The organism is Ruegeria sp. YKSF070, assembly GCF_059612725.1.
Window position 1 is genome coordinate 1 of the sequence record NZ_JBXWRD010000030.1, and the last position, 56,221, is coordinate 56,221.

Annotated in this window: 52 protein-coding genes (1 of these 52 cut by a window edge); 16 read left to right on the forward strand and 36 right to left on the reverse strand. The window is 64.4% G+C overall.

The window, feature by feature from the left end; translation table 11 throughout:
- The 7 genes from AC2FL1_RS14940 to AC2FL1_RS14970 form a co-directional block, all read right to left on the reverse strand.
- The coding region (locus tag AC2FL1_RS14940; RefSeq protein WP_496877469.1) for an AMP-binding protein at positions 1-1,182 on the reverse strand (1,182 nt) is incomplete at its 3' end.
- A 3-nt stretch (positions 1,183-1,185) separates the two neighbouring features.
- On the reverse strand, positions 1,186-1,638 hold the full coding sequence (locus AC2FL1_RS14945; protein ID WP_011242179.1) for a cupin domain-containing protein: 453 nt from the start codon (positions 1,636-1,638) through the stop codon (positions 1,186-1,188).
- A gap of 28 nt (positions 1,639-1,666) precedes the next feature.
- Positions 1,667-2,809 (reverse strand): acyl-CoA dehydrogenase family protein, encoded by a 1,143-nt coding sequence (locus tag AC2FL1_RS14950; RefSeq protein ID WP_496826891.1) that lies wholly within the window; start codon positions 2,807-2,809, stop codon positions 1,667-1,669.
- Positions 2,810-2,878: 69 nt separating this feature from the next.
- On the reverse strand, positions 2,879-3,682 hold the full coding sequence (locus AC2FL1_RS14955) for an enoyl-CoA hydratase family protein (RefSeq protein ID WP_496877470.1): 804 nt from the start codon (positions 3,680-3,682) through the stop codon (positions 2,879-2,881).
- Entirely contained in the window at positions 3,679-4,146 is a 468-nt protein-coding gene (locus AC2FL1_RS14960) for a MarR family winged helix-turn-helix transcriptional regulator (RefSeq protein WP_496877471.1), read from the reverse strand. The genes AC2FL1_RS14955 and AC2FL1_RS14960 overlap by 4 nt, the downstream gene beginning before the upstream one ends.
- Positions 4,143-4,901: an SDR family NAD(P)-dependent oxidoreductase gene (locus AC2FL1_RS14965; RefSeq protein WP_496877472.1), complete on the reverse strand. Its 759-nt coding sequence runs from the start codon at positions 4,899-4,901 to the stop codon at positions 4,143-4,145. Before AC2FL1_RS14965 ends, AC2FL1_RS14960 begins: the two co-directional genes overlap by 4 nt.
- Positions 4,898-7,192 carry a bifunctional salicylyl-CoA 5-hydroxylase/oxidoreductase gene (locus AC2FL1_RS14970; RefSeq protein WP_496877473.1) on the reverse strand — a complete coding sequence of 765 codons (2,295 nt, stop codon included), beginning with the start codon at positions 7,190-7,192 and terminating at the stop codon, positions 4,898-4,900. Before AC2FL1_RS14970 ends, AC2FL1_RS14965 begins: the two co-directional genes overlap by 4 nt.
- Before the next feature lie 133 nt (positions 7,193-7,325).
- On the opposite strand from AC2FL1_RS14970, the gene AC2FL1_RS14975 reads away from it, so the two are divergent.
- From AC2FL1_RS14975 to AC2FL1_RS15005, 7 genes are all read left to right on the forward strand, one after another.
- Positions 7,326-8,102: a hormone-sensitive lipase gene (locus AC2FL1_RS14975; protein ID WP_496877474.1), complete on the forward strand. Its 777-nt coding sequence runs from the start codon at positions 7,326-7,328 to the stop codon at positions 8,100-8,102.
- Between the two features lie 4 nt (positions 8,103-8,106).
- Entirely contained in the window at positions 8,107-8,943 is an 837-nt protein-coding gene (locus AC2FL1_RS14980; protein ID WP_496877475.1) for a tryptophan 2,3-dioxygenase, read from the forward strand.
- A gap of 296 nt (positions 8,944-9,239) precedes the next feature.
- Positions 9,240-11,168, forward strand: coding sequence for a hypothetical protein (locus tag AC2FL1_RS14985; RefSeq protein WP_496877476.1), 1,929 nt, complete (start codon positions 9,240-9,242; stop codon positions 11,166-11,168).
- 394 nt (positions 11,169-11,562) lie between these two features.
- Entirely contained in the window at positions 11,563-12,444 is an 882-nt protein-coding gene (locus AC2FL1_RS14990; protein ID WP_496877508.1) for an FAD binding domain-containing protein, read from the forward strand.
- A complete protein-coding gene (locus AC2FL1_RS14995) occupies positions 12,441-12,920 on the forward strand; it encodes a (2Fe-2S)-binding protein (protein ID WP_496826875.1) in 480 nt (159 codons plus the stop codon). Before AC2FL1_RS14990 ends, AC2FL1_RS14995 begins: the two co-directional genes overlap by 4 nt.
- Entirely contained in the window at positions 12,920-15,181 is a 2,262-nt protein-coding gene (locus AC2FL1_RS15000) for a xanthine dehydrogenase family protein molybdopterin-binding subunit (protein ID WP_496877477.1), read from the forward strand. The genes AC2FL1_RS14995 and AC2FL1_RS15000 overlap by 1 nt, the downstream gene beginning before the upstream one ends.
- Positions 15,174-15,419 carry a MoaD/ThiS family protein gene (locus tag AC2FL1_RS15005; RefSeq protein ID WP_496877478.1) on the forward strand — a complete coding sequence of 82 codons (246 nt, stop codon included), beginning with the start codon at positions 15,174-15,176 and terminating at the stop codon, positions 15,417-15,419. The genes AC2FL1_RS15000 and AC2FL1_RS15005 overlap by 8 nt, the downstream gene beginning before the upstream one ends.
- 204 nt (positions 15,420-15,623) lie before the next feature.
- Here the strand turns inward: AC2FL1_RS15005 and AC2FL1_RS15010 are convergent, their stop codons facing one another.
- Positions 15,624-16,358, reverse strand: a complete 735-nt coding sequence (locus tag AC2FL1_RS15010) for an aspartate/glutamate racemase family protein (protein WP_496877509.1) — start codon at positions 16,356-16,358, stop codon at positions 15,624-15,626.
- 13 nt (positions 16,359-16,371) lie between these two features.
- Positions 16,372-17,061, reverse strand: a complete 690-nt coding sequence (locus AC2FL1_RS15015) for a GntR family transcriptional regulator (RefSeq protein WP_496877479.1) — start codon at positions 17,059-17,061, stop codon at positions 16,372-16,374.
- Positions 17,062-17,168: 107 nt separating this feature from the next.
- Between AC2FL1_RS15015 and AC2FL1_RS15020 the strand changes: the two genes are divergently transcribed.
- Positions 17,169-18,860, forward strand: coding sequence for a thiamine pyrophosphate-binding protein (locus AC2FL1_RS15020; protein WP_496826867.1), 1,692 nt, complete (start codon positions 17,169-17,171; stop codon positions 18,858-18,860).
- A gap of 102 nt (positions 18,861-18,962) precedes the next feature.
- On the opposite strand, the gene AC2FL1_RS15025 is transcribed toward AC2FL1_RS15020, so the two are convergent.
- The 4 genes from AC2FL1_RS15025 to AC2FL1_RS15040 form a co-directional block, all read right to left on the reverse strand.
- The gene (locus tag AC2FL1_RS15025) at positions 18,963-19,799 is read right to left on the reverse strand and encodes a PhzF family phenazine biosynthesis protein (RefSeq protein ID WP_496877480.1); all 837 of its coding nucleotides are present in this window, start codon (positions 19,797-19,799) and stop codon (positions 18,963-18,965) included.
- A 49-nt stretch (positions 19,800-19,848) separates the two neighbouring features.
- Positions 19,849-20,823, reverse strand: a complete 975-nt coding sequence (locus AC2FL1_RS15030; protein ID WP_496877481.1) for an alpha/beta fold hydrolase — start codon at positions 20,821-20,823, stop codon at positions 19,849-19,851.
- A 73-nt stretch (positions 20,824-20,896) separates the two neighbouring features.
- Entirely contained in the window at positions 20,897-21,517 is a 621-nt protein-coding gene (locus AC2FL1_RS15035) for a pyridoxamine 5'-phosphate oxidase family protein (RefSeq protein ID WP_496877482.1), read from the reverse strand.
- 14 nt (positions 21,518-21,531) lie between these two features.
- Complete coding sequence (locus tag AC2FL1_RS15040; protein ID WP_496826859.1) at positions 21,532-21,996, reverse strand: nuclear transport factor 2 family protein; 465 nt, start codon at positions 21,994-21,996, stop codon at positions 21,532-21,534.
- Between the two features lie 303 nt (positions 21,997-22,299).
- Here AC2FL1_RS15040 and AC2FL1_RS15045 point away from each other — a divergent pair, with 303 nt between their 5' ends.
- Positions 22,300-22,866 carry a TetR/AcrR family transcriptional regulator gene (locus tag AC2FL1_RS15045; RefSeq protein WP_496826857.1) on the forward strand — a complete coding sequence of 189 codons (567 nt, stop codon included), beginning with the start codon at positions 22,300-22,302 and terminating at the stop codon, positions 22,864-22,866.
- Positions 22,867-22,893: 27 nt separating this feature from the next.
- Here AC2FL1_RS15045 and AC2FL1_RS15050 read toward each other — a convergent pair whose 3' ends face one another.
- Both AC2FL1_RS15050 and AC2FL1_RS15055 read right to left on the reverse strand, forming a co-directional pair.
- A complete protein-coding gene (locus AC2FL1_RS15050; RefSeq protein ID WP_496877483.1) occupies positions 22,894-25,038 on the reverse strand; it encodes a 3-hydroxyacyl-CoA dehydrogenase NAD-binding domain-containing protein in 2,145 nt (714 codons plus the stop codon).
- Between the two features lie 12 nt (positions 25,039-25,050).
- Positions 25,051-26,259, reverse strand: a complete 1,209-nt coding sequence (locus AC2FL1_RS15055) for an acetyl-CoA C-acetyltransferase (RefSeq protein WP_496877484.1) — start codon at positions 26,257-26,259, stop codon at positions 25,051-25,053.
- A 97-nt stretch (positions 26,260-26,356) separates the two neighbouring features.
- Here AC2FL1_RS15055 and AC2FL1_RS15060 point away from each other — a divergent pair, with 97 nt between their 5' ends.
- A complete protein-coding gene (locus AC2FL1_RS15060) occupies positions 26,357-27,352 on the forward strand; it encodes an AraC family transcriptional regulator (protein WP_496877485.1) in 996 nt (331 codons plus the stop codon).
- A gap of 18 nt (positions 27,353-27,370) precedes the next feature.
- Here AC2FL1_RS15060 and AC2FL1_RS15065 read toward each other — a convergent pair whose 3' ends face one another.
- The 10 genes from AC2FL1_RS15065 to AC2FL1_RS15110 form a co-directional block, all read right to left on the reverse strand.
- On the reverse strand, positions 27,371-27,655 hold the full coding sequence (locus tag AC2FL1_RS15065; protein WP_496826849.1) for an ArsR/SmtB family transcription factor: 285 nt from the start codon (positions 27,653-27,655) through the stop codon (positions 27,371-27,373).
- 110 nt (positions 27,656-27,765) lie between these two features.
- Positions 27,766-28,992 carry a mandelate racemase/muconate lactonizing enzyme family protein gene (locus tag AC2FL1_RS15070; protein WP_496826847.1) on the reverse strand — a complete coding sequence of 409 codons (1,227 nt, stop codon included), beginning with the start codon at positions 28,990-28,992 and terminating at the stop codon, positions 27,766-27,768.
- An 89-nt stretch (positions 28,993-29,081) separates the two neighbouring features.
- Entirely contained in the window at positions 29,082-30,173 is a 1,092-nt protein-coding gene (locus tag AC2FL1_RS15075; protein WP_496877486.1) for a Zn-dependent alcohol dehydrogenase, read from the reverse strand.
- Between the two features lie 86 nt (positions 30,174-30,259).
- Positions 30,260-31,459 carry a TCR/Tet family MFS transporter gene (locus tag AC2FL1_RS15080; protein WP_496826844.1) on the reverse strand — a complete coding sequence of 400 codons (1,200 nt, stop codon included), beginning with the start codon at positions 31,457-31,459 and terminating at the stop codon, positions 30,260-30,262.
- A gap of 60 nt (positions 31,460-31,519) precedes the next feature.
- Positions 31,520-32,857: a class-II fumarase/aspartase family protein gene (locus AC2FL1_RS15085; protein WP_496877487.1), complete on the reverse strand. Its 1,338-nt coding sequence runs from the start codon at positions 32,855-32,857 to the stop codon at positions 31,520-31,522.
- On the reverse strand, positions 32,857-33,570 hold the full coding sequence (locus tag AC2FL1_RS15090) for an alpha/beta fold hydrolase (RefSeq protein ID WP_496877488.1): 714 nt from the start codon (positions 33,568-33,570) through the stop codon (positions 32,857-32,859). Before AC2FL1_RS15090 ends, AC2FL1_RS15085 begins: the two co-directional genes overlap by 1 nt.
- A 12-nt stretch (positions 33,571-33,582) precedes the next feature.
- Positions 33,583-34,371 carry a 3-oxoadipate enol-lactonase gene (gene pcaD, locus AC2FL1_RS15095; RefSeq protein WP_496877489.1) on the reverse strand — a complete coding sequence of 263 codons (789 nt, stop codon included), beginning with the start codon at positions 34,369-34,371 and terminating at the stop codon, positions 33,583-33,585.
- 107 nt (positions 34,372-34,478) lie between these two features.
- Positions 34,479-35,453 carry a threonine ammonia-lyase gene (locus AC2FL1_RS15100; RefSeq protein WP_496877490.1) on the reverse strand — a complete coding sequence of 325 codons (975 nt, stop codon included), beginning with the start codon at positions 35,451-35,453 and terminating at the stop codon, positions 34,479-34,481.
- Positions 35,450-36,277: an alpha/beta fold hydrolase gene (locus AC2FL1_RS15105; RefSeq protein ID WP_496877491.1), complete on the reverse strand. Its 828-nt coding sequence runs from the start codon at positions 36,275-36,277 to the stop codon at positions 35,450-35,452. The genes AC2FL1_RS15100 and AC2FL1_RS15105 overlap by 4 nt, the downstream gene beginning before the upstream one ends.
- Positions 36,278-36,964, reverse strand: coding sequence for a haloacid dehalogenase type II (locus AC2FL1_RS15110; protein ID WP_496826832.1), 687 nt, complete (start codon positions 36,962-36,964; stop codon positions 36,278-36,280).
- A 134-nt stretch (positions 36,965-37,098) separates the two neighbouring features.
- On the opposite strand from AC2FL1_RS15110, the gene AC2FL1_RS15115 reads away from it, so the two are divergent.
- A complete protein-coding gene (locus AC2FL1_RS15115) occupies positions 37,099-37,527 on the forward strand; it encodes an FKBP-type peptidyl-prolyl cis-trans isomerase (protein ID WP_496877492.1) in 429 nt (142 codons plus the stop codon).
- An 88-nt stretch (positions 37,528-37,615) separates the two neighbouring features.
- Here AC2FL1_RS15115 and AC2FL1_RS15120 read toward each other — a convergent pair whose 3' ends face one another.
- The 4 genes from AC2FL1_RS15120 to AC2FL1_RS15135 all read right to left on the reverse strand — a co-directional run bounded on the left by AC2FL1_RS15120 (position 37,616) and on the right by AC2FL1_RS15135 (position 42,990).
- Positions 37,616-38,407: an enoyl-ACP reductase FabI gene (locus AC2FL1_RS15120; protein WP_496826828.1), complete on the reverse strand. Its 792-nt coding sequence runs from the start codon at positions 38,405-38,407 to the stop codon at positions 37,616-37,618.
- Positions 38,408-38,413: 6 nt separating this feature from the next.
- Positions 38,414-39,643 carry a beta-ketoacyl-ACP synthase I gene (gene fabB, locus AC2FL1_RS15125; RefSeq protein ID WP_496877493.1) on the reverse strand — a complete coding sequence of 410 codons (1,230 nt, stop codon included), beginning with the start codon at positions 39,641-39,643 and terminating at the stop codon, positions 38,414-38,416.
- A 124-nt stretch (positions 39,644-39,767) separates the two neighbouring features.
- Complete coding sequence (locus AC2FL1_RS15130) at positions 39,768-41,285, reverse strand: malonate--CoA ligase (RefSeq protein WP_496877494.1); 1,518 nt, start codon at positions 41,283-41,285, stop codon at positions 39,768-39,770.
- Positions 41,286-41,385: 100 nt separating this feature from the next.
- Positions 41,386-42,990: a GMC family oxidoreductase gene (locus tag AC2FL1_RS15135; RefSeq protein ID WP_496877495.1), complete on the reverse strand. Its 1,605-nt coding sequence runs from the start codon at positions 42,988-42,990 to the stop codon at positions 41,386-41,388.
- A 136-nt stretch (positions 42,991-43,126) separates the two neighbouring features.
- On the opposite strand from AC2FL1_RS15135, the gene AC2FL1_RS15140 reads away from it, so the two are divergent.
- On the forward strand, positions 43,127-44,011 hold the full coding sequence (locus AC2FL1_RS15140) for a LysR substrate-binding domain-containing protein (protein WP_496877496.1): 885 nt from the start codon (positions 43,127-43,129) through the stop codon (positions 44,009-44,011).
- A 148-nt stretch (positions 44,012-44,159) separates the two neighbouring features.
- Here the strand turns inward: AC2FL1_RS15140 and AC2FL1_RS15145 are convergent, their stop codons facing one another.
- The 7 genes from AC2FL1_RS15145 to AC2FL1_RS15175 form a co-directional block, all read right to left on the reverse strand.
- On the reverse strand, positions 44,160-45,290 hold the full coding sequence (locus AC2FL1_RS15145; protein ID WP_496827127.1) for an NAD(P)/FAD-dependent oxidoreductase: 1,131 nt from the start codon (positions 45,288-45,290) through the stop codon (positions 44,160-44,162).
- A gap of 5 nt (positions 45,291-45,295) precedes the next feature.
- Positions 45,296-46,681, reverse strand: a complete 1,386-nt coding sequence (locus AC2FL1_RS15150; protein WP_496877497.1) for an FAD/NAD(P)-dependent oxidoreductase — start codon at positions 46,679-46,681, stop codon at positions 45,296-45,298.
- Positions 46,678-47,001: a (2Fe-2S)-binding protein gene (locus AC2FL1_RS15155; RefSeq protein WP_496826816.1), complete on the reverse strand. Its 324-nt coding sequence runs from the start codon at positions 46,999-47,001 to the stop codon at positions 46,678-46,680. Before AC2FL1_RS15155 ends, AC2FL1_RS15150 begins: the two co-directional genes overlap by 4 nt.
- On the reverse strand, positions 46,985-48,094 hold the full coding sequence (locus AC2FL1_RS15160; protein ID WP_496877498.1) for an NAD(P)/FAD-dependent oxidoreductase: 1,110 nt from the start codon (positions 48,092-48,094) through the stop codon (positions 46,985-46,987). The genes AC2FL1_RS15155 and AC2FL1_RS15160 overlap by 17 nt, the downstream gene beginning before the upstream one ends.
- Complete coding sequence (locus AC2FL1_RS15165; protein WP_496877499.1) at positions 48,091-49,341, reverse strand: NAD(P)/FAD-dependent oxidoreductase; 1,251 nt, start codon at positions 49,339-49,341, stop codon at positions 48,091-48,093. Before AC2FL1_RS15165 ends, AC2FL1_RS15160 begins: the two co-directional genes overlap by 4 nt.
- On the reverse strand, positions 49,341-51,419 hold the full coding sequence (locus AC2FL1_RS15170) for a TRAP transporter permease (RefSeq protein WP_496877500.1): 2,079 nt from the start codon (positions 51,417-51,419) through the stop codon (positions 49,341-49,343). Before AC2FL1_RS15170 ends, AC2FL1_RS15165 begins: the two co-directional genes overlap by 1 nt.
- A 111-nt stretch (positions 51,420-51,530) precedes the next feature.
- Positions 51,531-52,523, reverse strand: a complete 993-nt coding sequence (locus AC2FL1_RS15175) for a TAXI family TRAP transporter solute-binding subunit (RefSeq protein WP_496877501.1) — start codon at positions 52,521-52,523, stop codon at positions 51,531-51,533.
- Between the two features lie 162 nt (positions 52,524-52,685).
- On the opposite strand from AC2FL1_RS15175, the gene AC2FL1_RS15180 reads away from it, so the two are divergent.
- From AC2FL1_RS15180 to AC2FL1_RS15195, 4 genes are all read left to right on the forward strand, one after another.
- Complete coding sequence (locus AC2FL1_RS15180) at positions 52,686-53,657, forward strand: LysR substrate-binding domain-containing protein (RefSeq protein WP_496877502.1); 972 nt, start codon at positions 52,686-52,688, stop codon at positions 53,655-53,657.
- 198 nt (positions 53,658-53,855) lie between these two features.
- The gene (locus AC2FL1_RS15185) at positions 53,856-54,668 is read left to right on the forward strand and encodes an IclR family transcriptional regulator (RefSeq protein ID WP_496877503.1); all 813 of its coding nucleotides are present in this window, start codon (positions 53,856-53,858) and stop codon (positions 54,666-54,668) included.
- Between the two features lie 23 nt (positions 54,669-54,691).
- Complete coding sequence (gene mtoX / locus AC2FL1_RS15190; RefSeq protein WP_496877504.1) at positions 54,692-56,002, forward strand: methanethiol oxidase; 1,311 nt, start codon at positions 54,692-54,694, stop codon at positions 56,000-56,002.
- A gap of 69 nt (positions 56,003-56,071) precedes the next feature.
- Positions 56,072-56,221, forward strand: the 5' portion of a protein-coding gene (locus AC2FL1_RS15195) for an SCO family protein (protein WP_496877505.1). 564 nt of this gene lie beyond the right edge of the window; the window shows 150 of its 714 coding nt (coding positions 1-150); it begins with the start codon at positions 56,072-56,074; its stop codon lies beyond the right edge, outside the window.

Below are 56,221 nucleotides of genomic sequence, written 5' to 3' on the forward strand. Positions count from 1 at the left end.
GCGTACCGCCAGCCGCCCCACCTCGCCGCGCGGGGCCTCGTTGCCTGCCTCGTCAAGGATGCGCACCTGATACCCCGTCACCGGTTTGCCGGTGCAGGCGGGGCGGTGATCGTCGAACCGGTTCGAGATGAAGATATGCAGCATCTCGGTGGCGCCGATCCCGTCGAGCATCGGTTTGCCGGTCTTGGCGATCCATTCGTCATAGACCGGGGCGGGCAGGGTCTCTCCCGCCGACACCGCCGCCCGAAGCGAGCTGAGATCGGCGCCCTCGTCCATCGCCTTGAGCATGAAGCGATAGGCGGTCGGCGCGGTGAAACAGACCGTGGCGCCATACTGCTGGATGATCTCGACCATGTTGGGCGGGCTTGCCTGTTCCAGCAGGGTCGCGGCGGCGCCAAAGCGCAGCGGGAACACCGCCAGCCCGCCCAGCCCAAAGGTAAAGGCCAGCGGCGGCGAGCCGATGAACACGTCGTCCGGCGTAACGCCCAGAACCTCGCGCGCATAGCCATCGGCGATGATCAGCAGGTCGCGATGGAAATGCATCGTCGCCTTGGGGTCGCCCGTGGTGCCAGAGGTGAACCCCAACAGCGCCACATCGTCCCGCCCGGTCGCGACCGCTTGGAAGCGCACCGGCTTTTGCAGCGCCAGCCGGTCCAGCTCGGCATCGTGGTTCGAGGTGCCGTCAAAGCCCACCACCGTGCGCAGGTGTTTCGAGGTCTTGGCGCAGGTGACCAGCTCCTCCATCAGCCGCGTGTCACACAGCGCATGGGTGATCTCGGCCTTGTCGATGATCTTGGCCAGCTCGCCCGCGCGCAGCATCGGCATGGTGTTGACCACCACCGCGCCCGCCTTGGTTGCGGCCAGCCAGCAGGCCACCATGGCCGGGTTGTTGGCCGAACGGATCAGCACCCGGTTGCCCGGTTTCACGCCCAGATCCTCGACCAGCACATGGGCCAGCCGGTTGGTCCAGTCGCTGAGCTCCTTGTAGGTGCGCCGCCGGCCATTGCCGATCAGCGCGGTATGGTCGCCAAAGCCCTTGTCGACCATGGCATCGGTCAGCTCGACCCCGACATTCAGGTGCTCGGGATAGTCGAACCCGTCGAGCAGGAAATCGGGCCATTGATCCGGCGGCGGCAGGTTGTCCCGGGTGAACGTGTCGATATGTGCGCTTGGTCCCAGCATGGTTCAGTCATTCGCCTCGGGCGGGAGGAAATCGACCTCGTGCTGGGCCGAGAGTTCGACCACCCGTTCGACATCCTCCAGATTGTCCAGCGCCTCGAACAGCTCTTTCAACTTGCGCGCGGGCGAGACCCAGAACAGCGCGCGGGCAGGTTTGTCGGACTTGTTGAAATAGCCATGCGGAATGCCCTTGGGCATGCGCACCAGATCACCGGCGCGTGCCTTGGACCAGACCCCGTCCAGCTTCAGGTCCAGCTCGCCCTCCTGCACCAAGATGAATTCGTCCTGGGTGGGGTGGACATGCACCGGCACGAACTGGCCCGGTTCCGAGTTGGTTTCAAAGGCAAAGGTCGTCTCGCAAACCGCCTTGGGGTAATAGGTCTGGCCCAGAATGTTCCACACCACCCCGTCATAACCGGTGCCGTTTTCGGTAATGCCCTTTTCCAGATCCTTGGTCATGGTTTCTCCTCCCATTGACGTTTCGGTCCTATCCCTGCGCCAGCACCTGCCGGGCGATCACCACCCGCTGCACGTCGCTGGCGCCCTCATAGATGCGCAGGGCGCGGATATCGCGATACAGCTCCTCGACCTTTTCGCCGCGCCGTACTCCGTCGCCGCCGAACAGCTGTACCGCCTTGTCGATCACCTGCTGGGCGTGGTCGGTGGAGTAGAGCTTGGCCATCGCCGCCTCGCGGCTGACGCGCGGGGCGCCCATATCCTTGGCCCAGGCGGCGCGATAGGTAAGCAGCGCGCTGGCATCCACATCCAGCGCCATATCGGCGATATGGCCCTGCACCATTTGCAGATCGAACAGCGGCGCGCCCTGCACCTGCCGCGTGGTGACGCGCGCCAATGCCTCGTCCAGCGCGCGTCGGGCAAACCCCAGCGCCGCCGCCGCCACGGTCGAGCGGAACACGTCCAGCACCGCCATCGCCACCTTGAACCCTTCTCCGGGGGCACCCAAGAGCGCCGATTTCGGCACCCGCACATCGGTAAAGCGCAGTCGCGCCAGCGGGTGCGGCGCCATCACTTCGAGCCGCTCGACCACCTCGAACCCCGGCAGGCCCGCAGGCACGACAAAGGCGCTCAGCCCGCGCGCGCCGGGCGCCTCGCCGGTGCGGGCAAACAGCGTATAGACATCGGCAATGCCGCCGTTCGAGATCCAGGTCTTTTCGCCGTTCAGCACGTAATCGTCACCATCGGGGGTGGCCGTCATGGTGGAATTGGCCACGTCCGAACCCGATTGCGGCTCGGTCAGCGCAAAGGCCGAGATCGCCTGGCCGCTGCGGGTCAGCGGCAGCCATTCGGCCTGCTGTTCGGGGGTGCCGAACAGGGAGATCGCCCCGGTGCCCAGCCCCTGCATGGCAAAGGCGAAATCGGCCAGCCCGTCATGACGGGCGAGGATCTCGCGGCTCAGGCAGAGGGTCCGCACATCCAGCCGCTCGCCCTCGGCGGCACCGGTCGCCTGCAACCAGCCGCCCGCGCCCAGATCACCCACCAGCTTGCGGCAGGCCGCGTCAATGTTGCCGTGATCCACATGCAGGCGCGCGCACCAGCCCTCCATCGCCTCGGCGCGGGCGCGATGGGTCTCGTCGAAAAACGGCCAGGTCAGGAAGCTGCGGTCTGCCATCTCTTTCCTCCAAGGGGCTTCATTTCGCCCCAAATACTCCGGGGTCCGGGGCAGCGCCCCGGTCCGACCTCAATCGCCCAAAAAGACGGGTTTTTCCTTGGCGACAAAGGCGCGGTAGGCGCGTTCGAAATCGCCGGTCTGCATGCAGATCGCCTGGGCCTGCGCCTCGGCCTCGATCGCCTGTTCGATGGACATCGACCATTCCTGCGCCAGCATGGTCTTGGTGATCATATGGCCGAAATTCGGGCCTGCCGCGATCTGCTGGGCCAGTTTGCGGGCCTCGTCCTCCAGCGCGTCCGCCGCCACCAGCCGGTTGTGAAAGCCCCAGGCGGCGCCCTCGTCGGCGCTCATCGCGCGGCCGGTATAGAGCAGTTCCGCCGCGCGGCCCTGGCCGATGATGCGGGGCAGGATGGCGCAGGCACCCATGTCGCAGCCGGCCAGCCCTACGCGGGTGAACAGGAACGCCACCTTGGCCTCGGGTGTGGCGATGCGCAGGTCGGAGGCCATGGCGATGATCGCCCCCGCGCCCACGCAGATGCCGTCGATGGCGGCGATCACCGGCTTGCCGCAATTGATCATCGCCTTGACCAGATCGCCGGTCATGCGGGTGAATTGCAGCAGCTCTTTCATGTTCATGCGGGTCAGCGGCCCGATGATGTCATGCACATCGCCGCCCGAGCTGAAATTGCCGCCGTTCGAGGCAAAGACCACCGCCTTGATGTCGTCATTGTAATGCAGGTCGCGGAACCAGTCGCGCAGCTCGGCATAGCTGTCGAAGGTCAGCGGGTTCTTGCGCTCGGGCCGGTCCAGCGCGATGCGCGCGATGCCGTCCTCGATGGTGCACAGGAAATGGGTGGTGTCGGCGGCGGTCATGATTTTCCCTCTGTCAGAATGCGGTCCAGCGTGGCGGTGATCGCGCGCGCCTCGTCGGCGTCGAGCGACCCCAGTAGCGCGTCGACCCAAGTTTCGTGGCGCGCGGCCTGACGGGCGAATTCCTCTTCGCCCTTGCGGGTCAGGCGCACCCGGTTGGCGCGACGGTCGCCGGGCACCGGTTCGCGCAGCACATGGCCATCCTCGACCAGCCGTTCGATGATGCCGGTGACATTGCCGTTCGACACCTTGAGCAGGCCCGACAGCTCGCTCATCTTCAGCCCGCCCGCGTTGCGGGCCAGCGCGCTCATCACGTCAAAGCGCGGCAGGGTCGAGGCGAACTCGGTGCGCAGGTTCTCGCGCAGGCCGGATTCCACCGCGCGCGTGGTTTTGAGCAGTTTCAGCCAGAGGCGCAGCCGCGCCTTGCTGTCCGGCCCGGCATCGGGGCGGGGGTTGGGTGCGCTCATATCTCTCCTCCCGACAGGGCAAGGGCATGGCCGTTCACCGATCGGGCGGCCTGGGAACACAGCCAGAGGACCGCGCCCGCCACCTCGTCCACCTGAATGAACCGGTCCTGCGGATTGCCCTTGCGCAGCGACTTTGCCGCAGCTTCCGCGCTCAGGCCGGTCTTGTCCACGATATTGGCGATCGAGCGCTCCAGCATCGGGGTTTCGATGAAGCCGGGGCAGATAGCATTGGCCGTGATGCCTGTGCGGCCCAGTTCCACCGCCAGCGCCCGGATCAGGCCCACCACCCCGTGTTTGGCGGCGCAATAGCCCGCCACATAAGGATAGCCCTTGAGCCCGGCGGTCGAGGCGATGGCGATCAACCGACCCTCGCCCGCGTTTTCCATATCCGCAAGCCCGGCCTGAAAGCTGTTGAACACGCCCTTGAGGTTCACATCCAGCATCTGCTGAAACCCCTCGGCGGTCATTTTCCGGAACGGTGTGCTGTCGGCGGCACCCGCATTGGCGACCACCACGCCCACCGGCCCGTTCAGCTCGCGCGCTTGCCGAAATGCGGCGCGGACCGCCTGCGGATCGGTCACGTCGCAGGTCACCCAGCCGATGAACTTGTGCTGTTTGGCGACCTCGCGCAGCGGTCCCTCGCGGCGGCCCAAGACGGTGACCTTGGCACCGGCATGGGCCAGCGCCTCGGCAATCGCCGCACCGGTTCCGGTGCCGCCGCCGGTCACCACCGCATGAGCGCCGTCGAGCATCATGCGCGGATCTCCGTCTCGGCGTCACGGTCGGCCAGACGCCAGGCCTGATCCCGGCCCGCCAGATAGGGCAGCGGCCAGTCGGCGTGACGGTCGCCGATGCGGGCGGCCTCGTGCAGGGTCCAGTAAGGGTCGGCCAGATGCGGACGGCCCACGCAGATCAGGTCGGCCCGGCCCGCCATCAGGATCGAGTTGGCATGGTCGGCCTCATAGATATTGCCCACCGCCATGGTGGCGATGCCGGTCTCGTTACGGATGCGATCCGAGAACGGGGTCTGGAACATGCGGCCATAGACCGGTTTTGCCTCGATCGAGGTCTGGCCTGCCGAGACGTCGATGATATCGGCGCCCGCCGCGTGGAACAGCGCCGCGATCTTGACTGCCTCCTCGGGCGTGACACCGGCCTCGTCCACCCAGTCATTGGCCGAGATCCGCACCGACATCGGCTTGTCCTCGGGCCAGGCCGCGCGCATCGCGTTGAATACTTCCAGCGGGTAGCGCATGCGGTTTTCCAGCGACCCGCCATAATCGTCGCTGCGATTGTTCGACATCGGCGAGATGAAGGAGGAGATCAGATAGCCATGCGCGGCGTGCAGCTCGATCATGTCGAAACCCGCCCGTTCGGCCATGCGCGCCGCCTCGACGAATTGGTCCCGTACCGCGTCCATGTCCGCCCGCGTCATCTCGCGCGGGGTGGCGTTGTTTGCGGACCACGGGATGGGCGAGGCAGAGATCAGGTCCCAGTTCTCGGCTTTGAGCGGCGCGTCCATCGTCTCCCAGCCCAGTTGGGTCGAGCCCTTGCGCCCGGAATGGCCGATCTGGCAGCAGATCTTGGCGCTCGTCTCTCCATGCACGAAATCGGTCAGCCGTTTCCACGCGGCCTCATGCTCGGGCGCATAGAGGCCGGGGCAACCGGGGGTAATGCGACCCGTGGGGCTGACACAGGTCATCTCGGTATAGACCAGGCCCGCGCCGCCCTTGGCGCGCTCGCCGTAATGGATCAGGTGCCAGTCGGTCGGGCAGCCATCGACCGCCTTGTATTGCGCCATGGGCGAGACCACGATGCGGTTCTTCAGATCCATGTCGCGTAGGCGAAAGGGGGCGAACATCGGCGCGCGCACGGGTTCGGCCGCAGCGCCCGCGCGGGTCTGGAACCATTGTTCGGCCGAGCGCAGCCAGTCGGCATCGCGCAGGCGCAGGTTTTCGTGGCTGATCCGCTGGCTGCGGGTCAGCAGCGAATAGTTGAACTGCACCGGGTCCATGTCCAGATAGCGTTCCACCTGCTCGAACCATTCCAGCGAGTTGCGCGCCGCCGATTGCAGACGCAGCACCTCGAGTCGGCGTTCTTCCTGATAGCGTTCGAACGCGCTTTCCATCGTCGGTTCGGAATGCAGATAGGTGGCCAGCGAAATGGCGCTGTCAAAGGCAAGGCGCGAGCCCGAGCCGATCGAGAAATGCGCGGTCGCCGCCGCGTCCCCCATCAGCACCACGTTTTCATGGTGCCATTTCTCGCAGAGCACGCGGGGAAAGTTGATCCAGACCGCTGAGCCGCGCAGGTGGCTGGCATTGGACATCAGCGCATGACCGCCCAGATGCGCGGCAAAGATGCGCTCGCAGGTGGCGACGCTCTCTTCCTTGGACATATGCTCGAATCCCCAGGCGTCCCAGGTCTCCTGGCTGCATTCCACGATCACCGTCGCGGTGTCCTCGTCGAACTGATAGGCATGCACCCACATCCAGCCATGTTCGGTCTTCTCAAAGATGAAGGTGAAGGCGTCGTCGAATTTCTGATGGGTACCAAGCCAGATGAACTTGCACTGGCGGGTGTCGATATCGGGTTTGAAATGCTCCGCCAGATCGCTGCGCACGCGCGAGTTCAGCCCGTCGCAGGCCACCACCAGATCGTATTCCGCCTGATATTCGGCGATGGCGCGCGCCTCGGTCTGGAACTGCAGGTCGACGCCCAGTTCCCGCGCCCGGTCCTGAAGCAGGAGCAGCATAGCCTTGCGCCCGATCCCGGCAAAACCGTGCCCGCCCGAGACAGTGCGCACCCCGTCATGCACCACCGCGATATCGTCCCAATAGGCAAAGTTCGAGCGGATCATCTCGGCGCTCTTGGGGTCGTTGGCGGCCAGGTTTTCCAGCGCGTCATCGCTCAGCACCACGCCCCAGCCGAATGTATCGTCACCCTTGTTGCGCTCGATCACGCTGACCTCGTGCGAAGGGTCGCGCAGCTTCATCGAAATGGCGAAATACAGCCCCGCCGGACCGCCACCCAGACATGCGATACGCATTGCATCCTCCCTCGCAAGATACGCTGATCAAGGAAGAGGATACGGGGATTCGGGTATATTTCAAGCCTAAACCTTTAAGCTTGAAATATATCGAGGCGGCGATTACCCTGCCGACAAGACAGGAGGATCTGCGATGATCGACTGGGACGATGCATTCGACAATTCCAGCTATGTGCCGGGGTCGGACGGGCTGGCCGCCACCTGGGGTGCGGCGGCGGCGGCTTGGCGTGAGAGCCGGGGCGGGACGCTTGACATCTCTTATGGTCCGGGCGCGCGCAACCGGCTGGACCTGTTCCGCCCCGAGGGCGTGGCGAAGGGCCTCGTGGTGTTCGTGCATGGCGGCTATTGGCAGAAGCTCGACAAGAGCGTCTGGTCGCATTTCGCCGCCGGACCGCTCAGCCGGGGCTGGGCGCTGGCGGTGCCGTCCTACACGCTGGCGCCCGAGGCGCGGTTGGGCCGGATGGCCAAGGAGATCCGCTCAGCGATCGAAGAGGCAGCGCGTCACGTCGCGGGACCGGTGCGGCTGGCGGGTCATTCCGCCGGTGGCCATTTGGTGGCCCGCATGGCCTGCGTCGACGGGCCGCTGCCTGACCGGCTGGACCGGGTGATCAGCATCAGCGGTATCCACGATCTGCGCCCGCTGCTGGGCACCCGGATGAACGAGGTTCTGCACCTGGACGCGGCAGAGGCCGAGGCCGAAAGCCCGGCCTTGCTGCCCCGGCGCGCGGGCCTGTCGGTCACCTGCTGGGTAGGTGCCAACGAGCGGCCCGAACTGGTGCGCCAGACGCGCCTTCTCTCCGAGGCCTGGGACGTGCCCAATGTGTTCGACCTGGGCCATGACCATTTCTCTGTTGTTGCCGAACTGGGCCGGCCCGGTTCGGCTCTGCTGACCGAGCTTCTCAAGGATTGACCCGATGTCCCAGGCCTATGACCCCAGCCAGGAAGGCGCCAAGATGTCCTATGCCAAGGACATGAGCTATGGCGATTATCTGCATATGGATGCGCTGCTGGCGACCCATCATCCGCAATCGGATGCCCATGACGAGATGCTGTTCATCATCCAGCACCAGACCAGCGAATTGTGGATGCGGCTGGTGCTGCACGAACTCAGGGCGGCGCGTAATCTGCTGCTGGCGGGTGGCGATTTCCGGCCTGCGTTCAAGATGCTGACGCGGGTGGCGCGCATCTTCGACCAGCTCAATTCCGCCTGGGACGTGCTGCGCACGATGACGCCCAGCGACTATACGACATTTCGCAACGCGCTTGGCAATTCCTCGGGTTTCCAGTCGCATCAGTACCGGCTGATCGAATTCATGCTGGGCAATCGCAATACCGCGATGATGAAGGTGCATGAGCACCGACCCGAGTTGCACGCGATGCTGGCAGCGGAACTGGAGCAACCCTCGCTCTATCATGTGGCGCTGCGGGCGCTGGCGGCGAAGACGGGCGCCAGTTTCGCGCCCGAGGTCTACCGGATGGACAACCCGCACAACGCCGATGCGGTGGTGCAGTCGGCCTGGCGGCAGGTCTACGAGGATCCGGCGAAATACTGGGACCTCTACGAGTTGGGCGAGAAGCTGGTCGATCTCGAGGACTATTTCCGCCGTTGGCGGTTCAACCATGTCACCACGGTGGAACGGGTGATCGGGTTCAAGCGGGGAACCGGCGGCACCAGCGGTGTGCAATACCTGCGCCGCATGCTCGAGGTGGAACTGTTCCCCGAGCTTTGGCACCTGCGCGGCGATCTTTGATCGGTTCCGCGCGAACGGCCTGAGCCCGGACACATCCCCGCCGGGATCCGCATCCGCCTTGCCGTGCGGCGCTTTTTAACGGGGCAAGGCAGGGAGAAAAGTACCGGCCGGTTCCGGACATGGGCCAAATATGCTTATGAAATAAACGATATTCATGTATGGTCGCGGCCGTCTTGGCTCGATGCATGTTGCCTGCGACAGGGGCAGCTATGCCTATTTTGGTTCGACTATTTTGCGACGTCCGGCTGGGAGTGTGAATGGCTGGCGCGCTGAACACTCATTTAAAGGAGGCTGACATGCCCGAACTTTTCAACTCCGACATCGAAGAAACCCCCGAAGCCCGGCTGGAAGACACTTCCGTGATGAGCTCGATCAGCTCTGGCGACGAAGGAGACGAGGGCAACGAGGACAACGAAGGCAACGAAAACGACGAGGGCAACGAGGGCAATGAAATCTCGGCCTCGACCTATGACGACGATCACAACGAAGGCAACGAAGGAAACGAGGGCAACGAGGGTGTCGCCGGCCAGGAAGATGACGAGGGCGACGAGGGCGATGAGGGCAACGAGGGCAACGAGGGCAACGAGGGGAACGAAGGCGACGAAGACAACGAGGACGACGAGGGGGATGAGAACGACGAAAACGACGAGAACGACGAAAATAACGAAGCCGATGAAGGCAACGAACATGACGAGGGGGACGAGAATTTCTCGATCATCTCCAACAACACCGACGGATCTATCGACCTCTCCGAAGCTGACGAGGGCAATGAATATGATGAGGGAGATGAGGACAGCACATACTGGGACTTCAACTTTGATGACGAGTACGACCAGGGCATAGATGCAAATATGCATGAGGCCGATGAAGGCGACGAGGGTGACGAGGGCGACGAGAACGACGAAGGCAACGAGAACAACGAAGGTGACGAAGGCAACGAAGGCGACGAGGGCAACGAGGGCGACGAAGGAATAATCAATATTGGCCTGGAAGGGGACGAAGGCAACGAAGGCAACGAAGGCGACGAGAACGACGAAGGTGACGAAGGCAACGAGAACAACGAAGGCGACGAAGGCGACGAGAATAACGAAGCCGACGAGGGCGACGAGTTCGACGAAGGCAACGAAAATGGCGAGTTCTTCGACAGAGGCCAGGAAGCTGACGAAGGCGACGAAGGCGATGAAGGCGACGAGGACGACACGTATAGTGGCCTCCTTGAAGAAGCTGACGAAGGCAACGAAGGCGACGAGGGCGATGAGGATGACGAAGGCGACGAGGATGACGAGAGCGATGAAGGCGACGAGGGCGACGAGAGTCAGAATAGCGACGAGGGCGATGAAGGCGACGAAGGCGACGAGCTGAACGACGGCGACGAAGGCAACGAGGGCGACGAAGGCAACGAGGGTACCGAAGGTAACGAAGGCAACGAGGGCGACGAGGACAACGAAGGCAATGAGGGCAACGAGGGCAACGAAGGCAACGAAGCCAACGAGGGCAACGAGGCCAACGAAGCCGACGAAGACAACGAGGGCAACGAAGAAGACGAAGGCAACGAGGACAACGAAGGCAACGAGGGCAATGAGGACAACGAGGGCAACGAGGCCGACGAGGGCAATGAAGGCAACGAAGGCAACGAAGGCAACGAGGGCGACGAAGGCAACGAGGGCGGCCTGAACGACGAAGGCGACGAAGGCGACGAAAACAACGAAGGCGGCGAAAACGACGAAGGCAACGAAGGCAACGAGCACAACGAAGGCAACGAGGATAACGAAGGCAACGAAGAAGACGAAGGCAACGAGGACGACGAAGGCGACGAGGATAACGAAGACGACGAAGGCGACGAGGATGACGAGGGCGACGAAGGCGACGAGGGCGACGAACCCCTTGAGCCCGACCACCCCTCGCGGCACGACGAAGGCGACGAAGGAAACGAAGACGACGAAGGCGACGAGGATGCCGATGCTCTGCTCGATGATGAGGGGGACGAAGGCGATGAGGGGGACGAGGATGACGACGGCAACGAAGGCGACGAAGACGACAACCTCGCCGATTCCGGCAACGAAGACGACGAAGGCGACGAGCTGAACGAGCCCGACAACGGCGATGAAGGCGACGAGCATGACGAAGGCAACGAACATGACGAAGGCGACGAAGACGACGAGGGAGACGAAGGCGACGAAGGGGACGAGGGGGATGAAGACGACGAAGGCGACGAGAGCGTCTGACCCCAACTGATGCGACTGCGGGGCGGGCGCGATCGTTCTGATCCGGGCCCGCTCACCTGAGCTTCGGATCAGAACGCTGCGGGGGTGCCGGTGGCATGTGATCCGGTCGCGGGGTGACTCTCTGGACCGCTCAAATCAGGTGTAAACCGGATGATCGCAGTGCGCCCCCGCGTGTATCGGCGTTGTCGAAATGTCTGTGGTGTCCCTGCGATTGCACAGCGACAAAACAGCTGGGCCCCGCACGTCACCCGTTTGCAGATCTTTGGTTCTGTCCAAAACCGACCTTGTGAGTGTGCAGAAACTGTCGTTGGGGGGCATGGACCTGCCCGACCTGCTGTTCTACGCTCGCGCCAAATCACCCAGTGGAACCCTGGTTTCCAGGAGCGAGGTAAACATGAACTATCACAGCCCCGCCAGTTTTGCCGAGGCTTCGGCGCTGGCTGCAAATGCGGACGGTATCACGCGGTTTCTTGCAGGTGGAACCGATGTGCTTGTGCAATTGCGCGCCGAAATCGTCACCCCCGACACGCTGATTGACGTCAAAAAGATCAATGGTGTCAGCGACATCACCCGTAACGAGGATGGCAGCTGGACGCTGGGTGTGGCTGTTCCCGGCGCCGAGCTGGGCGAGCATGCGGGGCTGGTCGCCGACTGGCCCGGTGTGGTCGAGGCGATGAACCTGGTGGGCTCCACCCAGGTGCAGGGCCGTGCGACGCTGACCGGCAACCTCTGCAACGGCTCACCGGCCGCCGATTCCGTGCCCGCCATGGTCGCGGCCTCCATGACCGCGACCGTGACCGGCCCCGATGGCGAACGCGTCGTGGCGGTCGAGGATATTCCGACCGGCCCCGGCCGTATCTCGCTGGCCAAGGGCGAACTGGTTTCGGCGCTGCACATTCCGGCACGTGGCGCGAATGCGGGCGATGCCTATCTGCGCTTCATTCCGCGCAGTGAGATGGATATCGCCGTGGTGGGCTGTGCCGTGAACCTGCGCCTGGACGGTGACACCATCACCGAAGCGCGCGTGTCGCTTGGCGCCGTGGCGCCGACCGTCCTGCTGGTCCAGGACGCCGCTGCCGCGATCATCGGCTCCACGCTGGATGACGCCGCGCTCGACCGTCTGGCCGCCGCTGCCTCGGCCGCCTGCAAGCCGATCGACGACAAGCGTGGCACCATCGCGTTCCGTACCGAAGTTGCTGGCGTGCTGGCCAAACGCGCCGCGCGCATCGCCTATGCCCGGGCCAAGGGTGAAATCATCAAGGGGCACCACGGATGAGCAAGATCCACGTATCCACTACCGTCAACGGCGATGCGGTCGAATATCTCTGCGACCCGCGCGAAACCCTGCTGGACTGCCTGCGCGACAAGCTGAGCCTGACCGGCGCCAAGGAAGGCTGCGGCACCGGCGATTGCGGCGCCTGTTCGGTGACGCTTGACGGGCGGCTCGTCTGCTCCTGCCTGGTGCTGGGGGTCGAGGCCGATGGCAAGGAAATCGGCACGGTCGAAGGCATCGCCGAGGGCGATGAGCTGCACCCGCTGCAACAGAAGTTCATCGACTATGCCGCGCTGCAATGCGGCATCTGCACCCCCGGCATCCTGGTCGCGGCCAAGGCGCTGCTGGAGCAGAACCCCGACCCGACCGAGGAAGAGGTTCGGTTCTGGCTGGCCGGCAACCTGTGCCGTTGCACCGGCTATGACAAGATCATCCGCGCCGTGATGGACACGGCCCGCGACATGAGAGAGGCGGTATAATGGCGCTCGACGATCGTAAATCCGACGGTTTCACCTTTGTCGGCACCCGCCCGAACCGGCCCGACGGGCTGGACAAGGTCACCGGCCGCGCCCGGTTCGGCGCCGATGCGTCGGCCCCCGGCATGCTGCATGGCGCCATCCTGCGCAGCCCGCACGCCCATGCCCGCATCCTGCGCATCGACACGTCCAAGGCCGAGGCGCTGAAGGATGTGAAGGCCGTGGTCACCCGTGCCGATTTCTCGGACAAGGTGGAATTTGCGCCGGGGCTGGAGGGTGATTTCTGGAACATCCTCGAAAACGTCATGGCGGGCGACAAGGCGCTCTATGACGGGCATGCCGTGGCCGCTGTTGCCGCCACCTCGGCGCTGGCCGCGCGTGATGCGCTCAAGCTGATCGAGGTGGAGTACGAGGTTCTGCCGCATGTGACCGATGTGGACAAGGCGATGCTGATGGACGCCCCGGTGATCCGTCAGGGGGCTGCGGATTACTCGGTGCCCGAGGGGATGCATCCCAACGTGGTGCGCAAACATGAAAGCGGCCATGGCGATGTCGAGGCGGGCTTTGCCGAAGCCGACCTGGTGATCGAGGATCACTTCACCACCGAGGCCACCCACCAGGGCTATATCGAACCGCATGCCTGCTTGGCCACGCTGGGCGCCGATGGCAAGGGAGAGCTGTGGTGCTGCACCCAGGGTCACTGGATCGTGCAGAAAACTTGTGCCGCGCTTCTGGGGATCGAAACCGCCAACCTGCGGGTGACCGCCTCGGAGATCGGTGGCGGCTTTGGCGGCAAGACCACCGTGTTCATCGAGCCGGTGGCGCTGGCGCTGTCGCGCAAGGCCAATAAGCCGGTGAAACTGGTGATGAGTCGGTCCGAGGTGTTCCGCGCCACCGGGCCGACCGCCTCGGCCTCGATGGATATCAAGATCGGCATGAAGAAGGACGGCACGCTGACCGCTGCCCAGGGTACGTTCCGCCTGCAAGGCGGTGCCTTCCCCGGCGGTCCGGCGGATTTCACCGCCATGTGCGCCTTTGCCCCCTATAACCTGCCGCATGTGCGCCAGGTGGGCTATGACGTGATGACCAACCGACCCAAACAGGCCGCCTATCGCGCGCCCGGCTCGCCCATGGCGGCATTTGCGGTGGAATCGGTGATCGACGAGCTGTGCAATCAACTGGGACTTGACCCGATCGAGGTGCGTCTCAAGAATGCCTCGCGCGAGGGGACCAAGGCGAGCTATGGGCCCAGGTTCCAGCGGGTCGGCCTGGTCGAAACGCTGGAAGCGGCCAAGGCCCATCCCCATTACACCGCGCCGCTGAAACCGGGGCAGGGACGGGGGATTTCCTGCGGGTTCTGGTTCAACCATGGTGGCGAGACCTCGGTCTCGCTGGCGCTGAGCGAGGATGGCTCGGCGCAGGTCATGGTGGGCACGCCCGATATCGGCGGTAGCCGCGCCTCGATGGCGCTGATGGCGGCCGAGGTGCTGGGCATCCCCTACGAGAACATCCGGGTGACCATCGCAGACACCGCCACGCTGGGCTATAACGACGTGAGCCATGGCAGCCGGGTGACCTATGCCAGCGGGCTGGCCACCATCAAGGCGGCGCGCCACGCGGTCGAGAAACTGTGTGAGCGGGCGGCGACGAAATGGGGCATCCCGGTGGATGCGGTGAAATGGGAAAACGGCTGCGCGGTGCCCTCGGGGCCGAATGCGGGCGAATTCGACCCGCTGCCGCTGGCCGATATCACCGCCGACATGGGCCGCACCGGGGGGCCGATCTCGGGCCATTTCGAGGCGACACCCGAAGGCGCGGGCGTCAGCTTTGCCACCCATATCGTGGATGCCGAGGTGGACCCCGAGACCGGCAAGACCAAGGTCGTGCGCTATACGGTGGTGCAGGATGCCGGTAAGGCGATCCATCCCACCTATGTCGAAGGGCAGTTCCAGGGGGGCGCCGCGCAGGGCATCGGCTGGGCGCTGAACGAGGAATATATCTATGGCGCCGACGGGCGGCTGCAGAACAGCGTCTTCCTGGATTATCGCATCCCGGTGGCCAGCGACCTGCCGATGATCGACACGGTGATCGTCGAGGTGCCCAATCCCGGCCATCCGTTCGGGGTGCGCGGGGTGGGCGAAACCTCGATCTGTCCGCCGCTGGCGGCCATTGCCAACGCGGTCTCGGCCGCCGCCGGCGCGCGGATGAGGCAATTGCCGATGTCGCCGCCGCGTATCCTGGCGGCGCTCAAGGCGGATGGTTGAGGTCCATCTCTGGTCCAGCCTGCGGTCGCTGGCCGGGGGCTGCGAGGTGGTCTCGGTCGAGGCCCGCGATACCGGCGAGATGCTGCGCGCCCTGGTGCGCGCACATCCCGAGTTGCAGGCGCCCATCGACGCGGGTGTCTCGGTTGCCATCGACGGGCGGGTGATCGCCTCGGGCCTGACCGAACCGATCCCCGAGGGGGCCGAGGTCTATCTGATGCAGCGCCTGCGCGGCGGGTAGGCTCCCGCCCCCCTCGGCGCCCCTTTCGGGGCGCCTGCGGGCGTTGGGCCGGGCGCCGCTGCGCGGCGGGTCTTTTGCGAGGCGCTGCCTCGCGCTCCGGAGTATTTGCGGCAGAATGAAGGAGTGGACGCCTGCTCTTTCTTCTTGCTGAAAATATCCCGGGGGAGTCACCGAAGATGAAGGGGCAGCGCCCCCAGCTACGGGTCAACCGCGCGGGTCGTCGAGATCTTGAGTGAACCGGCGCGGCATCAGGCCGGATTGGAACCATGTGACCATCGAGTAGATGGAATAGACCGGCAAACCCGTGCGCCTGCGCAGATCGGCGGCATAGGGCACCATATTGGTGCATTCAAGAACGATGGCGCCCGCGTCGGGTTGTTGCTCCAGGATCTCGTCGGCCGCATCCAGCATGTCCTGTCGGCAGGCGGCGAAGTCGATTTGGGGCGCGTCCCCCAGGATATCGCGGGAAAAGGCGCGCCCTCCATCCGTGCCGAAGACCGGTGTATCCGCAGGCACGCCGGCGGCGGCCAGATGGGCGGGGCTCAGGGTCGCTTTGGAGATGGTCAGGATCACCGCTTTTTTGCCCGGGGGCAGAAGGGCCTGTACCATCGGCACCTGCATCAGCGAGGAGGTCGCCACCGGTACGCCGAGGGCCGCGCGCAACTCGTCCTGAACCAGCGCGAGAAAGCCGCAATTGGTGGTGATCCCGTCCGCGCCAGTGGCCACCAGATCGAGACCCGCCTCGACAAAGGCGTCGAGCAGCACGCGAGGATCGCCGCGCACCACCCGATCGGGTGAAGCGCCGCGCACCACCCTGTAATGCACCGGAAAGGGCCAGGTCAGCGCATTGCCCATATCGCCGGGAATGCGGGGAAAGCGGGTTTCCAGCATCAGGATGCCGACCGTGGCACCAAACACCGTCTTGCCGCCGGATTGTATGGACATGTTTGCCTCAGAGTTCGGGGACATAAAGTTGGGCATAGGCATCGCGCACCGCCTGTGTCGCCCCTTCGCGGCGGCGCTCGATATGGGCGCGCATCTCGGCCATGGCGCCGTCTGCGTCGTGGCGGGCCACCGCGTCGAGGATGCGTTGATGCGCCGAAACCATGGTCTGGCCCTGCGGCCCCAGCGCCTGCAGGCGGCGCAGGTCGATCAGGCGCAGATAGCGGATGCGGTCATTGAGATTGCCGAGCATCCGCGCCAGTTCGCCATTGCCCGACAGCGCGCAGAGCCGTGTGTGAAACCATTCATCCATGCTGAGCAGCGTTTCGGTATCGGCGCGCGCGGTATAGTCGGGCGCGATATCCTCGAGGTCCTGCATCAGGATGGCGATCTCGCGCTCGTCGCCGCGCAGGGCGGCAAGGCGCGCCGCCTCGACCTCGACCGCTACCCGCGCCTCGTAGAGATCCATCACCAGTTCCGGCGAGAGCGAGCGGCAGAAGAAGCCGCGCCCCGAGCGGAAGGTCAGGAAACCCTCGGCCACCAGCCGGTTCAGCGCCTCGCGGATCGGGGTGCGCGAGGCGTCGAGCTGGGTTGCAAGCGCGCTTTCGTTGATGCGGGCGTCGGGCTTGAAGGCGAAATCAGCCGCCATGCGGCGGAGCGCCTGGTAGAGCCGATCAACATTGCTTTCCGATTTGGTCATTAGGTGCCTCGATGTCGGGGGCAGGATATCGCGGGGTTGACTTGTGCGCAAGATGTGATGCAGAGCTGTATACAATTCTGAACGCAAATGTTGTGAGGGCGAGTCGCATGGACAACCGGATGAATGGCGCCGAGGCGATGGTGCGCATGCTCGAGGCGCAGGGGGTGCGGCATATCTTTGGCCTGTGTGGCGACACCACCTTGCCGTTTTATGACGCGATGCTGCGGCTCGATCACCAGATCACCCATGTGCTGACCCGTGACGAGCGCTGTGCCACCTATATGGCCGATGGCTATTCCCGCGTCACGGGGCGCGTCGGTGTGGCCGAGGGGCCGTCGGGCGGTGGTGCCACCTATATCCTGCCGGGGTTGATCGAGGCCTCGGAAAGCTCTTATGCGGTGTTGGGGATCACCACCGATATCTCGGTCGCCTCTTACGGAAAATACCCGCTGACCGAGGTGGATCAAAAGGCGCTGATGGCGCCCCTGACCAAGTGGAACACGGTGATCAGCCGCGCCGATCACATCCCGCGCATGGTGCGGGCGGCGTTCCGGGCGATGACCACGGGGCGCTCGGGGGCGGCGCATATCGGCCTGCCCTATGACGTGCAATATGATCCGGTCGACGCCGCTGATATCTGGGCTGATCCCATGACCGCCAGCTATCCCGCTTATCCGCAGGCGCCCGCGCCCGGAGCGGCGCAGGCGGCGGTGGAGGCAATCCTGTCGGCAAAGAACCCGCTGATCGTCTGTGGTGGCGGCGTAGTGATCGCCCAGGCCTGGGAGGAGCTGGACCGGCTTGCTACCCGGCTTGACATTCCGGTGGCCACCTCGATCTCGGGGCAGGGGTCTCTGGCCGAGACCCATCCCAACTGTCTGGGCGTGGTCGGCTCGAACGGAGGCACCGACGAGACATGGGAGATGATGGAGGCTGCCGATCTGGTGGTGTTCATGGGCTGCCGGGCGGGGTCGACTACCACGGCACGGTGGGAGGCGCCGAAACCCGGAACCCGGATCGTGCATTTCGACAATGACCCGATGGTGATGAATGCCAATTACCGGACCGAGGTCGCGGTGGTGGGCGATCTGCGGCTGGCGCTGGCCGAGGTGAACGCGGTGCTGGACGCCCGCGCGCAGGGGGCCGATACCTTTGGCGGCGCGGCGGCGATCGCCGAGAAGAAGCGGCGGAAGTTCGACGCGTTCGAGGTGCTGGCGCGTTCCGATCAGGCGCCGATCCGGCCCGAGCGGGTGATCCGCGCGCTGATGAACACGCTGCCCGAGGATGCGACCGTGGTGTCCGATCCCGGCACCAGCTGCCCCTATTTCTCGGCCTATTACCAATTGCCGCGTCCGGGGCGGCATTTCATCACCAACCGCGCTCATGGGGCGCTGGGATACTCGCTGTCGGCCGCTTTGGGCGCCTGGTACGGGCGGCCCGCGTCCAAGACCGTGGCGCTGATGGGTGACGGGTCGTTCGGGTTCACCGTGGGAGAGCTGGAGACCGTCTGCCGGTCGCGGGCGCCGATCACCTATGTGGTGTTTTCCAACGCGACATTCGGCTGGATCAAGGCCAGCCAGTTCGCCGACAAGGACGCGCGCTATTACAACGTGGATTTCAACCGCACCGACAATGCGGCCATCGCGGCGGCCTATGGGGTGAAATCCTGGCGGGTCGAGGACCCAGCCGATCTGGAGCGGGTGCTGGCCGAGGCGATTTCCCATGACGGGCCGACGCTGGTTGACGTGATCACCCAGCCGCTGGAGGAAAGCAATGCCCCCGTCCGCCGCTGGATGGGGTAAGGCGGACGAGGGCAGGGCAGGCGGTTCGGGAGGGCCGCCTGGAGCGGGCCGCGCGCTTGGGCGGTCACGCGGTCCGCTCTGGTCTGGTGCGTGTGTGGGTCTCTACTCGATCTGGCGGGCGCTGCCCGAAACGCGGACGCCTTGGCCGGGGGTATCGCCGATCTCGACCCTTAGCAGCGAGCGGGCGCCCATATCCTCGCCCTGCACGATGTCGATCGTGCCGCCATGCGGCCAGCCGAGATCGCGCAGATACCCCGCCAGCGCGGCGGCGGCGGCACCGGTTGCCGGATCCTCCAGCACACCGCCGATGGCAAAGGCGTTACGGCTGTGAAACCGCTGCGGGGTCTCGACCCAGAGCAGATTGATGGTGGTGAAGCCGTTCAGCCGCATATAGGCGGCGCCCCGGTTCAGATCGTACTCCATCGTTGCCAGCCGGGTGCGGTCGCGCAGGGCCAACACAAGGTGATCGTTGCCCGCATTGGCCACGGCGGCGGGCAGGGTCGGGTCCAGGTCGCTTTCGTCGAGACCAAACAGCGCCAAGGCGGCCTCCAGCACCTCGAGGTCCACCGCGCCGCTGCGGGTGGGGGGCGAGATCAGTGCCGCCTGCACTCGGTCGCCATGACGCTGCCCCTCGACCGAGATGCCAGCATCGTTGAGTTGCAGGGCATAGGTGCCTTCGCCGAAACGATCCGCGAGCGTCGCCCCCAATGCGATGGTGGCATGGCCGCAGAAAGCGACCTCGCCCACCGGTGCGAAGTAGCGCACCCGCCAGCCTGCGCCCTCTGGCGCTGCAAAGGCGGTCTCGGAATAGCCGACCTCGGCCGCGATGCGCTGCATCTCTTCCTCGGCGGGCATCTGGTCGGCGATCACCACGCCGGCCGGGTTTCCGCCCAGGGCGCCGTCGGAAAAGGCCGCGATCCGGTCCACATGTGCTGTCATGTCAAATCCTCCTGTGGGAGTGGATCCCGCCAGAGCGGGGCCCTGTTCCTTAGTTAATGCGTGCCAGAAAGTCTTTCATCTCGGCGGCGATTTCGGTCCCGTATTCCTCGAGCGCGAAATGCCCGGTATCGAGGATATGGAACTCCAGATCGGTCAGGTCGTTCTTGTAGGGATGCGCGCCCGCTTCGGGAAAGATCACGTCGTTCTTGCCCCACATCAGCAGCGCCGGCGGCTGATGCTCGCGAAACAGCGCCTGCCATTTCGGGTATTCGGCCAGGTTGGTGCCGTAATCGAGGAACATCTCCAACTGCACCTCCTGATTGCCCGGACGGTCGAGCAGGTATTGCACGTGCCAGAAATTGTCCGGGCTGATCGCGTCGGGGTTCTGGGTGCCATGGGTGAACTGCCATTTGGTGGCATCCATGGTCAGAAAGGCGCGCAGCGCATCGCCATTGGCGACCGAGGGGTCGGCCCAATAGGCCTTCATCGGGTCCCAGAATTCGCGCAGGCCCTCTTCATACGCATTGCCGTTCTGGATGATGAAACCAGTGACCCGCTCGGGATCTTCGGCGAACATGCGATAGCCCACGGGTGCGCCGTAATCCATCAGATAGACGGCATAGTCGTCGACGCCCTTGGCATCCAGGAGCTGGGTCATCAGTTGCGCGGTTCCGGCAAAGCTGTAGTCATATTCCGCCGCATCCGGCATGTCCGAGGCGCCGAAACCGGGATAGTCGGGCGCGATCACGTGATAATCGGCGGCCAGTTCCGGGATCAGGTTGCGGAACATATGTGACGAGGTCGGGAACCCGTGCAAAAGCAATACGGTCGGATTGGCCGGGTCGCCCGCCTCGCGATAGGCGATCTTCAGCCCCTCCAGCGTCTCGGTGCGGAACTGGGTCTGAACGGGCTCGGCGGCAAGCAGGCTTGACGGCAGGATGTAGAATCCCAGCGTCATGACCCCGGCGGAAAACAGCGATCCGGCGGTGATGGTGGCGGCGGTATTGAGCAATGTGCGAAGCATGTCGAAAGCTCCCTCTGATAATGAGTTGGGGTTTGGTCTTGGGACTTGAAGAGGTGGGGCCGGTCTGTCCGGCCTAATTCTGCTCGGACAACTGTTGTTTCAGCCGTTCGTTTTCCGCCCTGAGCTGCGCCAGCTCGGCGCCAAGCGCGTTCAGATGCGGGGCCAGTTCGGCCTCGGTGTACCGGGGGGTGATGTGCTGGGGACAGTTCCAGTCCAGCCCCTCGACCGAGATGATGGCGGCGCGTTCGGCCGGGTGGGTCTGCCCCTCGGGCAACAGGCTGGCGGCGGCCTCGGGCCCTTCGGTGAATTTCATCCGGCCAAGGATCTTCAGCCGCCGCTGGTTGGCGTAATCCATCAGGATCAGCGCCACCCGGCTGTTGCCGTCCAGATTGCCGCGCGAGATATACTGCCGGTTGCCCGACAGGTCGGCATAGCCGATCGTCCGCGGCCCCAGCACCCGCAGGAACCCGGCAGGCCCGCCGCGATACTGCACATAGGGCCAGCCGATTTCCGAAACGGTGGCCTGATAGAACCCGTCCCGCGCCTCGATGAATGCCTGTTCGGCAGGCCCGATCTCATGCCCCTGCTGCGGGCCGCCCTCGATGAACTTGGCATAGCTGCGGGCGGAGCCGAGCCGTTCCTGATGGGCACGAACGGCAGGGGTGAAGGTCAGCTGGGAAAAGGCGCGGGGCATCGTTCTATCTCCGTTCAGAGGCCAAGTTCGGTCAGGCCGGGATGGCCCTCGGGGCGCGGCCCGAGGGGCCAGTGAAACAGGCGCTCGTCCTCTGTAATCGGCAGGTCGTTCAGCGAGGTGTGGCGGGCCGACATGCGGCCATCCTCGTCGAACTCCCAGTTCTCGTTCCCGTAGGAGCGGAACCAGTTGCCGCTGTCGTCGTGCCATTCATAGGCATAGCGCACCGCGATGCGGTTGTCGGACCAGGCCCACAGCTCCTTGATCAGGCGATAGTCCAACTCCTTGTCCCATTTGCGGGTCAGAAAGGCGTGGATGTCGTCTTGACCGGTGACGAATTCGGCCCGGTTACGCCAGCGGCTGTCGTCGGAATAGGCGGGCGTCACCACGTCGGCGCTGCGGCTGTTCCAGCCGTTTTCGGCCAGACGCACCTTTTCGGCGGCGGTTTCGGCGGTGAAGGGGGGCAGTGGGGGGCGTGTCATTGGGGGTATCCCGTGTCAGGCGATGGAAGCGGCCAGAATTGCCAGCGTCAGAAGCAGGGGAACATGTCTTGTCGGGAAAAGGGCATAGCGGCGTCGCATGGCGTTAATCCTTAGGTGTACCGATCTGTTAACTTGCTCTCAAGGTGTACTGATCGGTAAACTTTTGCAAGTCCTTTTGTGCAGATTTTTTCGTGGGAGGAGGCGTGGCGGAAAAACTTCATTTCGCGACAATTGGTTACCGGTGGTGATTTGCACTCTGTTGCCCGCGTGTTTATGTACCGATCAGTAACCCAAGGACGAATCATGCGGCCTAATAAGAAAGACGAACTGGTGCGAAAAGCTCTGACGGTGTTCTACCGGGACGGGTTTCATGCCACTGGTATGGACAAACTGGTGGCCGAGACCGGGGTGTCGAAGACCTCGATCTATAAACACTTCCGCACCAAGGAAGAGCTGATCGTCGCGGTGCTGAAACTGCGCGACGAGAATTTCCGTGCCTGGTTCGAGACACGGGTAAACGAACTGGCCGATACGCCCGCCGACAAGTTCCTGGCCGCTTTTGATGCTCTGGGAGAGTGGTTCGAGGAAGACAGCTATCGCGGCTGCATGTTCATCAATGCGGGCGCCGAGTATCAGTGCAAGGACGACCCGATCCGGATGGAGGCCGCGCATCACAAGCAGGTGCTGCTGGATTACTTCACCGATCTGGCCCGGCAGGCCGGGGCCCGCGACCCCGAGGCGCTGGGATGCCAGATCCTGCTTCTGAAAGAGGGCGCAATCGTCATGTCCTCGCTGATGGGTACCACCAAACCGGCCTGTGATGCCAAGGACACGGCGCGCATCCTGCTGGACCACGCGTTGCAGGGGTAGGGCGCGGGCAAGCCGCGCCCCACGGTGTCAGGCCAGGGCGCGACCCTCGGCCACATGTTTCCTGAGGATCTCGGGCGGGGCGAACCGGTCTCCGTATTTGCCGGCCAGTTCCTCGCACCGGGCCAGGAACCGGGCCGGGCCATAGGTGTTGACGTATTGGAGATAGCCGCCGGTATGAACCGGCGCGCCGATCCCGAGGATCGAACCGACATTGCCATCCTCGACCGTGCGCAGCACGCCCTCTTCCAGACAGCGCAGGCTTTCCAGCACGGCGCGGAACAGGATGCGGTCCTTGATGTCCGCGTCGGGGATATCGGCCCCTTCCTTGCGCCAGGCGGCCAGTCCCGGCCAGATCGTCTTGCCCTGAGCGTCATAGTCATAGAACCCCTTGCCAGTGGCACGACCATGGCGGCCGTGCTGGCTGATCATTTCGGCCAGCATGGCGCGGGCGGCGGGGTTCTGTTCCTTGTCGGGGTCGAGAAGGCCCATTTCCACCTGAGTGTTGTAGATATCGGTCACCAGCTTGATCTGCACCTCGTCGAGCAGCGACAGCATGCCGGTGGGCATGCCGGTGAGGCGCGACAGGTTGTCGACGCGTACCGGATCGTGCCCCTCGGCCACCAGCTCCACTGCCTCGATGATCTTGGTGCCGATGGTGCGCGAGGTATAGAACCCGGTGCTGTCACCGACGATGATCGGGGTCTTGCGGATCTGGCGGGCAAAGTCGAAGGCCCGCGCCAGCGTCTCGTCCGAAGTCTTCTCTCCCGCGATGATCTCCAACAGCGGCATCTTGTCGACGGGTGAAAAGAAATGCAGGCCGACGAAGTTCTCGGGCCGCGTCGCGCCCGTCGCCAGCCGGGTGATCGGCAGGGTCGAGGTGTTGGACCCCCAGATGCCGTTTTCAGCGAGCAGCGCCTCATGCTCGGCCAGAACCGCATCCTTGATGTCGATCTTTTCGAACACCGCCTCGATGATCAGATCGCAACCTTTCAGGTCGTCGGCCCGGTCGGTCGGTGTGATCAGCGCCAGCACCGCTTCGCGCTCCTCGGCGCTCATCCGGCCCTGTTTCACCCGCTTGTCGAGCAGGGTGGCGGTATATGCCTTGCCACGCTCGGCGGCCTCGATCGTCTGGTCCTTGAGCACCACGGGCAGCCCCGCCGTGGCGGCGGAAAAGGCGATGCCCTGCCCCATCATGCCTGCGCCCAGAATGCCCAGACGCCGCACCTTGGAGGGCGGCACACCCTTGGGCCTGCTGGCGCCGCCGTTGACCTTGTTCATGCCAAAAAACAGCGTTTCGATCATGTTCTTGGTGCTGGCCAGCGGCGTCAGCGAGACGAAACGGCGGCTTTCATAGCGGGTAGCAGTGTCGAAATCGACCTTGCCCGCCGCCTCGGTCATGATGTCGAGAATGCGCGCGGGCGCAGGCATCAGCCCGCGTGTCTTCTTGTAGAGCATCGCGGCGGCGCCCGCGATGCGGGTCATGTTATGGGGCGCGGTCGAGGGGCCACCGGGGATCTTGTAGCCCTTGGTATCCCAGGGCTGGGTCACCGCCGCCGCATCGCCCTGCACCGACAGGATGTATTCCTTGGCGCGCGACAGGAGTTGACCGGCGGGCACCACCTGATGGATCAACCCGGCCTTTAGCGCCTTGTCGGGCGAGACCTGCCGTCCTTCGAGCAGGTAGGGCATCGCGCCTTCCAGACCCAGAAGCCAGGTCAGCCGCACCGTCCCGCCGCCGCCGGGCAACAGGCCCAGCGTCACCTCGGGCAGGCCGATCTTGGTTTTCGGATTGTCGGCGGCGATGCGGTGGTTGCAGGCCAGACAGATCTCGAACCCGCCCCCAAGTGCGGCGCCATTGATCGCGGCGACATGGGGTACGGGCTGTTTCTCCATCCGCCGCATCACGGCTTTGGTCGCCTCGACGGATCGGAACAGCGCCTCGACCCCGTCGGGTTCGATGCTTTTCAGCATCTTCAGATCGCCCCCGGCAAAGAACGTGTCCTTGGCCGAGGTCCAGATCACGCCTTTCAGCTCCGACTCCGCCTCGATCCGGTCCATGGTCGCGGCAAAGAGCGGCCAGAACTCGGCATTCATCGCGTTGACCGGCCCGTCCATGTCCATGGTCACGGTAACGATGCCATCGGCATCCTTTGCATAATGAAAATCACCCATTCTGCCGCTCCCTTACAGACGTTCGATCAAGGTCGAGATGCCCATGCCGCCACCGACACAAAGCGAGATCATCGCCCGTTTGGCATTGCGGCGTTCCAGTTCGTCCAGCACGGTCGAGACCAGCATCCCTCCGGTGGCACCCAGCGGGTGGCCCATGGCGATGGCGCCGCCGTTCACATTGGTGATCTCGTGGTCGATATCCAGATCTTTCATGTAGCGCAGCGCGACCGAGGCAAAGGCCTCGTTGATTTCCCAGATGTCGATGTCCGAGACCTTCAGCCCCGCCTTGTCGAGGCATTTCTTGGCCGCCGGGCCGGGGCCCGCCAGCATGATCACCGGATCGGTGGCGATGACGGTGGCCGAGACGATGCGCGCGCGCGGTTCCAGCCCCAGATCGCGGCCCGCCTTCTCCGAGCCGATCAGCACGGCGGACGACCCGTCGACAATGCCCGAGCTGTTGCCGGGCGTATGCACATGGTTGATGCGGGCCACCTGGGGATATTTGGCCAGCGCCATGTCATCATAGCCAAAGGCGCCCATGCCCGCGAACGAAGGGTTGAGCGCGCCCAGCTTCTGCATGTCGGTATCGGGCTTGATGAAATCGTCCCGCTCAAGGATGGTCAGGCCGTTTTCGTCGCGCACCGGCACCACCGAGCGGTCGAACCAGCCGCTGTCGCGGGCATGCGCGGCGCGGCGCTGGCTTTCCATGGCAAAGGCGTCCACATCCTCGCGGCTGTAACCGTCGATGGTGGCGATCAGGTCGGCGCCGATGCCCTGCGGGGCTGAATTTTGGTCGATCACGAAATCGGGGTCGGTAAACATCGCGCCACCCTGGCTGAGCATGGGGATGCGGCTCATCGATTCGATGCCCCCCGCGACCACCAGTTCCTCTTGATCCGATCCTACCTTGGCGGCGGCCATGTTCACCGCCTCAAGCCCCGAGGCGCAGAACCGATCCAACTGCACGCCCGGCACGGCCTCGTCCCAATGGGCCGCCTGCACGGCGGCCTTGGCGACGCAGGCGCCCTGATCCCCCACCGGCGCGGTGCAGCCCAGGATCACGTCGCCCACACGCGCGGTGTCCATGTCGTGGCGCGCCTGCATCTCGCGCAAGAGACCGGCGGCCAGCTGGATCGGCTTCACTTCGTAAAGCGCGCCGCTGGCCTTGCCGCGCGAGCGGGGCGTGCGCAGGGCGTCATAGATATAGGCGGGTGTTGCCATGACCGTTCCTCCTGAAGGTTTGGCAACAGCCTAGGGGCGGGAGTGGGCGGAACACAATGATCTGGCCGAGCAGAAAAATAGACATTAAGTGACAGGTATGGCGGTCACGATCCCGGCGACAATTGTCGCCAATATCCTCGAAGGCGCGGTGGCGCGCGGTGCCGACCCGGGGTCTATCCTGACGCGGGCGGGGCTATCTGGAGTTGTCGGTGCGTTGGAGGCGCCCGATTTCGTGCGTCTTGTGCGGGCGGTGACGCTAGCGCTGGATGATGAGTTGGCAGGATTGCAGCAGCGCCCGCAACGGGTGGGGACGCACACGATCATGGCCGCCCATGTCAGCCATGCCGACACATTGGGCGCAGCCTATGCCCGTGCGGTTGGTTTTATGGACCTGATGGACAATTCCTTTCGCTATTCGCTGCGGGAAAATGGCGCCAACTTGCTGTTCGAGATGACCCGCATTCCGGGGCGAGAGGTGCTCAATATCGCCGCGGTCGAGATGGTGCTGGTCCTGGTCAGCCGGATGCTGGCCTGGGTGGTGGGCAATCGCGGTGCGATTAATGGGGTCTGGTTCGACTATCCCGCGCCCGGTCATGCTGCGGCCTATCGCGCCATGTTCCACCGGGCGCCGATGCAGTTCGGGCAGGGCGGCAGCGGGATCGCGATCCCGCTGTCGCTGTCCCGCTTGCCGGTCCTTCGGACCGAAGAGCAGGCCGCCGCCTATGCGCGGCGCACACCGCTGGATGCGTTTCTGCCGCAGGATGGCACCGCTGGTCTGCCGCTGGAGGTCGCCGTTGCGGTCGAAACCCTGCTCAGCGCCGAAGGGGCGCTGCCGGATATGGCGCAGATCGCGGCAACGCTGGGTATCGCGCCGCATACATTGCGCCGCCGACTGAAACGGGACGGGGTCGATTACTCCGACATACGCAAGCAGGTCCGGCGCGATTTGGCGGTCAGGCTGCTGACCACCACTGACTCCCCGGTCGAAGAGATCGCTGCCCGGACCGGGTTCAGTGAGGCAAGCGCCTTTATCCGCGCTTTTCGAAGTTGGACCGGGCTGACCCCACGCAGCTATCGGGTGTCAGAGTTCTGAGCCAGGAATGCCTGCACCCTACTCGGTGCCGCAGAACAGGGAATAGAGCAACCCGATCACCTGTTCGGTATTGCTGTCGGACAGAGAATAGAAAACGGTCTTGCCTTCGCGCCGGGTGCTGACCAGCCCCTCTTCGCGCAGTCGGGCAAGCATCTGGCTGACCGCGGCCTGTCGGATCTCCAGGAGGTGCTCCAGTTGCCCCACCGATTTTTCGCCCGCCCCCAGATGGCACAGGATCATCAAGCGCCCCTCATGCGCAAGCGTCTTGAGATAGCCCGCCGCGCGGGCGGCGTTGCTCGCCATATCATCGGGTGTCTCTGGCGACAAAGGGGTGGCATCTTGCACGGTCACGTTGGGGGTCCTGTCCTCGTAAATGGCGTCAATATGCCTCAAGGACAGGGATGATGTCACCCCTAGATCGTTGGGGCTCCGCCTTGAAACGCATTGCCGCTGGCATAATCGCAAGGGGCTTCCTGCATGTTGAGGTGCAAATCGCGGCCGGTAAAAGGATGCGCGCGGGCCAACGCTTCGTCCACCTCGATCCCAAGGCCGGGTGCATCCGGTGGGATCACGAATCCGTTATCGACCTGGATCGAGCCCTTGATCAGCGCATCGTGGAACGGGGTCTCGATGCTTTCGAGCAGCAGGATGTTCGGGATCGACGCCGCAAGCTGGATATTGGCCGCCCATTCGATCGGTCCCGCATAGAGGTGCGGCGCCATCTGCGCGTTGAACAGCTCGGCAATGGCGGCAACCTTTTTCATCTCCCAGATGCCGCCCGCGCGCCCCAGGGCCGGTTGCAGGATCTCGGCCGCCCCGGCACGCAGCACGGCGCCGAATTCGGTCTTGGTGGTCATTCGCTCGCCGGTGGCCACGGGAATGCGCACGTTTCGGGCGACGCGGGCCATGTCCTCGATATTGTCGGGGGGCGTCGGCTCTTCGAACCAGAGCGGCGAGTAGGGCTCAAGCGCCTGCCCGAGTCGAATGGCGCCAGCGGTGTTGAACTGGCCATGGGTGCCGAACAGCAAGTCGGCGCGGTCGCCCACCGCCTCGCGGATCGCCTTGCAAAAGGCCACAGACAGCGAGATGTCGGTCATCGCGGGCATGTGGCCGCCCCGGATGGTGTAAGGGCCGGCAGGGTCGAATTTCACGGCCGTATATCCCCGGCGCACCATTTCGGCGGCGCATTCGGCGGCCTGGTCGGGCGAGGTCCAGAAGCCCGCGATATCGTGATGCGGCAGCGGATAAAGATAGGTATAGGCGCGGATACGTTTGTTCATCCGACCACCGATCAGCGCATGCACCGGGCGGTCCCGGTCTTTGCCCAGAATGTCCCAGCAGGCGATCTCGAGGCCCGAGAAAGCGCCCATCACGGTCAGATCGGGACGCTGGGTAAAGCCGCTGGAATAGGCGCGGCGGAACATCAGTTCGATATTCTCGGGGTTTTCGTCTGCCATGTGCCGGTCGAACACGTCTCGGATCACATGGATCATCGCCTCTGGCCCGACCGAGGAGGCATAGCACTCGCCCCAGCCGGTGATGCCGGTATCGGTGGTCACCTTGACCAGGATCCAGTAGCGCCCGCCCCAGCCGGGAGCGGGTGGCGCTGTGACGATGATATCGAGGTCTTGCAGCTTCATCTGGTACTCCATCGAGGGGGGCGGAGGCAAAAAATTGAAAATTTTTTGCTGGCAAATTTTCGGGGAAAATTTGCCGACAGTCTCCGGCGTCAGGTGAACAGGATCACGTTACGTTTGGCGCTTCCGGTGCGGGTGTCGGCGATGGCCTCGTTGATCTGCTCCAGCGACCAGCGCCCCGAGATCAGCTCGTCGAGCTTGAGACGGCCTTGCTGGTAAAGGTCGATCATCCACGGGATATCGCGCTGGATCACCACGTCGCCCATTTTTGAGCCGATCAGCCCGTGTCCCTGGAACGAGGCGCTCATCGGTTCGTATTGTGCCATGGCGCCGGCATGGGGCATGCCGATCATCACAGCCCTGCCGCCCCAGCCCAGGTATTTGGGTGCCTCGTCATAGGCGCGCACCGCACCGACCGTGACCAGCACCGCATCGGCGCCGCGCCCGCCAAGCGCCTTGTAGGCAGCGCGCCAGGGTTTCGGACTGGTGGCGAGCACACCATGGGTGGCGCCGAACTCGCGGGCGATGTTCAGTTTCTCTTCGGTCATATCCACCGCGACGATGCGACGGGCGCCCGCGATGCGGGCACCTTGGATGGCGTTCAACCCGACGCCACCCGCACCGATCACCACCACGTCCTGCCCGGCGCGCAGCCGGGCGGCGTTGACCGCCGCCCCGACCCCGGTGATCACCCCGCAGGAGAGCAGGCAGGCCACGTCGCGGCCCATATCATCGGGGATCCTGACGATCTGGCGCTGGCTGACCACCACCTTTTCGGCGAATGCGCCGCAGGCCATGGCCTGAAGCAGCGGTCCGTCGTCAACGGTACGCAAGGGGCCTTGCTTGACCCCGTCATAGGGTGTGTCACAGATCGTGGGTTGGCCGCCCGCGCAATTGGCGCAACTGCCACAGGCGCGGATGAGCGTGACCACGACCGGATCGCCCGGGGCAAAGCCCTGTACGCCTTGGCCTACGGCAGAGACCGTACCCGCCGCCTCGTGCCCGTAGACCGCCGGCAGATGCCCGCCCCAGGCGCCATCGGCATAGGAGATATCGGAATGGCAGATCGCGACCGCGTCCAGCGTCACCTCGACCTCGCCGGTACCGGGCGGGGTAAGCAACACTTCTTCGATCACCAGCGGTGCGTTGAACTCATGGCAAACGGCGGCGCGGATTCTCTGCATCCCGGCTCTCCTCGGCATTTCTTTACCCTACGGTGGACCGCGGCGCTCGGTGCGGCAAGGTGGAAACCGGCAAAGATACGTCGCTATTACGTGACGGCAGTCCGCGTGCGCAAAAAGATCACCAACCCTGCCGCCATCAATGCCAGCGCGACGAGGAAAGGCGCACCGGGCAGATAGACCGGTGCCTGTGGTCCGGTAAAGTGGGCGAATACGCTGGCCATCAACAGGGGTGAGACGATCATCGACAGGGCATGAACGGCGGACATCACCCCTTGCAGCGCGCCCTGCTGGTCGTCGGCCACGCTGCGCGACATGATCGCCTGCAAGGCGGGCGGGACCACCGCACCCATCGCGGTGATCGGGATCAGGATCAGGGCAAGCGTGCCGCTGGCGATGAAAGCGAGCAGCCCGAAGCCCACGAAGTCGAACAGCTGCCCCCAGATCACCGTGCGGCGCTCGCCGATGCGGCGGGTGAGATGCGGCAGCAGCCCGCCCTGAACCACTGCCATCAGGAAGCCGAAGATACCCAGCGACAGGCCGATCATTTTGGGTGACCAGCCGAAGCGCTCCTGCGAGAAATAGGACCAGATCGCCGGGTAGACATAGATCGCAACGGAATAGAGGAAATAGGCCCAGAGAAGGCCCTTGAGCCCGGGCACCCCACCCAACATGCGAAAGGCGCCCAGCGGATTGGCGCTGACCCAGGAAAAGGAGCGGCGGGTCGCGGCGGTCACCGTTTCGTTCATCACGAACAGGCCGAGGATGAAGTTCAGCCCGGCCAGAACCGCCGCCGCCCAGAATGGCGCGCGGGTGCCGAACTCGCCCAGGACCCCGCCCATCAGCGGCCCCAGCACAAAGCCGACACCAAAGGCCGCGCCCAGCATGCCGAAACGGGCGGCCTTTTGCTCGGGGCGCGAGACATCAGCCATATAGGCCGAGGCGGTGGCATGGGTGGCCGCCGTGATGCCGCCCACGACGCGGCCCGCCAACAGCAGCCAGATACTGCCCGCCACCGCCATCACCACATAGTCCAGCGCCATGACAAAGAGCGAGACCAGCAGAACGGGGCGCCGTCCGAAGGCATCGGACAGGCTGCCGATGATCGGGCCGAACAGGAACTGCATCGCGGCAAAGGCGGTGCTGAGCACGCCGCCCCACAGCGCCGCGTCGGCCAGGGTGCCGCCTTTCACCTCGACGATCAGGTCGGGCATGATCGGCATGATCAGGCCAATTCCCATGGCGTCGATCATCACCGTCGCCAGGATGAAGAGAAAGGGCAGGCGCATTCTGAACCGTCCGGTTTAGTTTGCCAGACCCTAGCCGCGCCGGTCGGGGTTGAAAAGCCGCTAAGTGACCGCTTGCGACCGGACGCGGGCGGCAAAGGCGCGGGCCTCGTCCGGGGCGGCACCCAGCTGTCGGGCCGGGTCGGTCAGTGCCACCGCGTCCAACTGCGGCCAATCGCGTGCAATCAGGTTGCGCAGCGGTGTTCGACTTTCCATCGCCTCAGCGCAGAGCGTCTTGACGGTGGCCTGCGCCTCGGGGCGGGGCAGGTGCTCGGCCAGCGCAAAGCTCACCGCCTCGGCGTGGATGGTGCCAAAACCCATGTCGAGCGTGGCGGCCATGGTGTCGGGGCAGGGGGCCAGTCCGGGCAGCAGGCGCTGGCAGATCTGCACCGAGGACGCGGCGCCCAGCACGATCTGGGGCAGGCACATCCATTCGCTGAACCAGGCGGCACCATCGCGCTGATACCGGTGCACGCCCGCGCCATGCAGCACCGCCAAGAGGCCCGGCACTTGCCGGGACAGTGCCACCATCGCCGAGGGGCCGACCGGGTTCTGTTTCTGCGGCATGGTCGAGGACGCGCCGCCACCACCCAGCGTGATCTCGGCGATGCCGGTCTGGGTCAGCTCGATGGCATCCTCGCCCAGCTTGCCAAGCGCCAGCGCGATGCGGGTGCACCAGTCGGCGAGCCGCAGCACCGGGGTCCGGTCGGTATGCCAGCTGCGCCCGGGGTCGGAAAGGTTCAGAAGCTGGGCCAGATCGGTGCGCAGCCGCGCCGCCTCTGGCCCCAGCGCACCGCTGGTGCCGGCGGCGCCGGAGAGTGACACCAACAGGCAGTCACGTCGTAGACCCGGCAATTCGCGCAACAGATCAAGCAGCGTTGCTCCCCAGGCCGAGACCACTGCGCCAAAGCTGGTGGGGGTGGCATGCTGACCGTAGCTGCGCGCTGCCATGGGCAGATCGGCATGGGTTTCGGCCAGCCCCGCCAGGATCTCCAGGATCGCACCCAGATCCCGTTCCAGCACCGATACCGCCTGCCGCAATCGCAGCATCAGGCCGGTGTCGATGATATCCTGCGAAGTAGCGCCCCAATGCACATATTGCGCATGTTCGGGCGCCTGCATTTCGCTTCGAAATGCGGCGACCAGCGCCGGGACGCTGACCCCGTTTGCCCCCGTCGCCTCAGCCAGGACGCCGGGGTCGAGGTGGATTTCCATCGCCGCGCGGTGGATTGCACCGGCGCTCTCGGCCGGGATCAGCCCCAGCGCGCCTTGCGCCTTGGCCAGCATCCCCTCGACCAGCAGCATCGCGCGCAACTCGGCCCCGTCGGTGAACAGCCGCCCGGCATCGCCCGCAGGAAAAAGGCGCGCCAGATGCGCGCTGTCAAACACTGATGCGGCCATCAGAACTGTCCTTCGATCCGTGTCAGCAGCCGCGCCAGCCCCTGCGGGTCGGCAAAGAACGGCGAATGAGAGCTGTTCATGACATGGACACGGTCGGATGGCCAGTCTGCCGTCATCTCCTCTTGGTATTCAGGTGGGATCGTCCGGTCCTCGGCGCAGCGGATATAAACCTTGGGTACGCTTGAGAAGCGGTCGGACAGGGTCAACGGCGTTTCTTGCGGCGCGATCGCCTGTGGGCAGAGGCGCGGCTGGGCGTAACGCACCCGCTCGGGCCGGCAGTCGTGATAAAACAGATCGGCGACCCGTTCGGGGTCGACGGTATAGGATAACCCGTCCTCGGATTTCACCACCGCCTCGGTCAGGGTCTGGCGCGGCGCGCGTTTGCGCATCTCGACCATCGAAAGACCCGAGAGGGGCACATAGGCGCACAGATAGATCAGCCCGCGCATCGCGCCAGGGTTTCGTTCAGCAGCGGCGCTGATCGGATAACCGGCCCAGCTATGGCCCAGGATCAGAGTGTCGGCTGTACTGGCGTCCAGCACCGCGTCGCGACAGCTGTCCAGTGTAACCTCGTTGATCGGAGTCACGTCCGACCCATGGCTGGGCATGTTGATGGCGCGCACCGTGTGGCCGCGCTCCTCCAGCGCAGGGATCAGGTCGCGCCAGCACCACGCCCCGTGGCAGGATCCGTGGATCAGAAGAAAATCGGCCATGGCCGTGCCCTCTCAGATATGGCCCACGTCGTGCAGGAACTGCACGAGCCGTTCGGCATAGGCGGCGGGGTGTTCGACACAGGGCAGATGTCCGGCCTTGCGGAACAGGTGGAATTGCGAACCGGGGATCAGCTCGACGGTTTCCCGCACCAGATCCGGCGGGGTCGAGCCGTCTTCGTCCCCGGCTATGCCAAGGGCCGGCAACCTGAGGCCGCTGGTTGGCGTATAGAAATCGGTGCCCGCGATGGCGGCGCTGCACCCGGCATAGCCCTGCACCGGTTGCCGGACCAGCATGTTGCGCCAAAGGGTCAGCTCGGCCGTGGTGCGGAACCCGCGCGAGAACCAGCGTTCCATCACGGCATCCGCCAGTGCCTCGATGCCGCCTGCGGTGACGGCGGCGATACGATCCTGCCACATCTCCTTGGTGCCGATCTTGGCGGCGGTGTTCGACAGAACCAGCGCGCGCACTTGGTCCAACCGCTTGACCGCCAGCCCCTGCGCGATCATGCCGCCGATCGACAGGCCCACCACTGCCGCCTCGCGAACCTCGAGCATGTCGAGCAACCGCTCGGCATCGCGCACCAGCGTGCCCATGGCATAGGGCCCGTCCGGCGCGTCGCTCAGGCCGTGGCCGCGCTTGTCATAGCGGATCAGTCTTAGCCCTGCGGGCAGATGAGGCAGGATCGGATCCCACAGGCGCAGGTCGGTTCCCAACGAGTTAATGAACAGCACAGGTGCGCCTTCGGGGTCGCCGTCGACCCGGTAATGCAGCCTGATATCCCCCAGATCCGCGATCCGCATTTGGCAGCGACTCCCCTTTCCAGTGTGAAACCAGACTAGAGCCTTACGCTGGGGAAGGTAAAGCATCCTGACGCCGCATGGCGTCATTTTGCCTTTGGATGGCCCGTTCAGGCAAAGCGCTCTAACGCAGTGCGAAACACCGCGGCGTCGACATTGCCGCCCGAGGCCACGGCAATCACGCTGTCTCCTTCGACCTGATCGGCGTGAAACAGGGCCGCTGCAAGCGAGACCGCCCCGCCCGGTTCCAGCACGATCTTGAGGCGCATAAAGGCCAGCGCCATGGCCCGCAGGGCATCGTCCTCACTCACCGCCAGGCCGGGGCCGCAGAGCCGGCTGAGGATCGGAAAGGTGATCTTGCCCGGTTCCGGCGTCAGGATCGCGTCGCAGATATTGCCGGTTTCCGAATTGTTGCGGCTGACGGTTCCGCTGGCGAGCGAGCGTTTCACATCGTCAAACCCCTCGGGCTCGACCGGGCGCGCGCGCAGCCCTGGTGCGCGGGCCTCCAGCGCCAGTGCCACGCCCGAGGTCAACCCGCCACCGCCGCAACAGACCAGTACATCTCCGCTGTCGACGCCCAGTTCACCCGCCTGTTCGGCCAGTTCCAGCCCCACACTGGCCTGACCGGCGATCACCTGCGGTTCGTCATAGGGCCGGATCAGCGTCAGCCCGCGTTCGGCGGCCAGCGCGGTGCCGATCTCTTCACGGCTTTCGCGGCCCCGGTCATACAGCACCACCTCGGCCCCCAGCGCCCTTGTGTTGTCGATCTTGAGTCGGGGCGCATCCGAGGGCATCACGATGACCGAGGCGATGCCATGCAATGTCGCCGCATGGGCGACCCCCTGCGCGTGATTGCCCGAGGAATAGGCGATGACGCCGCGGGCGCGCGTCTCGGGGTCCAGTGCCGAAATGGCCGACCAGGCGCCGCGAAACTTGAAGCTGCCGGTATGTTGCAGGCATTCGGGTTTCACCAGCACCCGGCGCCCGGCGATCTCGTCCAGAAAGGGCGAGCTCAGCAGCGGCGTGCGGCGGACATGGCCCGACAGCCGTGTGGCGGCGGCTTCGATCAGTTCAAGGGTGCTCATGCGGCCTCCAGAATGCGGCGGATCAGGTCCAGTGATTGCGGTTCGTCGAGAAAGGGAACATGGCCCCGGTCCGGCACTTCGGCCGAGATCAGGCCGGGATGGCGGCGATGCATCTCGGCCACGGTGCCCGCGCCCAGAATATCGGAATTCGCCCCCCGCAACACGGCGGTGGGAATGTCGCGCAGCGCGTCGAAGAACAGCCACAGATCGGGGATCGCCCCGGTGGCGGCCTGATCCAGCAGCGCCTTGTGCAACCCGTCGTCATAGCGCAGTGCCAGCCCCTGGTCGGTGGCGGCATATTGGATCTCGGCCTGTTTGCGCCAGACCGAGAGCGGGATGCCGGGAAACTGCGGCTCCATCGCCTGTTTCAGCGCTAGTGCGGCCTGGTCATGGGTTTTCGAGACCGGTTTCTTGCCCACGTAATCCATGATCCGCGCGATGCCCACCGGCTCGATCACCGGTCCGACATCGTTCAGGATCACCCCCGCCAGCCGGCCAGGGTGGCTGGCGGCCAGCGCCATGGCGATCATGCCCCCGCGCGAGGTGCCCAGCACTGTCACCCTTTCCAACCTCAGATGGTCGAGCAGTTCGATGACGTCGTGGGCTTCGCGCAGGACGTTGTAATTGCGGTAATCGGGATCGTAGTCGGACTGTCCCCGCCCGCGATAATCGAGGCGGATCAGCCGAAGATCGGTCACATGCGGGAGCAGGAACTCGAAATCGCGGCTGCACCGGGTCAACCCGGCGAGACAGAGGAGCGGTTGGCCGGCCCCCTCGTCCTCGTAAAACAGGCGGAGGCCATCGGTCGTGGTGAAAGCGGCCATTCAGACCCCCGCCAGCTCAGGAATGCCGGTCAGATCCGACAGGATATGGTCGGGCGTCCAGGGCAGCCGGTCCACCGGCTCGCCCGCGCGGTTCACCCAGGCGGTGCGGAACCCATAGCCCGCCGCAGCCGCCGCATCCCAGCCGTTGGAGGACACGAACAGCACCGCATCGGGCGGGCAACCGAACCGCTGGCCCACCAGGTCATAGACCCGGCGATCGGGTTTGAAGATGCCGACGCTTTCCACGGAAAGCACATCGTCGAGCACATCGCCAAGCCCGGCCGAGCGCACCGCGCCGTCCAGCATGTCGGGAGAGCCATTGGACAGGATTGCGGTTTCCAGCCCGGCGGCCTTGAGTGCGCGCAGCATCGCCGGAACCTCGGGATAGGCCTGCAATTGCCAGTAGAGGTCCAGCAGCCGTTGGCGCAGCGCGGCATCACCCGCCAGCCCAACCGCCTCGAGAGCCCAATCGAGCCCCTCGCCGGTCACTTGCCAGAAATCGGTATGCGCCCCTGTGATCGTGCGCAGCCAGCTGTATTGCAGCTGTTTCAGCCGCCAATGACTGGCCAGCGCCTGCCAATGCGGGCGCAGGGCGGCGTTTTCGGGTTCGTCCGCCGCCTGCCGGGCGGCGGCGGAGACGTCGAACAACGTGCCATAGGCATCGAATACGCAGGTGGTTATGGACATCGTATCCTCTCCGCAAGGGGTCGCGCGACGCAGCCTCGCACAGTCGCGCGGCGGGCGAAAGGGGGCGGGGTTTACATTGGCGTGACAGGGTCTAGGCTGGGCGTTCTTTCAAAACTGCCCCAGACGGAGACGGCATGACCCAGATCAAACAAGGCGACACGGTGCGCATCCACTACACCGGAACCCTGCTCGACGGCAAAACCTTCGACAGTTCCGAAGGACGCGACCCGCTGGAGTTCACGGTCGGGTCCGGCCAGATCATTCCCGGTCTGGACAAGGCGATGCCGGGCATGGAAACCGGCGAGAAAAAGCGCGTCGAGGTGCCCTGTCAGGAGGCCTATGGCCCGCTGAACCCCGAGGCCCGCCAGGCGATCCCGCGCGAGGGTATCCCCGACGACATTCCGCTGGAACTGGGCACCCAGTTGCAGATGCAATCCCCCGATGGCCGGGTGATCCCTGTGACGGTGGTCGAACTGAAAGAGGCGACGGTGACGCTGGACGCCAACCACCCCCTGGCCGGTCAGGACCTGATCTTCGACATCGAGGTCGTCTCGATCAACTGACGACACGGCCCGCCCCGGCAAGGGGCGGGCCGATCTGTTGCGCAGCGCGCGCGGCAGGCGAGATTTTTCGTCGAAAATCTTGCCCGCTCTACATGAATTCCGACTGTGGCATGCCGAGAACGTGGAAACCGCCATCGACCCGAATGATCTCTCCCGTGGTGCAGGCGCCTGCGTCCGAGGCGAGATAGACCGCGGTACCGCCCACCGCCTCGAGCGTTGCGTTCGAGCGCAGCGGCGCGTTCTGGTCGCAGAACTTGAAGGTCTTGCGCGCACCGCCGATGGCGGCGCCGGCCAGGGTCTTCATCGGGCCGGGCGAGATCGCATTCACTCGGATCCCGTCGGGGCCCAGATCATTGGCCAGATAGCGGGTCGCTGATTCCAGCGCCGCTTTGGCGACGCCCATGACGTTGTAGTTCGGCACCACCCGGTTCGACCCCTGATAGGTCAGCGTCAGAACGGTGCCGCCATTCTCCTTCATCATCGGATAGGCGCGTCGCGCCACCTCGATCAGGGAATAGGCCGAGATATCCATAGAATGCTTGAAATTCGCGCGCGTCGTGTTCAGGAACCGGCCCGTCAACTCGGATTTGTCCGAATAGGCGATGGCATGCACCAGGAAATCCATGGTCGGCCAGCGCGCGGCCAGCTGCTCAAAGGCGGTGTCCAGCGACGCATCGTCGGTCACGTCCGCATCGACCATGAAATCGCTGCCGACACTGGCGGCCAACGGTTCCAGCCGCTTGCCAAAGGCCTCGCCCTGGTAGGTAAAGGCCAGTTCCGCCCCCGCCTCATGCATTGCCTTGGCAATGCCCCAGGCGATGGACCGGTCGTTCGCGACCCCCATGATCAGGCCGCGTTTGCCCTGCAAAAGTCCTGACATCCGCCCTTACCCCCTGAACTTGCTCAGCACCATCGATCCGTTGGTGCCGCCAAAGCCGAAGCTGTTGGTCATCACCGAATCGAGGCCGGCGTTTTCTATATATTGTGTTGCGACCTCGCCGGGCTGGATGCCTTCGGCCAGGGTGTCGACATTGATCGAGGGCGTGATGAAATCATGCTCCAGCATCAAGAGGCAGAAGATCGCCTCGAGCGCGCCCGCCGCCCCCTGGGCATGGCCGGTCATCGACTTGGTCGAGCTGATCGGCGGCACGCGGCCCTCGCCGAACACGCGGCGGACCGCCTCGACCTCGCCCACATCACCGACCGGGGTCGAGGTGCCATGCGCGTTGATATAGCTGACCTTGCGGTCCTCGGGCAGGGTGGACACCGCCAGCCGCATCGCCCGTTCGCCGCCCTCGCCCGAAGGCGCCACCATGTCATGCCCGTCCGAGGTTGCGGCATAGCCGGTCACCTCGGCATAGATCTTGGCGCCGCGCGCCAGGGCGTGTTCCAGCTCTTCCAGCACCACGATGCCGCCGCCGCCCGAGATCACGAACCCGTCGCGATCCTGGTCGAACGCGCGCGAGGCCTTCTCGGGCGTGTCGTTGTATTTCGACGACATCGCGCCCATCGCGTCGAACAGGCAGCTGAGCGTCCAGTCCAGCTCCTCGCCACCACCGGCGAACATCACGTCCTGTTTGCCCAGCATGATCTGCTCGGCTGCATTGCCGATGCAATGCAGCGAGGTCGAGCAGGCCGAGGTGATGGAATAGTTCAGGCCCTTGATCTTGAACGCCGTGGCCAGGTTGGCCGAGATGGTCGAGCACATGCATTTGGGCACCGCAAAGGGCCCGATCCGCTTGGTCGCGCCGGTCTTGAGCACGGTCTGATGTGCGCTCAGCATGGCGCTGGTCGAGGGGCCGCCCGATCCGGCCACCAGACCGGTGCGGGGGTTGACGATCTGATCCTCGGTCAGCCCCGCATCGGCGATGGCCTGTTGCATGGCGATATGGGCATAGGCTGCACCCGGACCCATGAAGCGCAGCGCGCGCTTGTCCACATGTTCGGCCACGTCGATCTTGAGCGTGCCGGCGATACGGCTGCGGAACCCGTGTTCGGCCATTTCCTCGCTGGCGACGATACCCGACCGGCCCGCCTTGAGCGAGGCGGTGACCTCTTCGGCATTGTTCCCGATCGAGGAGACGATCCCCAACCCGGTGACGACTACTCGGCGCATGTGGCCTCCCTTGCTTGCTCGGGTCTTATTAGGGCATTGGCGGGGCCGGGTGCAAGGTGGCGTGGTGTCGGGGACGTCGCCGATCCTGGATCCGGTCCGGGCCGGTGTGGCACTGCCGGGCCTGTCAGCCGGGCTGAAACATGTCGCTGAACTGTTCACGCAGGATGTTCTTTTGGACCTTGCCCATCGTATTTCGCGGCAATTCATCCATCACGATCAGTTTTCGGGGATGTTTGAACCGGGCAAGCGAGGCCTGAACCTGCGCCATGATCGCCTGTGTATCGGGGGTCTTGCCCGGTTGCGCCACGAGGATACCCAGCGGGGTTTCTCCGAAATCGGGATGCGGCACCCCGATCACCGCGCTTTCCAGCACGCCGGGCTGATCGTCCAGCAGCAGCTCCAGCTCCTTGGGATAGATGTTGAACCCGCCCGAGATGATCAGGTCCTTGCCACGTCCGACGATGGTGACATAGCCGTCGGTATCGACGAAACCCAGATCGCCGGTGATGAAAAACCCGTCAGCGCGCAGTTCGGCGGCGGTTTTCTCGGGCATCTGCCAATAGCCCTTGAACACGTTTGGGCCGCGCACCTCGATCTGGCCTATTTCGCCCTGAGGCAGGGGTTCGCCGCTCTCGGGGTCGGTCACCTTTAACTCGACGCCCGGCAGAGGAAATCCCACCGTACCCGCGCGGCGTTCACCCTCATAGGGGTTGGAGGTGTTCATGTTGGTCTCGGTCATGCCGTAGCGTTCGAGGATGCGATGGCCTGTGCGTTCCTCGAACTGAACATGGGTTTCGGCCAGTAGTGGCGCTGAGCCGGACACGAAGAGGCGCATGTGTTGCGCCAATTCGCGAGTGAACCTGGCATCGCCCAGGAGGCGGGTGTAAAAGGTCGGTACGCCCATCATGGCGGTCGCGTGGGGCATCTGCGCGATGACCTGGTCGAGGTCGAATTTCGGCAGGAAGATCATGCTGCCGCCAGTGATCAGCGCAATATTGGTGGCGACGAACAGGCCGTGGGTGTGAAAGATCGGCAGCGCGTGCAGCAGCACGTCATCGGCGGTAAAGCGCCACTCGCGCGCCAGCGTCTCGGCATTCGACAACAGGTTGTCCTGGGTCAGCATCGCGCCCTTTGAGCGGCCCGTGGTGCCCGAGGTATAGAGAAAGGCCGCCAGGTCGCCGCCGTCCCGCGCGACGGTGTCGAACCGCTCGGGCATCGCGGCGGCGCGCTCGGTCAGGCTGCCCGATCCATCGGCGTTCAGGGTCTCGACCCGCGCGCCCAGGCCTTTGGCGATCGGGGCCAGCATGTCGCGGCTGCGCCCTTCGCAGACGATCAGCGCGGCACCGCTGTTTTCGATGAAATAGCTGAGTTCATCGGCGGTATATGCCGTGTTGAGCGGCAGAAAGATCAGCCCCGCTTGCGCGCAGGCGGCATAGAGCGCCAGCGCCTCGGGCGATTTCTCGATCTGGGCAGCGACCCGGTCGCCCGGTTTCAGACCCAGGTCGGTCGCCGCATGGGCCAGCCGCGCGGCAAGTGCCAGAAAACCGGCATGGCTGATCACCTGCCCGTCGGGCAGAAACAGGAACGGGGTCTCCTTTCCGGCATGGGTGCCGAAGAGGCGGTCATAGAGGGGATTTGTCATCGGGTTCCCTTTCCTGCGTTACGTTCCGGTCCGCTTGCAGTTCTGGGACATCGCACAGCGATGGTAAAGGCGGTTCGCCATCGCGGGGTCGAGTTCTCTGTCAGCCGTCCCGCAGGATCATCTCGGCCCCGCGTGCGGCTAGCATCATGACCGGCGCGTTGGTGTTGCCCGAGGTCACGTTGGGAAAGGACGAGGCGTCGATCACCCGCAGCCCCGCCACCCCATGCACCCGCAGCCGTGAATCCAGCACCGAATCCCGCGCCGAGTTCCCCATGCGGCAGGTGCAGCTGGCGTGATAGACCGACCCGGCGCGCTGCCGGAAATCGGCCAGCAGATCGGCATCGGACATGGTGGAGATGTCGGGTCCTTCGACCGTGACCGCGCGTATCGCGGGAGTCTCCGCCAGTTTCTGAGCGATCCGTCCGGCGGCAACGGCCATGGCGCAATCCTCGTTGGTGGACAGCGAGTTGGGACGAATATCGGGGGCGTCCTCCGGATCGGGCGAGCGGATCGTCACCGCGCCCCGGCTGGTGGGGCGGCAAGGCTGGGCGCAGATCAAAAAACCGGCCATCGGCGCCACGTCGGGTTTGCCATCGGGACGCACCGAATAGGACATCGGGTTGCAATAGACCTGCATGTCGGCGGATCCGCCGGGGGTCGAGGCCACGAAACCGCTGATCTGGTTGATCGGCACGCTGAGCGGCCCACCGCGTGTCAGCAGATATCGCAGCCCCGCTGCCATCTTGCCGGGCCAGTTGCCCAGACGGTTGTTCAGCGTCGGTTCGGTGGCGGTGAACTGATAGGAGATGCCAAGATGGTCCTGCAGGCCCTGACCCACTTGCGGCAGATCCCGGGCAACCGTGATCCCGTGGCGTTTCAGCAGCTCGGCGGGTCCGATGCCCGAAAGTTGCAGCAGCTGCGGCGAGTTCACGGCGCCGGCGCTGACGATTACCTCGCGGGTGGCCGTGGCCTGCACGCGGTGGCCACGGGCGCGGTACGCCACACCCGTCGCTCTGCCGTCGTGCAGGATGACGCGCTCCACCAGGGCCTCCGAGACCAGGTGCAGGTTGGGCCGTTTGAGGGCAGGGCGCAGGAACGCATCGGCCGCCGACCAGCGGCGACCGTTGCGGACAGTACCCTGAAGGCGCGCGACGCCGTCGCGCGCAGCACCGTTCAGGTCGTCACGGATCGGCCAGCCGGCCTGTGCCGCCGCCTTGAGAAAATGCGCCGAGAACGGGTGCATCCGGTCGCTGACATCGCTGACATGGACCGGCCCGCTGCCGCTGAGCCTGCGCCGCCCGTCCGGTCCGGGCCGGTCGCGTGTTTCCAGTTGGGCATAGGTCTCGTGGACCGATTGCCAGTTCCAGCCCGTCGCGCCTGCGGTTTCCCAATCGTCGAAATCCCGCGGCAGGCCCTGCACATAGGCCATCGCGTTGATCGAAGACGACCCACCCAGCACCCGTCCACGCGGCCAGAAGGCGGCCCGCCCGGCAAGTCCCGGATCGGTCTGGGCGGTATAGCACCAGTTGACCCGCGGGTCGTCGTAGGTCTTGCCATAGCCCAGTGGCACCTTGATCCAGAACCGGTTATCGCTGCCGCCCGCCTCGAGCAGCAGAACCTTGTAGCGCCCGCAGGCGGTCAAGCGGTCAGCCAAAACGCATCCGGCCGACCCGGCGCCCACAATGATGAAATCGAATCTGTCCATCGCACTGTCCTGCCTTGGGGCCAGTGCCGGCATGATCGCACCCTTGGCCTGCGCGAAGCGTGAACACAGTTTGATTTTCAATCCAAACAATGGATATTGCGGCTAAGGCCAAACAATTTTTAAAGGTAATCCGCCGATGGACCTTCCTCATCCGACCTGGCTGCGCAGTTTCGAAGCCGCCGCGCGCCTTGGCAGTTTCTCGGCCGCCGCCGAGGAGTTGGGGCTGACCCCTGCCGCGGTCAGCCAACAGATGCGGCTGCTGGAACAGCATCTGAAAACCACCTTGTTCGAACGGTTGCCGCGCGGTGTGGCGCTGACCGATATGGGCGAGGCCTATGCCCAGCCGGTGCGCAAGGGGTTGGGCGATATCCAGGTCGCGACCGCCGGTCTGTTCGGCAAGGCGCGGCGCCAAAGGGTCAAGGTGCGGGCCTCGATCTCTTGCGCGGCGCTGGTGATTGCGCCCCGGCTGCAGGAGTTCTTGGAGCGTCATCCCGAGATCGAGGTCGAATTGTCGACCTTTGTCTGGGCGAACCGATTTCAGGACGGGATCAGCGATATCGACATCCGCTTCGGTTTTGGCGACTGGACGGACGGACGCGTCACCCATCTGGGGCATGAATTCGCTATTCCCGTCTGTCCACCGGATTATCTGGCGGGTTTTGGCGCGGCACCGACACTCGACCGTCTGGCTGCTGTGCATGTCCTGACCATTCATGGGTCGGAATCCGACTGGCCGCGTCTTTTCGCGCAAATTGGCTTGCCGCTGCCGGTTGCGGCCCGTGTAACACGGTTCGATTCCTCGCTGATGGCCTTGCAGGCGATGATGGCTGGCTCCGGCCTCGCCATCGTGCTGGAGAGCTTTGCCCAACCGTTTCTCGACCGGGGTCTGGTGGTTGCGCCGGTTACCGACCGGCTGGCCATCAGACCGGCGCATTTTCTGGTCGAACGTGACGGTGTCGAGCAGCGCGACGAGATTCGCGCGTTCTCGGACTGGATAAGAGGGCTCTTTCTGAGCGGTTGAGCGCCCCGCGAGCTCGGCATCCTCGCTTAAAGTCTCCGGCACCGAACCCCGCTAGGTGTTCTTGTCGGGCCAGTCTGCGTAACGACAAGATTAACATAATCAATCTTATACTCTTAACGGACGGGTCACCGGACCGTGGGGCCTCGATCTAAGAGGCGCGGGGCGTCGCAAACCGCTGGATGTCGAATTCTGCAATCGGCAGGTCCGTTCTCCCGTTCAGGATCAGATCGGCGATGATCTGGCCGGTGATCGGCGCCAGCGCGAAGCCATGGGCCGAGAAGCCGAACAGGTGATATCCTCCGTCACGGCTCGCCGGGCCGATCACCGGCAACCGGTCGGGGGTCATGCCTTCGATCCCGGCCCAGCCTCGCAACACACGCGCGCGCGCCATGTTGGGAAAGATCGCTGTCGCCGCGGCGGCGTTGCGGGCCAGTTGGCGCATGTCCAACGTTGTGGTGCCGGTATCGGGGTCAGCAATTCCCTGATAGGCCCCACCGATCAGAACGGTGCCATTGCCGAACTGCTTGAAACTCAGCGCTCGCCCCTGCGCACCCACTACGGGGGACAGGAACGGGCGCAGACGTTCGGTGATCATCAGCATCAGGGCCGAGGCGGTGACCGGTGCCCGGTCGCCCATCATTGCGGCCAGGTCTCCGCCCCAGGCGCCCGCGGCGTTGACCAGCACCGGGGCGGCGTAACTCGGACCGGAGGTCTCTATAAACCAGCTTCCATTGGCCCGCTCGATCCCTGCGACCCTGGTCCCTTCGACAAGCGCCACCCCAAGAGACCGCGCCTTTCTGCTGAAAGCACGGACCGTGCGGAATGGATCGGCGTGGCCGTCACCATGGACAATGGTGGCGCCGACGCAATGCGCGGCGGCGGCAGGCAGAACCGCGCGCAAGGCCGCCTGACCGATGATCTCTTCATGTGAGAAGCCACAAGACAGGAGCCTGTCCCGACGCATTTGAAGCGCGGCAAGTTCTGCTTCGGTTTCGGCCACCTTGATCTGTGCAGCCGGGGCAAAGGCGCAGTCGTCATCGATTAGGTCGGATATCCTGTGCCACCGGTCCAACGCGGCCTGGGCCAGCGGCAGTTCCGGCACCGCACGCCCAAGGCGGCGCACCCCACCGGCATTCGCGCCCGAGGCATGCCGCCCGGCGCGGTCCTTTTCCACCACCACGACCCGCAGTCCCGCGCGGGCCAGATGCAGCGCCACCGACAATCCGTGCAATCCTGCGCCGACGACCACGGCATCAGCCCTTTCGGTCGCCCGGACCATCGCCGTCACTCCGCCTCGTCGAGCGCCGCCAATTGCCCGAGCTCCAGAGGTTTGACCGGCGCGCGCAGGCGCGCGGCGCCTACGTCGGCTATGGCGCATCCCCGTTCGGCGGCGATTACTTCTGTTACCGTCAAACCGCAGAGCCGCCCCTGACACGGACCCATGCCAGCACGGGTAAAGCTTTTGAGCTGGTTGGGCCCCTTGCAACCCAGCGCGACCGCCTCGCGGATTTGGGCGGCGGACACCTCTTCGCAGCGGCAAACGACGGTGTCGCCACCTCGCGGGATGCGAAAGCGGTCCGCCGGGCGATAGAGCGTATCGAGGAACCGCCGTAGGCCAGCCTGATGATCCACGGTCTTTTCCAGGGGTGCGGCCAGGCTGTCGCGCTGTTCTGTCGTGATCCTGCCCAACCGGTGCAACGCGCCAAGTGCCGCGATCTGCCCGGCCGCTTCGGCGGCCACGGCGCCCGCGATCCCGGCCCCGTCACCGGCGATGGCAATGTTTGGATGGCTGGAGGTGCCCCAAACATCGATGCGCGCATGCCAGCAGGCCTGTTCGGGATGCCAGTCGTGCCGGCATCCGGCAGCCATCGCCAGATTGACATTGGGAACCACACCCTGATGCAGCAACACCGTCTCGGCGGGTAAACGGGACCAGCGGCCCGACTTGCAATATTCCACTGCCTCTGCGGCCCCTGCCCCGACGATCCGGATATCCTCGACCCCGCTCATTACCGGGATCCCCGAGGCACGGATCTCCCGTTGCCAGCGCCAACCCTTCCACAGGCTGGCCGCGTGGCCCATCGCCCCGGGCAAATGTGGTAGCGCGCGGGCGTAGTTCCCCCGCGGCGTGGTGTCGAGCAGGCCGGCTACCTTGACCCCGGCGCGCAGGTATTGATGCGCGACGAGGTAGAGAAGCGGCCCGGTGCCGACGAAGACCGGCGCCGGCAGGGTCACGCCCGATGCCTTGAGCAGTATCTGGGCGGCGCCTGCGTTCATCACCCCCGGCAGGGTCCAGCCGGGCACGGGAAAAGGACGCTCCTGCGCGCCGCTGGCGAGGATGATCTGATCTGCCCGAAGCAGCCTTGCACGATCCTCGACAGTCACCCCGATCTCGCCGCTTGCGTCGACCTGCCAGACGATCGCGCCGGGAACATGGCGGGCGGTGCTGGCCCGGAAACGATCGACCAGGCCTGCGCCATCGAGATACTCGGTCCCCAGGATCGCGGCGCCGTCCTCGCGGCGCCGCTCGATGGCGCGATAGATCTGACCGCCGGGCCGGGGTTGCTCGTCCAGCACGAGAACCGAGGCGCCATGTCGGCCGGCCAATGTCGCGGCGGCCATACCCGCAGGACCGGCGCCGATGACGACGATATCGTGATGCTCGGTCATGGTGCCTCCTCGGGATCGAGAGACAGGACGGAGGTCACGTCAAAGGCCCCTTTCTGTCGAGCCACGCGCATTCCGTCGCGCACCTCGTGCATGCAGGCCTGCTGATTGCCCTTGCCGTCGATCTCGACCAGGCAGTCGAAACATACCCCCATCATGCAGAGCGGCCCGCGCGGTGTATCGGACAGGGCGGTAGTACGGAACTGCCGAATCCCGGCGCCAAGCAGCGCCGCCGCAACGGAGTCTCCGGGCTGTGCCTCGATCACTGTGCCTTCGAAATGGATGCGGACGGGGGCGCCCGTGACCTCAAACACTCGGGACATTCTCAAACCTTTCCGGGCCAAGGCCGCTGGTTTCGCTCGGCAGCCCGCCCTCGGCGATCGCGGCGGCAAGGCTCTGGATATGGGCGGCGGCAAGGGTGACGCCGCTGTGACAGGTGGCGGCATAGGCGCCGGGACAGGTTTCCGAGCGGGCATAGATCGGTGCGCCATCCGGCGACATCACCCGCAACGCGCCCCATGCACGCACGATCCGGGCGTGGCGCAGATGCGGGAAGGTTTGCATGGCCCGGGACGCGATCCGCGCCTGGCAGGCGGCGGTGGTGCCATCGTCAAAGCCCACCTCTTCCTTGCTCTCGCCCAGTTGCACGCTGCCCTCGGCGGTCTGCCGGATGCCGGACAGGGGCAGGTCGAGGAATGGGCGCATACGTTCGGTGATCAGGTTCTGGCCACGCTGCGGGCGGACCGGAACCTGCAACCCGACCTGTTGGGCCAAGGCCGGCGTGCCAAGGCCGCAGGCGACGACAACCTGTTCGCAGTCGAAGCTCTGGCTGGCGGTTCCGACCTGAAACCCGTGTGACCGCGGCTTGATTTCCTGTACCTTCTCGCCACTTTTGATCGTGCCGCCCAGCAGCTGGAAGCCCGCATGCAACGCCCGCAGCAGGGCCAGCGGATTGACATGTCCGTCGGTCGAGGAATAGCAGCCCCCGACCACATCGGGTCCGAGGCCGGGGACCATGTTTCCCAGCGCGCGGCGTTCCAGTATGCGATAATCCACATGCGGGGCGTGGCGGCACAGCAGCTCCATCCGCTCGGCCTTTTCGGTCATCTCGTCATCGGAGAGAAAGATCTCGATCCCGCCGGGCCGCCGATAATCGAGGCGCAGCCCGGTCAGATCGGTCAATTCGCTCGCCAGCTGTTCCCAGCCCTGCGCCGATTGCCAGGTCCACTGGGCATAAGGGGGCATCTCGACCCCCTTGGACTGCACCCAGACCAGCCCGAAGTTGCCACGCGCCGCGCGAAAGGCGACATCACCTTCGTCCAGCATCAGAGTCCGGATCCCACGACGTTGCAGGCCAAAAGCAATCGCGGCCCCGACCAGCCCGCCGCCGATCACGATGGCGTCGGCGCTGGTCATGCGAACCTGCCGATATCGTAGGGCGCCAGATCGAGATTGAGCGGCTCGCCCGCGATCAGCCCGGCCAGGATGCGCCCGGTATTGGGCGCCATGCCCAACCCGTAATGGCAGTGCCCGAAGGCCGCGAACAGGCCAGCCGCGCCCGGCACCGCCCCAATCACGGGCAGGCTGTCGGGAAAGGAGGGCCGCACCCCCATCCAGGGGGTGACGGTTTCGGTATCGAGCCTTGGGAACAGCCGTTTGGCCATGCGTCGGAACACCTCGGCACGGCGATAGTCGGGTGGCGCGTCCAGCCCCGCGAATTCGGCGGTTCCAGCGCATCGCAACCCGTCGCGCATCGAACTGGCAACAAACTTTCCTTCGACATCCATGACCGAATTGTTCACCGCGATCCCCGGGTTGGCAAACATCAGGTGATAGCCCCGCTCCGCCTCAAGCGGCAGTGTCAGTCCGAGCGGCGCCAAGAGCCGTGCTGACCATGCTCCCATGGCGACAACGGTGCAAGTGCTTGTGAGCGTGTCCCCAGCGGTGTCGATCCGCCATTCGCTCCCGTCGCGTCGCAGACCGCGAATCTCGGCCCGGCGAAACCGGGCTCCCATGCGCAGGGCCTTGTCCATCAGCGCCCGGCCCAGGGCGCCGGGATCGGTGGCGCGGGCCTGATCGCGGATCACAATCGCCGCCTTATAGTCGGGCGCGATCTCTGGCTCGATCTCGCGCAGCGTATTGCCGTCGATCCGCTCCAGCGGCACCCCCCGATCAAGCCGCATCCGCCAGCCAAGCGCATCGAGATCCGCGTTTGCGGGGTTGCGAAAGACATGCACATAGGCCGCGTCCCGCAAGAGCGCCTCCTGCCCCGTCCCTTTCAGGTGCTGGCGGTAGAGTTCGACATTGGGACGATTGAGCGCGTTCATCGCATCGGCAATCGCGGGCAATCGATCAGCGGCCCCCGCGCGCAGGAACCGCAGCAGCCAGGGCAACATGCGCGGCGCGTGGGACAGCCGGACCGACAATGGACCTTCGTTGTCGATCAGCCATCCGGGCACCTGTTTCCAGAGACCCGGCATCGACTGCGGGACGCAACTCCATGGCGAAATCACCCCGGCATTGCCATGGCTGGCCCCGCTGGCGGGATCGTTTCGGTCGATCAGCTCGACGTCGAACCCCTTTTCCAGCAGGGACAGCGCGGTGCAGATACCGACGATACCCGCCCCCAGAACGTGAACAGAGCCTCGCGCGGCGCCGGGCATTACGCAACCTGTACCCGTTTGCTGGCATGGATTTGCTGGAGCAATACCGGCAGCGCCACCATCATCGCGAACAGGTCGCTCTTTGATCCGGGAGTGACCATGAACAGCGCGGCAAAGGCTATCAGCCAGCGGAGCGGTTTTGGCATCGGCGCGATGAAGAAGCCGCTGACGGCGGTTGCCATCATCACCACGCCCAGACCACAGGTCAGGACGGTTTGCAGGAACTCTCCCCAGGTGAAGTAATCCTCGAGCACGATCAGCATCGCGGGCGAGTAGACGAACACCATGGGCACCATCAGCTTGGCAATGCCCAGAGAGAAGGCCGATAGCCCTGTCTTGAACGGATCGGCACCCGCGATACCCGCTGCGGCATAGGCCGAGGCACAGACCGGCGGCGTGATCTCGGAAATAACGCCATAGTAGAGCACGAAGAGATGCGAGGCGAGCGGCGGAACGCCCAGGTTGGCCAGCGCTGGCTGCGCCACCGTGGCCAGCATGATGTAAAGCGCGGTGGTCGGCAGGCCCGCGCCCATCAGGATGCAGGTGATCGCGATCAGTACCAGAGAGATGAACAATGTCAGACTGGGGATCGAGATCTCGAGCATCGGGGTCCAGCTGATCAGCCCGTGCACGGTTTCGGCCAGAGACAGGGCGCCATTGGCCACCATGAAGCCGAGCCGGAAACCCAGCCCGGTGGAATTGACCACACCGACAACGATCCCGATCGCCGCAACAACTGCACCCACGGCCAGCGCGTATTTGGTCCCAAGCACCGCGCCGTCCATCACGTCGCGGATGGTCATACGATGCATCGGGTTGAGAAAGCCCACAACGAGGGCCGAGGTGATCCCCCAGAACGCCGCCATATGGGGCGAGTAGCCGCTGAACAGCACATAGATCAGGACGAACAGAGGGATCGAGGCGGGCCAGCCGCGCTTGATCACGCGCCAGAGCTGCGGGATCTCGGCCTCGGGTACGCCTTTCAGCCCCATGCGCTTGGCCTGGAAATGCACGATGCAGAGCACGCCGATATAATGCATCGCTGCCGGGATCGCCGCGGCCAGAACAATGGTGGTATAGGGCACTTCGAGAAACTCGGCCATGATGAAGGCCGCGGCCCCCATGATCGGTGGCGTGATCTGTCCGCCCGCGCTCGAGGCCGCCTCAACCCCGCCCGCCAGGTGACCGGGATAGCCCATACGCTTCATGTTCGGGATGGTCAGCGAACCGGTCGACACCGTGTTGGCGATGGACGATCCCGAAATGGTGCCGAAGAAGGCCGAGGAAACGACGCTGACCTTGGCCAGCCCGCCGGTGTAACGACCTGCCACAACGGTGGCCATGTCGACGAACAGCTGTCCCAGCCCCATGCGCTGCGCGAGCACCCCGAACAGGACGAAATGGAACACAACCGTCGAGACGATCCAAAGCGTCACGCCATAGATGCCTTCGGACGGGAAATACATGTTGTTGATATACTGCGACCAGTTGATGCCCGGATGCATGATGGTCTGGATCGGGATGTACTGGCCGAAAACCGCGTAACAGGTGAACAGCAGGATGATGATCGGAACGACCATGCCCAAGGTGCGCCGGACCGCTTCGAGCAGCACCACGATGAGGGCAGTGCCGAAGACAACGTCGATCAACCACGGATCGCCCTGTCGCATTACCTGCTCGACCATCTGAAAGTGGATGCCGAAAATGGTGACGTCGACCCCGTACCAGGTCACCCCGATATAGAGCGACGTCGTGATTCCGACGACGATGAAGAGCCAGTCAAGCAGCGGGACGTTTCCAAAGCGATACCACGCGTTGGGGCGCAGCGGCTGGTTCCGATCGCGCTTGAACATGGGAAAGCTGATGAAGATCAGGGTGATCACACCGGCCATGTGAAAGCCCATGTGCCAGTAATCGACCGGCACGCCGATCCCGGCGGTGACATAGTGATAGCCCGCGAAGAACAACGAGAACAAAAAGACGAACCTGACGATCCAGGGACCGACCGTTCGGGTCTGAAGCGCGCTGTCATACTTCTTTTCGAGCTGTTCGGCCTCGTTAACGTCAAAGGTCGCCATGTCAGTCTTTCCGGATTGAAGCGTTGAATATCCGTCCGCAGGCGCGCGGCGCCTCGGGATCGGTGAGGGAAACGGGCGCAAACCGGCGCCCGTTTCGAAGATTCCTGTCGATTACTTGAGCATGCCGATTTCTTTGTAGAACCGTTCGGCGCCCGGGTGCAGCGGGATCAGAACACCTGTCAGCGCGGCTTCAAGCTGGATCGCCTTGCCCTTGGCATGACCCTTGTCCAGCAGAGCACGGGTCTTGTCGCTCCAAAGGGCCTTGGTGATCTCGTATACCAGCTCTTCGTCCTGATCGACCGAGGTGATCAGCTGGGCATTCACGGCAACCGTGGCGGTATCGGCGGTGATGTTCTCATAGACGCCGCCCGCGATATTGCTGTGCACATAGTAGGGGATGATGCCGTTGATCGTGTCCCGCTCGTCATCCGAGAAGGAGTAGAGCTCGAACCCCTTGGTCGACCCCAGCTGGATCAACGCCGCAAAGGGCGTGCCGCCGGCATAGAAGAACGCGTCCAGCTGACCGTCGGCCAGGCGCTGTGCGCTCTGCCCAAGGCTCAATTCATGCTCTTCGACGGTGATGCCATAGTGCTTGAGGATCATCCGCACCGAAACCTGGGTGCCGGACCCCGCGGCCGCTACGCCGACGCGCATACCTTCGAGTCCCTTGAGGTCGTCGATGCTGGTACCTTTGGCCAGCACCAGGTGCATGTCCTCGGGATAGAGGTTGGCAATGACCCGGATCTTGTCCTTGGGGACGCCGTCGAACTTGCCTTCGCCCTTATAGCCCTGCACCACGCTTTGCGCGCCCGCCAGACCGGCATCGAGTTGTCCGGCATGAATGGCATTGACATTGGCCACCGACGCGTTGGTCGACACCGCGATCGCGACCAGACCGGGAACTCCGCAGGTACCGCCATCTTCGCAGGCGCGTGCGCCCGGCGGGTTCGAAATCGCGTTGGCGATCAGGCCGCCGATCGGGAAATAGGTGCCGCCGGCCCCGCCGGTGCCGATACGCCAGAATTTCATGTCCTGCGCAGTCGCGGCGCCAGCCGCCAGCAACAGACCTGCGGTCGCCGCTATCAGTTTGTGTCGCAATTTCATGTGTCACTCTCCGTTGGTGGTTATTTTCACGGTTTTGGTCGTCGTCGGCAGGAACAGGACTTGGGTGTCAGGAACAAGCCAACAATCCGGCGCCTTCTACAGGGCCCTGCCGCAAAGAGTGACCGGTTCAGCCGATTAGCACAAATTGTAAATTTTTTTGATATGATCGATTTTTCTTATGGCATGGTTGGGTCATTCAACCAGAATGCGGGGCGGGACATGAACCTTAGACAGCTTGAAGCGTTCCGAGAGGTCATGCTGACCGGATCGGTCACCGAAGCGGCGCGCAACATGGGCCGGACACAGCCCGCCGTCAGTTCCCTGATCGCCGGGCTGGAAAGCTCGGTCGGATACCCCTTGTTCGAGCGCAGGCGGGGTCGATTGCATCCGGTTCCCGAGGCGCATTATCTGCTGGATCAATCCGCGTCGATCCTCGACGATCTGGGCAAGCTGTCTCACAACATGAGGGCCGTGGGGCGTTTGCAGGAGGGTCATCTGAACATCGCCTGCCTGCCCGTGTTCAGTACTATCATGCTACCCAGACTGATTTCGAGTTTCGTCAAAGACCGGGGAAATGTCTCGGTCTCGCTGGTCAGCCAGTCCTCGGAACGGGTCTATGAACGGCTGGCATCGCAGCAATTCGATGTCGGCATTGCCGAGGCAACGACCCATTCGCCGCTGGTGACCGAGGCCGAGACCAGCATGGATTGCCTGTGCGCCGTGGCCGCCGACAGCGAACTGGCGCGAAAACAGGTGCTTACGCCGCATGATCTGGTCGGTTTGCCGATGACGACCTTTATCGACGGTCACTTCATCCGTCGCCAGGTCGAGGCCGCCTTTGCCAGAGAACGCCTGGACCTTGCCATTCGGTTTGAAATGCAGAACGCGGCCTCGCAATTTGCATTTGTCGAGGATGGGTTGGCTTGGGCGATCATCAGCCCGATGAGCGTTCATTACTATCAGCAATCCGAACCCAACCAGCCGCGCGTGGTGTTTCGGCCGTTTCTTCCGTCGATCGTCTATCGCATCGCCGTCCTGACACCCGCCCACACGCCCGTGTCGCGCCTGGCGCGAGCGTTTGCTGATGTCCTGATCGGCGAAGTCCGGCGGGTCGCGGGCCTCGATCCTCTGTAGAGCATCGCCGGTTTTGCCGGTGCGCTCCGAATGCTCCGGGAAATCAGACACGATCCGACCTTCAGGTGCGGGCGAATTGTCCCGGCATGGCGGGGATGTTCTGCCCGCCAGAATCGCCGAAGGAGCGGGTTCAGAAAGGGTCTTGTCAGAAAAGTGATTCTCACATTACGGTGAAAACGTCCGAAATGTGAGACTATCATGCAAGAACGCCTTATCCGCCTTCTCGAAGCCATTGCCGGTGCGGCCAGCCCGCTGAACGCAACGGAGCTGGCGCGTCTGACCGACATGCCGCGGGCGACCATCTATCGCAACATTTCGTCTCTGGTCGATTGCGGCTTTGTCGAGGTGACGGACTGCGGCAGCCGCTATGTTCTGGGCATGCGCTTTGTCAAAATCGCGCTGACCGGCAAATCGGACATGCATGTGATCAACGCGGTCTCGTCGATGATGCAGCAAGTGGTGAAGACTACAGGCGAAACCGGTTTTCTGGCCCGCTATCGGGGGGGACGGGTCGATCTGATCCATATCGAGACACCTGACGATCCGTCGCTGTCCTATATCTATCCCGGTCTTGGGCCACGTCCGGCGCATGCCTGTTCCTCGGCCAAGGCTATCGCGGCGTTTATCACGCCGGAACTGCGCGAGGAGTTGCTGGACATACAGCCGATGCGCTTCAACCAGAACACCATCACCGATCCCGACCTGATCCAGCGCGAACTCAACCAGGTGCGGCGCTATGGTTATGCGATCTGCGATGGCGAGATTGACGAGGGAGTCAGCAGCATCGCGGTGCCGATCAATGTGGAACGGTTGGGCGCGATTTTTTCCATGGGGGTCGTGGGCCCTTCGAACCGGATCAAGCCGATGGTCCAGAACCGTATCCTGCCGGTCCTGTCGGCCGAGGCGGTGCGCGCGGCAGCGGCAATCCAGCATTGTTCGGTGGTCGATGCCGAGACCACCAATGCCGAAGCGCTGGCCAGCGCGAGCGCGGGGTTGAACGAAACGCATTAACGAATTTTTTTGGGAGGAAGATCATGAAGAGAAGAGAATTCGGCGCCCTGGCCGCCGGTGCCCTGGCAATGGGTCTGCCGTTTCGCGCATTTGCAGACGAAACCTGTCAGTCGCCCTATTTGCCCAAGATCACCGGGCAAGAGGAATTCGTCTATGTCTGGACCCTGGGGGTCGAGGGCATGGGCGACGAGCAGGACAAGCTGGTCACCATCGACCTGCGCCCCGGCTCGGAAACGCGTGGTCAGGTGATCAACTCGGTCTCGGTCGGCGGCCGGAACGAGGCGCATCATGGCGGGTTCTCGGCCGATCGGCGCTATTTCTGGACCGGCGGGCTGGACACCAACCGCATCTTCATCTTCGACGTGCATTCCGACCCGTCGAACCCGAAACTGCACAAGACCATCGACACATTCGTCAAGGACAGCGGCGGGGTCGTGGGGCCGCATACCTTCTTTGCCCTGCCCGGCAGCATGATGATCACCGGTCTCAGCAACGATGACGACCATGGCGGGCGCACCGCGCTGGTCGAATACAACGATGACGGCGATTACGTGGCGACCTATTGGATGCCCACAACCGCCGACATGCAGGGCGCGGTTGCCGTGGGCGACGCGGTGGCAGATGGGTACGGCTATGACATTCGGGCGCTGATCCGCAAGAACGTCATGCTGACCTCGTCGTTTACAGGCTGGTCGAACTACATGATGGATTTCGGCCAGATGTTGCAGGACGCCGAGGCGATGAAACGCTTTGGCAATACCATCGTGCAATGGGATCTGCACACCCGCCAGCCCAAGAAAGTGTTCAACGTTCCCGGCGCGCCGCTGGAAATCCGCTTTCCCTGGGGGCCGAACGCCAATTATGCCTTCTCGACCACGGCGCTCACTTCGCAGCTCTGGCTGATCTACGAGGATGACGCAGGCGAGTGGCAGGCCAAGGCGGTGGCCGATATCGGCAACCCGGCGGATATCCCGCTGCCGGTCGATATCTCGATTGCCGCCGACGACCAGACGCTGTGGATCAACAGCTTCATGGATGGCAAGACCCGGCTCTTTGACATCTCGGATCCGCACAAACCGTTCCAGATCTACGAAAAGGTCATCGACCGCCAGGTCAACATGGTCAGCCAGAGCTGGGACGGCAAGCGTGTCTATTTCTCGTCCTCGCTGCTCGCCAACTGGGACAAGAAGGGCGACGACGATGTCCAGTACCTGAAGGCCTATAATTGGGACGGCAAGGAACTGGCCGAGGATTTCGCCGTCGACTTCTATGAACTGGGTCTGGGCCGCGCGCATATAATGCGCTTTGGAAGCTCGGCGCTTTATTCGTCCTGATACCTCCCAAACTTCCGGGGCGGCCCATCGCTGTCCCGGCTTTTCCTTTGACATGGACGGTGGCGGCGGATGCGCAAGAGATACCTCCTTTCCGGGCTGACAGTCGCGGCGCTGGTGGCGGCAGCCCTCGGGTGGCAGGTCTGGCAGCCCCAGCCCGCGGCCCGGCCCAGCCCGATGGCCTCGGTTTTCGAGGCGAGCGATGCTTACCAGTTCGACCCG

Excerpts from the sequence above, each read along its gene's own strand:
- AC2FL1_RS14945 (WP_011242179.1), bottom strand. The coding sequence starts at position 1,638 with ATGACCAAGGATCTGGAAAAGGGCATTACCGAAAACGGCACCGGTTAT.
- AC2FL1_RS14950 (WP_496826891.1), bottom strand. The coding sequence starts at position 2,809 with ATGGCAGACCGCAGCTTCCTGACCTGGCCGTTTTTCGACGAGACCCAT.
- AC2FL1_RS14955 (WP_496877470.1), bottom strand. The coding sequence starts at position 3,682 with ATGACCGCCGCCGACACCACCCATTTCCTGTGCACCATCGAGGACGGC.
- AC2FL1_RS14960 (WP_496877471.1), bottom strand. The coding sequence starts at position 4,146 with ATGAGCGCACCCAACCCCCGCCCCGATGCCGGGCCGGACAGCAAGGCG.
- AC2FL1_RS14965 (WP_496877472.1), bottom strand. The coding sequence starts at position 4,901 with ATGATGCTCGACGGCGCTCATGCGGTGGTGACCGGCGGCGGCACCGGA.
- AC2FL1_RS14970 (WP_496877473.1), bottom strand. The coding sequence starts at position 7,192 with ATGCGTATCGCATGTCTGGGTGGCGGTCCGGCGGGGCTGTATTTCGCC.
- AC2FL1_RS14975 (WP_496877474.1), top strand. The coding sequence starts at position 7,326 with ATGATCGACTGGGACGATGCATTCGACAATTCCAGCTATGTGCCGGGG.
- AC2FL1_RS14980 (WP_496877475.1), top strand. The coding sequence starts at position 8,107 with ATGTCCCAGGCCTATGACCCCAGCCAGGAAGGCGCCAAGATGTCCTAT.
- AC2FL1_RS14985 (WP_496877476.1), top strand. The coding sequence starts at position 9,240 with ATGCCCGAACTTTTCAACTCCGACATCGAAGAAACCCCCGAAGCCCGG.
- AC2FL1_RS14990 (WP_496877508.1), top strand. The coding sequence starts at position 11,563 with ATGAACTATCACAGCCCCGCCAGTTTTGCCGAGGCTTCGGCGCTGGCT.
- AC2FL1_RS14995 (WP_496826875.1), top strand. The coding sequence starts at position 12,441 with ATGAGCAAGATCCACGTATCCACTACCGTCAACGGCGATGCGGTCGAA.
- AC2FL1_RS15000 (WP_496877477.1), top strand. The coding sequence starts at position 12,920 with ATGGCGCTCGACGATCGTAAATCCGACGGTTTCACCTTTGTCGGCACC.
- AC2FL1_RS15005 (WP_496877478.1), top strand. The coding sequence starts at position 15,174 with ATGGTTGAGGTCCATCTCTGGTCCAGCCTGCGGTCGCTGGCCGGGGGC.
- AC2FL1_RS15015 (WP_496877479.1), bottom strand. The coding sequence starts at position 17,061 with ATGACCAAATCGGAAAGCAATGTTGATCGGCTCTACCAGGCGCTCCGC.
- AC2FL1_RS15020 (WP_496826867.1), top strand. The coding sequence starts at position 17,169 with ATGGACAACCGGATGAATGGCGCCGAGGCGATGGTGCGCATGCTCGAG.
- AC2FL1_RS15025 (WP_496877480.1), bottom strand. The coding sequence starts at position 19,799 with ATGACAGCACATGTGGACCGGATCGCGGCCTTTTCCGACGGCGCCCTG.
- AC2FL1_RS15030 (WP_496877481.1), bottom strand. The coding sequence starts at position 20,823 with ATGCTTCGCACATTGCTCAATACCGCCGCCACCATCACCGCCGGATCG.
- AC2FL1_RS15035 (WP_496877482.1), bottom strand. The coding sequence starts at position 21,517 with ATGCCCCGCGCCTTTTCCCAGCTGACCTTCACCCCTGCCGTTCGTGCC.
- AC2FL1_RS15040 (WP_496826859.1), bottom strand. The coding sequence starts at position 21,996 with ATGACACGCCCCCCACTGCCCCCCTTCACCGCCGAAACCGCCGCCGAA.
- AC2FL1_RS15045 (WP_496826857.1), top strand. The coding sequence starts at position 22,300 with ATGCGGCCTAATAAGAAAGACGAACTGGTGCGAAAAGCTCTGACGGTG.
- AC2FL1_RS15050 (WP_496877483.1), bottom strand. The coding sequence starts at position 25,038 with ATGGGTGATTTTCATTATGCAAAGGATGCCGATGGCATCGTTACCGTG.
- AC2FL1_RS15055 (WP_496877484.1), bottom strand. The coding sequence starts at position 26,259 with ATGGCAACACCCGCCTATATCTATGACGCCCTGCGCACGCCCCGCTCG.
- AC2FL1_RS15060 (WP_496877485.1), top strand. The coding sequence starts at position 26,357 with ATGGCGGTCACGATCCCGGCGACAATTGTCGCCAATATCCTCGAAGGC.
- AC2FL1_RS15065 (WP_496826849.1), bottom strand. The coding sequence starts at position 27,655 with ATGGCGAGCAACGCCGCCCGCGCGGCGGGCTATCTCAAGACGCTTGCG.
- AC2FL1_RS15070 (WP_496826847.1), bottom strand. The coding sequence starts at position 28,992 with ATGAAGCTGCAAGACCTCGATATCATCGTCACAGCGCCACCCGCTCCC.
- AC2FL1_RS15075 (WP_496877486.1), bottom strand. The coding sequence starts at position 30,173 with ATGCAGAGAATCCGCGCCGCCGTTTGCCATGAGTTCAACGCACCGCTG.
- AC2FL1_RS15080 (WP_496826844.1), bottom strand. The coding sequence starts at position 31,459 with ATGCGCCTGCCCTTTCTCTTCATCCTGGCGACGGTGATGATCGACGCC.
- AC2FL1_RS15085 (WP_496877487.1), bottom strand. The coding sequence starts at position 32,857 with ATGGCCGCATCAGTGTTTGACAGCGCGCATCTGGCGCGCCTTTTTCCT.
- AC2FL1_RS15090 (WP_496877488.1), bottom strand. The coding sequence starts at position 33,570 with ATGGCCGATTTTCTTCTGATCCACGGATCCTGCCACGGGGCGTGGTGC.
- pcaD (WP_496877489.1), bottom strand. The coding sequence starts at position 34,371 with ATGCGGATCGCGGATCTGGGGGATATCAGGCTGCATTACCGGGTCGAC.
- AC2FL1_RS15100 (WP_496877490.1), bottom strand. The coding sequence starts at position 35,453 with ATGAGCACCCTTGAACTGATCGAAGCCGCCGCCACACGGCTGTCGGGC.
- AC2FL1_RS15105 (WP_496877491.1), bottom strand. The coding sequence starts at position 36,277 with ATGGCCGCTTTCACCACGACCGATGGCCTCCGCCTGTTTTACGAGGAC.
- AC2FL1_RS15110 (WP_496826832.1), bottom strand. The coding sequence starts at position 36,964 with ATGTCCATAACCACCTGCGTATTCGATGCCTATGGCACGTTGTTCGAC.
- AC2FL1_RS15115 (WP_496877492.1), top strand. The coding sequence starts at position 37,099 with ATGACCCAGATCAAACAAGGCGACACGGTGCGCATCCACTACACCGGA.
- AC2FL1_RS15120 (WP_496826828.1), bottom strand. The coding sequence starts at position 38,407 with ATGTCAGGACTTTTGCAGGGCAAACGCGGCCTGATCATGGGGGTCGCG.
- fabB (WP_496877493.1), bottom strand. The coding sequence starts at position 39,643 with ATGCGCCGAGTAGTCGTCACCGGGTTGGGGATCGTCTCCTCGATCGGG.
- AC2FL1_RS15130 (WP_496877494.1), bottom strand. The coding sequence starts at position 41,285 with ATGACAAATCCCCTCTATGACCGCCTCTTCGGCACCCATGCCGGAAAG.
- AC2FL1_RS15135 (WP_496877495.1), bottom strand. The coding sequence starts at position 42,990 with ATGGACAGATTCGATTTCATCATTGTGGGCGCCGGGTCGGCCGGATGC.
- AC2FL1_RS15140 (WP_496877496.1), top strand. The coding sequence starts at position 43,127 with ATGGACCTTCCTCATCCGACCTGGCTGCGCAGTTTCGAAGCCGCCGCG.
- AC2FL1_RS15145 (WP_496827127.1), bottom strand. The coding sequence starts at position 45,290 with ATGGTCCGGGCGACCGAAAGGGCTGATGCCGTGGTCGTCGGCGCAGGA.
- AC2FL1_RS15150 (WP_496877497.1), bottom strand. The coding sequence starts at position 46,681 with ATGACCGAGCATCACGATATCGTCGTCATCGGCGCCGGTCCTGCGGGT.
- AC2FL1_RS15155 (WP_496826816.1), bottom strand. The coding sequence starts at position 47,001 with ATGTCCCGAGTGTTTGAGGTCACGGGCGCCCCCGTCCGCATCCATTTC.
- AC2FL1_RS15160 (WP_496877498.1), bottom strand. The coding sequence starts at position 48,094 with ATGACCAGCGCCGACGCCATCGTGATCGGCGGCGGGCTGGTCGGGGCC.
- AC2FL1_RS15165 (WP_496877499.1), bottom strand. The coding sequence starts at position 49,341 with ATGCCCGGCGCCGCGCGAGGCTCTGTTCACGTTCTGGGGGCGGGTATC.
- AC2FL1_RS15170 (WP_496877500.1), bottom strand. The coding sequence starts at position 51,419 with ATGGCGACCTTTGACGTTAACGAGGCCGAACAGCTCGAAAAGAAGTAT.
- AC2FL1_RS15175 (WP_496877501.1), bottom strand. The coding sequence starts at position 52,523 with ATGAAATTGCGACACAAACTGATAGCGGCGACCGCAGGTCTGTTGCTG.
- AC2FL1_RS15180 (WP_496877502.1), top strand. The coding sequence starts at position 52,686 with ATGATCGATTTTTCTTATGGCATGGTTGGGTCATTCAACCAGAATGCG.
- AC2FL1_RS15185 (WP_496877503.1), top strand. The coding sequence starts at position 53,856 with ATGCAAGAACGCCTTATCCGCCTTCTCGAAGCCATTGCCGGTGCGGCC.
- mtoX (WP_496877504.1), top strand. The coding sequence starts at position 54,692 with ATGAAGAGAAGAGAATTCGGCGCCCTGGCCGCCGGTGCCCTGGCAATG.